The sequence below is a fragment of the Kitasatospora purpeofusca genome (genome assembly GCF_000718025.1).
GTDB lineage: Bacteria > Actinomycetota > Actinomycetes > Streptomycetales > Streptomycetaceae > Kitasatospora > Kitasatospora purpeofusca.
This window is the reverse complement of sequence record NZ_JODS01000008.1, coordinates 1-55,187: the sequence shown is the minus strand read 5'-3', so window position 1 is coordinate 55,187 and position 55,187 is coordinate 1. Positions and strand designations below refer to the sequence as shown.

Below are 55,187 nucleotides of genomic sequence, written 5' to 3'. Positions count from 1 at the left end.
ACGGACGATGTCGCGGTGCTGCTGCTGGAGCGCAACCCGGCGCAGCTGATCCTGGGCTGACGAGCGGGAGCCGGGCAGCAGGAAGCCGGGCAGCACGAAGACGGACAGCACGGAGCCCCGGTGTCCGGGCGGGTGGACCCGCCGGACGACCGGGGCTCGGCCGTTCCCCTGACTGTGAGCGCCGGGAGGGCTACCAGGGCCCGTACGGCCCCATGTTGCGCTGGTCGCCCCGGCCGCCGCCCCGGTTGGTGAGCGCGCGGATCGCCGGACGGACGTCCACCACGTAGACGATCGCGGCGACCAGGCCACCCAGGGTGAGGAAGCTGGTCATGAAGTTGGCGCCGAAGAGCAGGTCCAGGCCGAAGGCGACACCGAGGATCGCCAGCCAGAAGCCCTTGGTCTTCTTGTCGGCCGCCCGGTACCCGTCCTCCGGGCGGGTGGCGGCGTCGACCAGCGCGAACAGCTTGTAGCCCAGGATGGCGACGGCCAGCCACCAGAACGGGTTCAAGTAGTCCAGGATCAGAATCTGGGCCACTCCGCCCATCACGGCCTCCTCTGCGTCTCGCTGCGGCACACCTGCCCGCCCATCCTGGCACGGCGCACGGTGCACCACGGGGTCAAACGGCCCGGCGGCACCCGACGTGCCCCGGGGTGCCGGGCCTGCGGCCCGGCCCGCGCGGAGCTACTCGGCGCTCTTGCGGGACCGGCCGCGCTTCGGGGCGACGGGCGCTTCGTCCTCGACCAGCTCGCCCTCGACCAGCTCTCCGGCCTCGGCGGACTCCGCGTCCACCCGCTCGGCGACGGCCTCGCCCGCAGCGGCGGCGTCGGCGTCGGCGCCACGGCCCCGGTCCACCGCGACCTTGCCGCGCTCGGCCAGCTCGTCGTAGGTCTCCTTGGCCTTGACCGCCAGCTCGACGGCGCGGCCGACCTGCTGCAGGGCGAAGCTCTGCGCCTTCTCCTGCAGTGCCTTCAGGTCGGTCGGCAGGGCGTTCACCGAGCCGCTGACCTTGGCCTGGGCGTCGACCAGCCGGGCCTGGGCCTCGGCCAGCGCGGCGGTGGCCTTCTCCTGGGTGCCCTTGCGGTCGGCCGCGAGCGCCTCGACCCGGCCCGGCACCTCGCGCAGCTTCTCGTAGGCGAGGTCCCCGGCGCCGGCGAGGGCGTAGAGCGGGGTCGGGTCGGTCAGGGTCTTCTTGATGTCGTCCGTGATCGGCATGGCCGGTCCTCCCGTGATGTTTAGGGTGCCTCGCCCCGGTGCTCGTCCGTGCTCCCGCCCACGCCCCCGGCCTGGTCCGTCGCCGGCTCCTCCGCCGCAGCCTTCACCGGGTCGGCGCCGGACGGCCGTCCGGCGGCGTTCTCCTTGAGGAAGGCGTCGTAGACCGCGAGCAGCGCCTGCTTCTGCTGCTCGTTGATCAGCGGATCGGCCAGGATCGAGGCCCGCAGTTCCAGGCCCTCATCCCGCCGTTCCTCCAGGATTCCGGCCTGGACGTAGAGCGTCTCCGCCGAGATCCGCAGCGCCTTGGCGATCTGCTGCAGGATCTCCGCGCTCGGCTTGCGCAACCCTCGCTCGATCTGGCTGAGGTAGGGGTTGGACACGCCGGCGGCCTCCGCCAGCTGCCGCAGCGAGTACTGCGCATTGCGCCGCTGCTCGCGGATGTACTCGCCCAGCGGGCCGACGTTCAGTGAGGCCATGCGGACACCCTGCCCCACCGCGCTTGCAATTGCAAGCACAGTGCTAGCACCAGCAAACGGCCGGCCCGACGCGAAGCGCGTCGGGCCGGGTCGGGGCACAGCGAGGCGCCGGCTCGTGGCACAGCGAGGTGCCGGGTCAGGCGGGGAGGCGGACCGGCATCAGGACGGAGAAGGTGCCGGGGCGGTCGGCGGTGCGGACGGCGAGGGGGGTGATCGGGCCGCCGAGTTCGAGGACCAGCTGCCCGGGGGCGTCGGCCGGGAGGGCCTCCAGCAGGAAGTCGCGGTTGACCGCCACCCGGAGGGCTCCGGCGGCCAGGTCGGCGTCGGCCCCCGGTGCGGCGACGGCGAACCGGCCCTCGCCGTCGACGGTCAGCAGGGTGACCTCGCAGGCCGCGCCGTGCGGTCCGGACGGCAGACTGCTGGTCGCGGCGGACACGAGGGCCGCGCGCAGCTCGGCGGCGGGCAGGCCGATCCGGTGGACCGGCTCCAGCCGGACCAGGGGCCGGTAGTCGGGATAGTCGTGGTCGAGGGCGACACCCTCGATCCGGTGGCCGCCCACCGTGACGTGCACCGTTCCGGCGCCGAGCGCCAGCTCCACCACCCCGGCGGCGGAGCCGAGCAGCGCGCGGACGGCGTCGGCCAGCGCGACCGGCACGACGGCGGAGGCGGCAGGCGCGACCGGCACGGCACCCTCCTCCGGCACCGCGGACTCCACGGGCACCTCGGCGAGGGCGATCCGGTAGCGGTCGGTGGCGACCAGCCGCAGCAGGCCGCCGTCGAGGTCGAACAGCACGCCGGACAGCACCGGCAGCTCGGGGTCGCCGCCGACGGCGAAGCGGACCGCGTCCAGGGCTTCGGCCAGCTCCCGGGCGGGGACGGTGAAGCGGTACTCGGCGGGGGGCGTGGCCATGGGGTTCTCCCTCTGGTCGATCAACCGGCGGATCAGGGAGAGTTCTCGGCGCGCGTCGGCGAGGCCGTGCTCCAGCCGGCGCAGGTGCTCGTCCATCAAGCGCTGGGCGGCACCGCTGCCGGGCGCCGCGCCGAGCACGGCCCGGATGTCGGCCAGCGGCAGGCCCACCCGGCGCAACCGGGCGAGCAGCCGGGCGTCGGCGAGCTGCCCGGGGGCGTACCAGCGGTAGCCGGTGCGCGGGTCGACGCGGGCGGGGGCGAGGACCCCGGCGCTGTCGTAGAAACGCAGGGCGCTGATGCTCAGACCGCTGTCGCGGGCCAGCTCGCCGATGCTGCGCAGGTCGCTCTCCATGCCGGGGACTCTGGGGCCTCGACCGGGTCGAGGGTCAAGCGGGGAGGCCGGACCGGCCCGACGATACCGCCGCCCGACACACCGGACGGAGGTTCTCGCGATCAGTGGTTGAACTTTGAACGAGTCGGGTCTACAGTGGAGACATCAAGTTGAAGCCTAAACAAATGGCTTCGAACCCGAGGAGGAGCCATGGGCCTGTTCAACCGCACCAAGACCACCGAGACCACCGCCGTCGCCGTCGCCGAGAACCCGGCCGGCCAGGACCTCGGGCTCGGACACCTGACCGGTGACTGGACCATCGACACCACCCACAGCGAGATCGGCTTCGCCGTCCGCCACGCGATGGTCACCAACGTCAAGGGCCGCTTCACCGAGTACGAGGGCAAGCTGCACCTGGACGGCACCACCCCGACCAACTCCCGCGCCGACCTGGTGATCAAGGTCGCGAGCATCGACACCAACCAGGCCCAGCGCGACGAGCACCTGCGCACCAGCGACTTCTTCGCCGCCGAGACCTTCCCGGAGATGCGCTTCCGCAGCACCTCCGCCGAGCGCGTGGGCGACGAGTCCTACCGGATGAGCGGCGAGCTGACCATCAAGGACGTCACCCGCCCGATCACCCTGGACCTCGACTTCACCGGCCACGCCGTCGACGCCTACGGTGCCGACCGGGTCGGCTTCGAGGGCAAGGCCGTCCTGGACCGGACCGACTGGGGCCTGACCTACAACGCCGCGCTGGAGACCGGCGGCGTACTGATCGGCGAGAAGGTCAAGCTCACCTTCGACATCTCCGCCGTGAAGGCGGCCTGACCCGGCCGACCTCGACTGCGGGCCCTGCGGGGCCCCCGACAGCGCGGGCGCGCGCGTCGGCCCTCCGGCCGACCGCCCGCCCGCACCCGACTCCACCCCTGCCGACCCCCGAGCGGCAGGGGTGGAGTCGTGTCCCGCCACAACAACCCGTCGTGGCACGGTGATTCCTGATCCGGTGAATCCCGGTCCGACGGATCCCGGTCCGGCGGATCCGATCGGGCAGGACGGTTGCTCGCTAGACCGCCAGCAGCGCGGCGTCCGGCGCCGGCAGCCAACTGCCCGTCGGGCGGCGCAACCAGGTCTCGCGCGCGCCGAGTTCGGCCGCCGCCGTGAGCAGCGCAGTCAGCCCGGGATGCCGCAGGTCCGGGCGGTGCACCAGGCTCACCAGACTGAGCGGGACCGGCTCGACCAGCGGCACGTTCACCGCACCCGGCAGCACCGGGCCGCCGACGGTGGTCAGCATCGGGTCGCCGTGCCGGGCCAGGTAGCGGGCCGTCTCGTCCACCCCCACCGGCGGGACCCGCGGGGGCGCCGCGTCCAGACCGTGCTCCTCCAGCAGCCGCCGGCCGAGGTCGGCCCACTCGGTGGTCGCCGGATTGCCCGCGCAGATGTCCACCGGGTGCCCGGCCAGTTCGGCGAGCCGCAGGGCCGGCCGCCCGGCCAGCGGATGGCAGGCCGCCATCATCACCGAGACCGCCTCCAACCTGACCGGGCGCTGCGCGAGCCGGTCCCGCGTCCGGGCGGGCAGTCCGGCGTAGCGGCCGAACGACACGTCCAGCCGGTGGGCGAGCAGTTCGGTGGCCGCGGCCGCCAGACCGCCGTGGAACCGGGCCAGCAGTTCGCCCTCCGGCCAGGCGGCGCGGGCCCGTTGGAGCAGCCGGTCGCTGGTGAGGTCCGGGCCGGTGACGTCGCTGTTGAGGTCGAGCAGCAGCGGCCGGTGCGCGACACCGGACAGGATCTCGTCGTGCAGGGCCAGCAGTCGGCGGGCCTTGGGCAGCAATCCGTGCCCGGCGGTGGTGAGTTCGACGCTGCGCGTGGTGCGGAGGAAGAGCGTGTCGCCGAGCAGCCGTTCCAGCGTCCGGACATCCCGGCTGAGCGCCTGCTGGGCCACGTGCAGCCGCTCCGCGGCGCGGCCGAAGTGCAGCGTCTCGGCGGTCGCGACGAAGCCGCGCAGCAGACGGGGGTGCAGGTCGTGGGGCATGGCGGCAGGCTAGCAACGCGCGGCCGACCGGGCGGGCGGTGCGGTACGGCGGCCGCCCGGCCCCGATAAACAGCATTCTGTTGTCGATGCGGCGGAACAGGTGTTGGACCGCGAACGACCGGCGGCCCGAGGCTGGAGCCCTTCCCCCTCCCCCTCTTCTCCCGCGGAGTCCCGTGCTCGCCCCGTACCGACGTCTGTTCTCCCGGCCCGGCACCGTCGCCTTCACCCTGGCCGGACTGCTCGCCCGGCTCTCGATGTCGATGACCGGCGTCTCCCTCGTGGTGCTGATCGCCGAACGGCGCGGCTCCTACGCCCTCGCGGGCACCGTCGCCGCGGCCGGGCTGGTCGCGGTGGCGATCGGCATGCCGCTGATCGGCCGCCTCGTCGACCGGTTCGGGCAGGCCCGGGTCACCGTCCCGGCGGTGCTGTACAACCTGGTGCCGCTGTGCGGGCTGCTGCTCTGCGTCCGCCTCGGCGCGCCCGACTGGACGCTCTACCTCTGCTGGGCGGCGGGCTCCGCGGTGCCGAACCTCGGCGGCATGGCGAGGGCCCGCTGGGCGCACCTGCTCCGCGACGCACCGGACGACCGGCACCTCGCCAACTCCCTCGAACAGTCCCTGGACGAGCTCTGCTTCATGGCCGGACCGGTGCTCGGCATGGTCCTGTGCACGACGGTCGCCCCGGAGGCCGGGATGCTCGCCGCCGGCGGCGTCGGCGCGGTCGGCGCGCTGCTCTTCGCGGCCCAGCGGCGGACCGAACCGCCGACGGCCGACCGGACCGACGCGACCTCCCCCTCCATCGGCTCCGGCGCCGCGGACCGCTCACCGCTGCGGGTACCGGCCCTCCGGGTGCTCGCCCTGACCTTCCTCAGCACCGGCATGGTCTTCGGCGCGCTCGACCTGACCACCGTCGCCTACGCGGACGCGCTGGGGAACCGGCCGGTCGCGGGCGGGCTGCTGGCCCTGGTGGCGGCCGGTTCCTGCGTGGCGGGGCTGGTGTTCGGCACCCTGCGGCCGACCGGCCCCGCTGGTACCCGTTTCCTGCGGGGTGTGGCGGCGATGGCGGGGCTCCTGCTGCTGCCGCTCGCCGCCGGGCTGGGCGGCGCGGGGCTCGCACTGCTCGGGGTGGCCCTGTTCGCGGCCGGCACGGGCACCGCGCCGACCATGGTCACCGGCATGACGCTGATCCAGGAGCTGCTGCCGCAGCGGCAGTTGAACGAGGCGATGGCGATCGCGGTGTCCGGGATCATGATCGGCATATCGACCGGTTCGGCACTGGCCGGCGCGCTCGCCGAACACGCCGGGCCCGGCGCGGGCTACTGGATCCCGGCCGGGGCGGCGGCGCTCGCCCTGCTGATCGCCCTCGCGGGCCGCCGCCACCTGGGCACCGGGCCCCGGCCCTCGGCCCGCACTTCCCCCGAACCCACTGTCGGTGCCACCCGCTAGCTTGCGGGGTATGACGGCGGCAGCGAGCACCATCGACTACGTCCGGGGCGATGCCACGGCGCCCCTGGGCAAGGGGGTGAAGGTGATCGCGCACGTCTGCAACGACCTCGGAGGTTGGGGGAGGGGGTTCGTACTGGCGGTCTCCCGGCGGTGGGCCGAGCCGGAGGCTGCCTACCGGCGGTGGCACCGGGAGCGCTCGAAGAACGACTTCGGGCTCGGCGCGGTGCAGTTGGTCCAGGTGACGGAGTACCTCTGGGTGGCGAACCTGATCGGCCAGCGCGGCATCCGGACGGGCCGCTCCTCCGGGCCGCCGGTGCGGTACGAGGCGATCGACACCGCGCTGGCGACGCTCGGCGGACACGCGCTGTCCCTGGGCGCCTCGGTGCACATGCCGCGGATCGGCTGCGGACTGGCGGGCGGGCGCTGGGAGATGGTGGAGCCCCTGGTACGGGCCCGGCTGACGGAACGGGGGGTACCGGTGACGGTCTACGACCACGACTGACCGGCCGGCGCGACGGCCGACCAGGTGTACTCGTACTCGGGCAGCGTGTGACCGCCGGGGAAGACGCCCTGCCCGGCCGCGGTGCGCCTGCCGCCCGCGCGCTCGTAGAAGGCGATCGCGCGAGTGTTGGCCTGCAGCACCTCCAGGTAGAGGTCCGCTCCGGGGTGCTGCCGGGCGACGTAGGCGCAGGCCGCCTCCAGCAGGTCCCCGCCGATCCCGGCACCGGTCAGCCCGGGGCGGACGTGCAGGTTGTCGAGCAGCACCCGGCCGTCCGGCATCGGGACCAGGTAGGCGAAGCCCACGGTGTCGCCGGCCTGTTCGGCGATCAGCAGCTCGGGGGTCGCCTCCGGGGCGCCGTAGTCGACGCTCAGCCGCAACTCCCAGATCTCGCGCCGCTCGTCCGCCAGCCCGTCACCGAGGGCGCTGTCGGGGACGATGCCGGTGTACGCGCTGCGCCAGCTGGCGGCGTGCAGTGCGGCGACGGCCTCGGCGTCCCGGGCGTTCCCCCGGCGGATGGTGGTGATCACGGAACGAGCCTCTCATCCGCCCTGAACGCGTTCAAGCCCGGTCCGAAGTCATGGCATGCTTTTGAACGCGTTCGAAGTGACTCGAGGAGAGTTAACGGAGAGCGGCGCCCGTGTGGGCACCGGATGCGGAGGGGGCATCCGGTGCCGCACCGCGCCGACACCGCCTGGGACTGGGCCGATCGGGCTAGGCTCGGGGCCGTGGACGACCTGGCAGCGACGAACGACGGCAGCGGCACCGACGGCGGCACCCCTTCGGCGCCCGCCGAGACACGTGGCAGCCGCGCCCAGCCGAAGACGGACAAGAGCGAGCAGACCCGGGCCCTGATCCTGGAGACCGCGATGCGGCTCTTCCAGGAGCGCGGCTACGAGAAGACCACCATGCGCGCCATCGCCGCCGAGGCGGGCGTTTCGGTCGGAAATGCCTATTACTACTTCTCGGCGAAAGAATTTCTCATCCAGGGTTTCTACGACCGGATGACGTACGACCATGCGGCGGACGCCAGGAATCGCATGGCCGATACCCGGGACTTCGCCGAGCGCCTGGAAATCGCCCTGGTCTCCTGGCTCGACACGGCGGCCCCGTACCACGAGTTCGCCGCGCAGTTCTTCCGGACGGCGGCCGACCCCACCAGCGCCCTGAGCCCGTTCTCCAACGAGTCGCACCCGGCCCGGGCCACCGCGGTCGCGCTGTTCCGCGACGTGCTGCAGGGCTCGGACCTGGCACCGAAGCTGGACGCCGAACTGGTCGAGCTGCTGCCCGACGTGCTCTGGCTGCACCTCATGGTCGTCGTCCTCTACTGGGTCTTCGACCGGACCGAGGACACCGAGCGCACCCGGGAATTCGTCCGCCGGTCCACCCCCATGGCGGCCCGGGTGATCAACCTCTCGCGCTACCGGGTGTTCCGGCCGATCGTCCGCGACGCCAAGGGGCTCATCCAGGACTTCATTCTTCCCACCATCGGGAAGACCGCCGTCAAATAGCGCGAGGAAACGGCACTCGGCCAAGCGAAAGGCCGGCCCGCGGAAAGCGGACCGGCCGTTTCCCGGCGGTGCGGGCGACTCAGAATCCGTCGATGTTCCAGGCCGACAGCGGCGTGCGGAACAGCAGGTCCGCGGCCGCCGCCGCGCCGGGGCGCAGCTCGGTGACCAGCCCGGCCACGGCGAGCCTCGGCAGCGTCTCGCCGCCCAGGTAGAGCGCGCCCAGCGCCGAGGCGTCCAGCGCCAGATCGGGTTCGTCGGCCGTCCGGACGCAGCGGCCGGTGCCGTCCTCGGCGACCTCGACCGCCCAGCGCCCGGCCACGTAGCCCGCCGGGTCGTCGACCTCCAGCACCGTGCGACCGGCCGCGCCGTACGTCCGGGCGTTGAACGCGGCCTCGATGTCGAGCACCCGCAGCCACATGTAGTCGGCGTTGTCGACGTGCGGCGTCGCGGCCCGCGGGTCGTTCAGCAGCACCGGCAGCGGGTCGTCCGGGCCGACGTTCTCGACCACGACCTTGCGGACCCAGTCGATCGAGCAGACGAACCGCCACAGCTCGGTGGCGGTGGGCCGGTCGAGGGCGAACAGGTCGACGAGGGTGAGCGTGCAGTTCGGGTAGGAGCCGTCCCACTCGTCGTCGATCCGGTAGACGGCCAGACCGGTCGGGGTGCCGTCGGCGTCCCGGTGGACGGCCGCGAACGGCTCCTTCCAGTCGAAGCCGGGTACCTCGATCTCGCCGGTCGACCGCTGCCAGATCAGCTCGTCCCGGGCGATCACACCGGCCTGGGTGACCCGCCAGCGGTCGAACAGCTCGGGGCCGATCTTGCGCAGCTCCGCCATCTCCACCAGGTCGATCCGCCCGCCGGGCACGGTGGGCAGGCCGTCCCGCAGGCCGCCGGCCCGGAGCAGGTCGATGTTCCAGCCGTGGCCCCGGGTCGCGGGGCCGAAGCCGTAGCGGCCGTAGATGTTGTACTCGGCGGCGATCAGGATCGCGACCGGGACGCCGCGCTCCCGGGCGGCCTCGAGGTCCGCGGTCATCATCCGGCGGAGCAGGCCGCGCCGTCGGTGGGTGGCGGTCACGGTGACGGCGGTGATCGCGTCGGCCGTGACGACCGCGCCGCCGGGGACGGTCAGCTCGGTGTCGAAGCTGCGGAAGGTGGCCACGAACCGGCCGTCGGCCAGCGCCCCGACCATCCGGCCCGGCTCCCACTGCCGACGGCGGTACTCCGTCGCCCGGCCGATGTGCGAGCGCAGGAAACCCAGGGCCAGCGCGCGGTCCCACGCCTCGACCTCGTCCTCGCCGATCGCGCGGATCTCGATCCCGTCACCCGCGTCGGTCCGCTCGCCCGGTCGGCCACTGCCCGGCTCCCGGGGCCCGCCGTTCGTCTCGTTGCCCATCCGCCCACGGTACGGCGGGGTTTCGGCGACGGCATCCGATTTATTCCGCTCCTGGACGCCGCCCCTGACGGACCGCCCAGCACCCCGGCTCCCACCACGGCCCCACGCGCGAAATCCCGGTGCGGACGCCCCGGGCCTGCGGAACACTGGCCCGGGTGATCGTGATGCAGCCCGTGCTGGACTACTGGGACCCCGACGGCTTCGAACTCTGGCCGGTCGCCGAGGTCGACCCGTACCTGACGCTGCACGGCCGGCTCACCCCGGCCGAGGTCGGCACGGCGGTGATGCGCATCGTCGGCTTCAACGACCTCGACCCCGAGCCCTGGCACCGCCCCCGCCGCCCGCCCCGCCCGCGCGAGCCGCTCGACTCCTTCCTGCACGGGCTGCTCACCTTCGACTCGCTGTACGCGGCCGGCGGGGTGCGGGTGACGGACAGCGCCACCGGCACCACCTTCCTGCCGGGCTGCTGTGCGGGGATCGACGAGTGGCGCGACTGGTTCGACGTGCTCGACGGCGGCGGCGCGACCTGGTTCGGGCACGACCCCGTCGCCCAGGTCGAACGGGTGGACGACACCGTCCGCCTCCTCGTCGACGCGGAGCTGGACGACGGCCCGGTGATCGAGCTCCCGGCCGCCGAGGCCCGCCGCCTGCTCGCCGGCGTCGAGCGCGACCTGACGGCCTTCCACACCCTGGCCGCCGGGTGGGCCGCCCATCACCTGCCCGATCACGCCGGCCCGGTCACCGCTGCCCTCGCCGAGGCCCTGGACCTGCGACCGCCGACGCCGTGACGGTCCCCGGCGGATGACAGTGGTCGTGGCTAGCCTCTCCACGTGACTGACACCAGTGATCGACAGCTCCCTGTCGCACTCGCCGCCGCCCTGGCGGTTCCGTTCGACTACGACGACGGCAAGGGGATCGACTTCGAGCCCTTCCCGGACTTCCGGTCCGCCGAGGACACCACCGACTGGCTCCGGGCCTGGACCGGCAACACGGAGTTGAACGGTGACGACTTCCGTGTGTTCGGTCAGGACGGCACGGGTGGATACGCGGCGTTCTGGCTGGTCCGCCCAGGCCGCCCGCTCATCGACCAGCCCGTCGTCTTCCTCGGCTCCGAAGGCGAGACGGGCGTACTGGCGCGCGACCTGGGCGACTTCCTGTGGCTGCTGGCCGGCGGCTTCGGCCCCTGGGAAGCAGCCTTCTTGTACGAGCCCGGCTGGGTGCCGCAGCCCAACCCGGAGCTCAGGGCCGTCGCGGAACGGTTCGCCCCCGACCGGCAGCAGCTGCCCGCTGCCGTCATCGAGCAAGCAACCCGGGAGTTCCCCGACTTCGACGACACGATCATGGATCTCTGCCGCTGACTCCGTGTCCCACCCGCTCTTCGCGCGCGCAGCCACGGCGAAGGGCTCGTGAGAAAGCGCAGCTAATTTTGAGAACCCACGGCCCGGGCGGCGGCCGGTCAGGGGCGGGCGTAGAAGTCCGGGGTGCCCATGATCCAGAGGCTGGCCTGCTTGACCGGCATCCCCACCCGGGGGGCCTCGATCATCTGGTCGTCGCCGATGTAGAGGCCGACGTGGTGGATGTCGGCGGCGCGGCCGGTGGCGCTCCAGAAGACCAGGTCGCCGGGGCGCAGCTGGCGGTAGGTGACCGGGGTGGACTGCGCGTACTGGTCGGCGGCGAAGTGGTTGAGCCGCTTGCCGCCCTCGCGCCAGGCCATCATGGTCAGCCCGGAGCAGTCGTAGCCGGCCGGGCCCTCGCCGCCCCAGATGTAGGGCAGGCCGATCCTGGCGCGGGCGAAGGCCACGGCGGAGGCCGCGCCCTCCGCGGACCAGGGCCGCCCGGCCGGGGGTGCGGCGGCGGCCTGGCCGGTCTTCGCAGGGGTCGAAGCGGCGGCGGCAGCAGCGGCAGCGGCCTCGGCGGCGGCCCGTTCGGCGGCCGCCTTCTCCGCCGCGGCCAGCTCGGCCGCGGCCCGTTCCGCCGCCTCGCGTTCGGCGGCGGCCTTCTCCGCGGCCGCGCGCGCCGCCGCCTCGGCCTCCCGGGCCGCGATCGCCTCCAGCGCCTCGCGGCGCTGCCGCTCCAGCTCGACCGTCGTGTGCCGGGCGGCCGCCAGTTCGGCCAGCAGTTGTTCGCACCTCAGGCCGGTCGACGTGACCTGGTTCTGCTGGTCCGTCAGTCGGGCCTCGGCCTGCTCCCGGGCGGCGCCGACCGCCGCGGCGGCCCGTTCGGCGGTCTCGGCCGCGGTGCGCGCGGCGGCCGCGGCCCGAGCTGCCCCGGCGGCCGTGGAGACGGCCGCGTCGAGGATCTGCCGGGAACGGTCGCTGGCGACCCCGACCACGGCGGCCCGGTCCCCGGCCTCGCGCGGGCCGCGTGCGCCGAGCAGGGCGTTGATCGCGGACAGCTCGGCGCTGGTGCCCTGCCGGTACGTTTCGGCGGCCAGGGCCGCGGCGTCCTCGGCGGCGGCGGACCGTTCGGCCTCGGCGGCCGCCGAACGGTCGGCGGCGGCGGACTCCTCGGCCCGGGCCCGGGTGAGGGCCAGTTGAGCGCCGTTGTACGCCTCGACGGCCTGTTCGGCGGTCCGGGCGGCGGTGTCGAGTTCGGCCCTGGCGGCGGTGAGGCCGGCCTCGATGGCGGCGACCGAGCCGGCCGTGGCGTCGGCCTCGGCCCGGGACCGGTCGATCTCCTCGGTGGAGGGGTAGGCCTCCTCCCCCGGCGCTCCGGCGGGACCGGGCCCGCCCGCGGAGCCGGAGGAACCGGAGGAACCGGCCCCGGACGGTTCGGCCGCGGCCGCGCTGGGCTCGCCCGGCTCCGCCGGGGCGGCCGCCGCGACGGGGAGCAGTCCGAGCAGGGCGGTGAGGGACAACAGGAGGGTCGGCAGGAATCTGCGCGCCACGATTCATCCCTTCGTACGGTCACGAGGGAGCGGCCGCGCACCCGCGCCGCGGTGCGGCCGGGGCGGCGACGGGACCGGGCGCGGCGGGGGCCGAGCGGTTCCGGCGGATCGCCGGACCGTCGCCCACCCGCCGCCCGTCCGGCGCCGAGAGGTGCGGCAAAACATCCCGTTCCGTGACAAGACGGTCACTGCTCGCCATGTTCTCAAGCCGGGCGGGTTTCACACCTCAAGTCCGCACCGCCGGCCGGGTGACCATCTGATGATCCGACCGCAGTACGGTCCCGACCGGGCGGCCAGGGTATGCGAACTAACGGCTCATCCGACGCGTCCGCGGCCGCAACCAGCGGTGTCGCCCCGGACGGAGGGACTGCCCGGTCGGCCGGACGGCGTACGTCCGGTCCCGGCCGGCCCGGACGGTGCGACGGCGCCGCTGGGACCCGTCCCGCGGCCCCGCCTGATCGGCCGACCCGCCGTAGCCGCCCGGCCCGCCGTACGCCGCCCCGTGGCCGGCGGCGCCGCCGTTGCCGTTCGCCCCGGAGGTCCGGTGACTGCCCGACGGGTGCTCCCCGCCCGCCGCCGAGCGCCGGTCGGCCAGCCGCGCGGAGCGCCGGGTCAGCGCCCGGGCCGCGTGCGCGTCCAGGTGGGCGCTGGCCCGGGCGGCCATCCGCTCGGCCACCCGGTGGGCGGCCGGGTGGTTCGCCGACACCTTGTCCGGCGCCCCGGCGATCAGGTCGAAAAGCCAGGTGCGGGCGATGTCCGCGCGCCGGTGCAGACGACGCTCGCGCCGGAGCGCCCGGGCCCGGCGGCGCGGGCGCCCGGCGTACCGCCAGCGCGCCCAGGGGCTGCTGGGCCGGGCCAGCCGGATCGCGCCGACCCAGGAGAGGCCGGGCACCATGATGCCGAGCAGGCCGGTCCACATCTTGCCCTTGAGCAGGGTGACGACCATGGCCAGCGCGTTCACCGAGATCACCGTGACCAGGCCCCACCTGGTCTCCCCGGTGGGCTCGGCACCGAGCGGCACGTAGCCGACCAGCAGCAGGCCGGTGAAGAGGATGCCGAAGATCACCGCGTCCACCGACTTGCGGCCCTGCTCGCTCCAGTAGACGTCGTCCAGGTGCAGGATCAGCGCGAACTCGTCCAGCACCAGGCCGCAGCCGATGCCGAAGAGCAGGCCGAAGAGGTCGATCCACGGGTGGCCGCCGTAGGTGGCGAACACCCCGATGCCGCCGACCAGCAGGAAGCCCAGACCGAAGACCATGTGGTGGATGTGCAGCCCGCCGGGCGTCACGTTGCCGGGCCACCAGCGGACCTGGGCCCTGATCATCCGCACGCTGAACCGGATGAAGACGAACGAGGTGATGAACCCGACCAGCAGCAGGAACAGCGGTTGCTTGTGCGCGGCGACGATGTGATCGCGATAGCCGTCCAGCAGTGTGGTCATGCGTCTTACCTTCGTTCCTGGTGCTGCGTACGGTCTGCCACGACATGGCCCGGAGGCCAACGATCGGCGTCAGAAACCGCGCGTGCGCTTGGCCGCCCGGCGCGGGATCACCGGGGCGAGCGACGGCCGCTCGACCCCGACCGGGAGCTTCATGAAGAGCCGGGCGATCTCCCCGCCGAGGTTCACCCCGATGGCCAGCGCCAGGGCGATCGCCGCGGCCCTGGTGATCTGGACCAGGCCGCCGCTGGGGTGGCCCTGGGCGAACGACAGCATGCCGAGGTAGAGCGCCGAACCGGGCATCAGCGGCCCGATCGCGGCGGTGACGTACGGCAGCGCGGAGCCGTTGCGGTAGCGCGCCATCAGCTGGCCGAAGAGGCCGACCAGGCCGGCCGCCACCCCGGTCGCGACGATCGGCGAGAGCTGGGCGTTGTAGGCCAGCACCCCGTAGCTGGCCCAGCCGATGCCGCTGTTCAGGGTGACCAGGGCCAGCGAGCGCCGGTCGGTCTGCAGCAGCATCGCGAAGGCGCAGGTCAGCACCAGTGCCGCGACCATCTGGACGGGCGGGTAGCTGATCCCGACCAGCGACTCGTCCGGCTTGAGCTTCGCCTGGAAGCCGACCCCCAGGTAGAGGATCAGCATCACGCCGATGACGATGCCCGCCACCAGGTAGATCACCTCCAGCAGCCGGGCCGCGGCGGTGATGTAGAAACCCGTCAGACCGTCCTGCACGGCGGCGACCAGGGCGCGTCCGGGCAGCAGCGCGAACAGCCCACCGGTGATCACCACCGAGCCGCGCAGGCCCAGGTCGTTGAAGGAGAGCACGATGCCGGAGGCCGCGGCCGGCATCGCGGCCAGCACGAACTGGTAGAACTCCGGCAGGCCGCGACGGGCGATCATCGAGGCCAGCCGGTCGCCGAGCACGGCGGCGACGAAGGCGCTGAGGAAGACCAGCCAGGCCTTGTCGTCGATCCGCCCGCCGACCAGGAAGGTCGCCGCACCGGCCAGCAGACCGGTGTTCAGGGCCAGCATCCAGGCCGGGTACGGGTGGCGGTTGCGGCGGATCGCCGCGAGCCGGCGGTAGGCGTCGTTGACGCTCACCCGCTCGGCGGTGATGTCCGCGACCAGCTCGTACACCGCGTTCAGCCGGGTGTAGTCGGAGGTGCGGCGGCGCACCACCCGGTCGGCGGTGATCGGCGGCTCGACCAGCGAGGGCTGGTGCGAGATGCCGATCAGGGTGAAGGTGACCTGCGGCTCGCAGCGGTCCAGCCGGTAGGCGTGCGCGATGCCGAGCATGGCCGCCTCGACGTCCTCGGCGGCCTCGCCACTGGCCAGCAGCAGTTCGCCGATGCGCAGGGTCAGGTCGAGGACGCGCGGGACGTTGCGGCCGGCGGCGACCGAGGGGTGCAGCTCGCGGGCGGTCCGTTCGAAGGCCGGGCGCTCGGACATCGGGGTGCGCAGCAGGGTGCGCATCCGGTCCGGCCACGGCGCCTCACCGGGCGCGCCGGGGCTGAGGGCGCCGACCGGGATCCCGAGCGGCGGGGTGTAGCCGGCGGCCCGCCACTCCTCGGGGGTGAGGGTGTCCTCGGCCACCGAACGGCGGCGGCCCGGGGCGGCCGGCTCGCCGTCGGCCGGCACCGCGTCCGCGGGCCGCGCACCGGACGGCGGCGCGGCACCCGGCGGCACGTCGGACGGGGGCACGTCGGACGGCGGCACGTCGACCGGCGCCGCGACGGGTTCGGTCTCCGGCTCGGGCTCGGGTGCCAGCAGGCCCCTGGTCTCGGGCGCGGGCAGCAGGAGCGGGATCTCCACGGTCGGCTCGACGACCGGGGCGGGGTGCCCGAGCAGGCCCTCGGTGGGCGGCGCGGCGGACGGGTGGACCGGACGCGACGCCGCGGCGGGCCGGGACTGCTGACGGGGCGGTCGACCGCCCCGGCTGCCCCTGGCCTTCTTGCCGCCGCCCGGCCGGCCCCGCTTCGGCACTTCCGCTCCTTGCCGCCCCTGGCGGTGCCGGTCCCCCGGGCCGCCGTTCGATCTCGGGATACACCATGCCCGATCGAACTGCCGGACGCACATGTACGGGACGGCGGGCCCCGCCGGGCGCGGACGCCTACCCGGCGCGATGGCGGCCGCCGGCCCCGGCGGCCGGCGCCGCGGCGCGGTCGGAACGCTCGGCGTCGGCGGCCGGGGCGGACCGGCCGGAGCGCCGGGCGCGGAGCAGTTCGACGGCCACCGGGACCACCGAGACCAGCACGATGCCGACCAGGATCGCCTCGATGTTCTCCCGGACGAACGGGATCTGCCCGAGGAAGTAGCCGAGCACCGTGACGCCGGCGCCCCAGAGCACACCGCCGATGATGTTGAAGAGGACGAAGACGCGGTAGTTCATCGCGCTCACCCCGGCGACGATCGGGGTGAAGGTGCGCACGATCGGCACGAACCGGGCCAGCACGATCGCCTTCGGGCCGTGCCGGTCGAAGAAGGCGGCCGCCTTCTCCACGTTCTCCTGCTTGAACAGCCGGGAGTCGGGGCGGCGGAACAGGCCCGGTCCGACCTTCCGCCCGAACAGGTAGCCGACCTGGTCGCCGGCCACCGCCGCCAGCACGATCAGCGCGCAGACCACCCAGAGCGGCTGGTGCAGATACGTGCCGCCGGCCACCAGCAGCCCGGTGGTGAAGAGCAGCGAGTCACCCGGGAGGAAGAAGCCGATCAGCAGGCCCGACTCGGCGAAGACGATGGCCAGGATGCCGATCAGCCCGAAGGTGGAGATCAGGTAGGTCGGATCGAGCCAGGACGGGCCGAGGGCGAGGCTGGTCACGGGGCGGACTCCTGAGGGCCGGAAGGGTCGACTCTTGGCAATGAAACAGTAAAGCATTCACCAAGGAACCTTCGAACATCCCTGGTCCGGGCCGCAGTCGGACAATCATCCGGGTACCACCATCGGGCGAATCCTCGGCCATTCGGTGGAGTTCCTCCCGGGCCCTGATGAATCCTGGTCGTGCGACGTCAGGCAACGGCGCTGCGGAGCGGCCACTCCGGAACGCGCCACCATTCGCACTCCACCCTCAGGGAGACCATCGTGTCCCGTATCCGCGCAGCCGCCGCCGTCACCGCCCTCGGGGCCTTCCTCCTCGCCGGCATCGGCACCGCCCACGCCGACAACGGCGCCGGCGCGGACCACCACTCCAACAGCAGCGTGGTGAGCAACACCGGCTCCGGCAACATCATCGGCAACGTCCACGGCAACGTGGTCAGCACCCAGCAGACCGCCACCGGCTCCGGCGCCAGCAACCAGAGCAACACCCTCGCGGCCACCGGGAACGCCGGGAACATCGGCGCCCTCCAGGGCAACGGCAACCTCGCCGCCCTGTTCGCCCCGCACATCGGCGGCTGAACGACGCTCCACCTCTAGGGGTTGATCCGACAACCCCTGGCACATCCGCCGAACGCGGCCGGGTGGGCACCCCACGCCGGCGGGGTGGCCACCCGGCCGCGTCGCTCCGGCCTCCCGGGTCCGGCGGCTCCGGGAGGCCGAGCACGGCCCGGCCGAGCTGCGGCAGGCAGTCGTCCGGATCCTGCCGGGCACTGTGCGGCCGTTCCGCGCCCCGCCGTTGACCAGCGAGAACAGCGCGAACGCGCCGCTCCGCCGACCCTGGACAGCCGAAGCTACCCCCGATTAACTTGTGGGGCCATCGGCGGGCCGCCCGGCCGCGCCGTGCCGGGCACGTCGAAGGGAGCGCCGCCGTGCGCCGCACCGTGTTCACCGAGGACCACGAGGCCTTCCGCGAGACCATCCGCGACTTCATCGCCAACGAGGTCGTCCCCGTGTACGAGGACTGGGAGGCGGCGGGCCATCCGCCGCGCGACTTCTACCGCACGCTGGGCGCGCTCGGCATCTACGGCATCGAGGTGCCGGAGGAGTACGGCGGCGCGGGCGAGAGCGGCTTCAAGTACCAGGCGGTGGTGGCCGAGGAGACCGCGCGGGCCGGCGTCGGCTTCGGGTCCTCGGGCGTGCACACCGGCCTGGTGCTGCCCTATCTGCTGGAGTACGCCAACGAGGAGCAGAAGGCCCGCTGGCTGCCCGGCTTCGTCTCCGGCGACATCATGACCGCGATCGCGATGACCGAGCCGGGCGCCGGCTCCGACCTCGCCGGCATCACCACCACCGCCCGACTCTCCGAGGACGGCACCCACTACGTCCTCAACGGCGCCAAGACCTTCATCACCGGCGGTGTGCTCGCCGACCTCGTCCTGGTGGTCTGCCGCACCTCGCCGTACGACCCGGACAACCGCCGGGCCGGGCTCTCCATCCTCTGCGTGGACACCACCTCCCCCGGCTACACGGTCGGCCGCAAGCTCCAGAAGATCGGTCTGCGCAGCTCGGACACCGCCGAACTGGCCTTCGCGGACGTCAAGGTGCCGGTGGAGAACCTGCTCGGCGAGGAGGGCCGCGCGTTCAGCTATCTGACCCACAACCTGGTGCAGGAGCGGCTGGCCATCGCGGTCGGCGCGTACGCGGCCGCCGCCGCGGCGGTGCGGTTCGCGGTGCAGTACGTCAAGGAACGCAAGGTGTTCGGGAAGACGGTCGCCGAGTTCCAGAACACCAAGTTCACCCTGGCCGACTGCGAGTCGCAGGTGATGGCGCAGCAGTCGATGGTCGACCGCGCGCTGGAGCTGTACCAGAACGGCGAGCTGACGGTCGCGGACGCCGCGGCGGCGAAGCTGTTCTGCACCGAGTCGGCGTCCGTCGTGATCGACAAGTGCCTTCAGCTGCACGGTGGTTACGGCTACATCCTGGAGTACCCGATCGCCCGGCTCTACACCGACAACCGGGTCTTCCGGATCTACGGCGGCACCAGCGAGGTCATGCGCAGCATCGTCGCCAAGTCGCTCGGCCTGTAACCCGGCCGGGCTCCGTCGGCGTTCGCCCGTCCGTGCGGACGGGCGAACGCGCGGACGGGCGAACGCGCGGACGGGCGAACCCCGCCGACGGGCGAACGCCGCCGACGGCGGGCGCTCGGCCCCGGCCCGGTGATCAGTTGGGCGAGTGGTGCTCGGTGCGCCAGGCCTCCCAGCCCGCCGAGGACGCCACCTTGGCCTCGTGCAGGGCCCGCTGGGCCAGGGCCTGCGGCGGGGTGTCCAGCCGCCGCACCCAGTCGCGGCCGGCCGTGGCCAGCGCCGCGCACACCATCACCGCACCCGCCGTCCCGAACAGCGCGCCGATGCCCGTGAGCACCGCGCCGCCGGCCAGCAGCGAGCGGTTGACCTGGAACCCGCTGAAAGAACGCTCGTTGGTCGCCATGCCCTCCACCATGAGCGCATTCGGCCGCCTCCGCACGCCGAGCGCGTCCGCACGCGGGCGCCGCTCGGCGTGCGGGCGCGGGGCGGGTCCGGGACGCTGGGCCGCAAGGAGTTCCCGACGCGGCAACCCGACGGCACACGGCAACCGGACGGCACGGCGGCCGGACGGCGGCGCCGAGGGGCGGCACGGCGGAGCGACAGCAGGACGGCAGGAGGACGCGCGATGGTCGATCTCGAACAGCTCGTCGCGGAACACGCGGCCAGGGCCGCCGAGAGCCCGCACGGCCGCAGCGCCCATCTGGTGCTGCACGACGGGGTGCTGCGGCAGACCGTGATCGCGCTGACCGCGGGCACCTCGCTGGACGAGCACAACGCCCCGGCCGCAGCCAGCCTCCAGGTGCTGCGCGGACGGGTGTCGCTCACCGTCGCGGGGCGGCGCGAGGAACTCTCCGCCGGTCAGCTGCAGACCGTCCCGCAGGAGCGGCACGGCCTGCTCGCGCACCTCGACTCGGTGGTGCTGCTGACGGCCGTCACCGTCTGAGGCTCAGCCGGTGGGCCCGTGCCACTGCGGACCGTCCGCCGGGGCGCCCTTCGGCTTCAGCACCGAGCCGCCGACCAGCTCCAGGCCGCGCAGGAAGTCCTGCCCGCGGGGCGCCAGGTCGGGGGTGGCCAGCCACTGGCCGGCCAGGCCGACCAGCAGCGCCTGGTAGAAGATGCCCCGGGACAGCTCCTCCTCGGTGTCCGGCACCTCGGGCAGCCCCTGGAACAGCGCCGACAGTCCGAGCCGCCCTTGCTTCTGGATCCCGGCGAGCGCCTCCCGCAGCTCGGGCACCCGCTCCGCCTGCAGCATCACCTCGAACTGCGAGGCCCAGAGGCCGCGGTGCTCGGCGATGGTGGCGAGCACGCCGTCCCAGACCGCGACGAAGCGCTCCGCCGGGTCCTCGGACGCCTCGCTCGCCCGCGCCACCACCGCCGCCAGCACGGCGCCCCACTCCTCCGTGGCCTCGATCAGCGCCGCGTTGAGCAGCGCCTCCTTGGAGCCGAAGTGGTAGCCGATCGCCGCCAGGCTGACGCCCGAGGCGGTGGCGATGTCCCGGGCGGTGCTGCGCGCGTAGCCCTTCTCGAAGAGGCATTGCTTGGCGCCGGCCATGAGGTCCTCACGATTTCCCATGTCCGCATGCTACGTCCGATCAAGACGTTTGTCTTGCACGCTCGTCTCGCACATACGTCTAGTACGCGAGTCTCGCACGATCGATTCAGACGCTCGTACTAGACAAACGTCTGACACGCCCGTACCGTCTTCCTCATGACCGCCACCACCGGCCGCGCAGGCCGTCGCGAATGGATCGGCCTCGCCGTCCTCCTGCTCCCGACCCTCGTCCTGACCATGGACATGGGCGTCCTCTTCTTCGCCGTCCCCTACATCTCCACCACGCTGGCGCCGAGCGGCACCGAGCAGCTGTGGATCATGGACATGTACTCGTTCCTGCTGGCCGGGCTGCTCATCACCATGGGCGCGCTGGGCGACCGGATCGGCCGCCGCCGGCTGCTCATGATCGGCGCGACCGGGTTCATCGGCGCCTCGCTGCTCGCCGCCTACGCGGACGGCGCCGGCCAGCTGATCGCCGCCCGCGCCGTGCTGGGCATCGCCGGGGCCACCGTGATGCCCTCGACCCTCGCGCTGATCCGCAACATGTTCCACGACCCCAAGCAGCGTCAGGTCGCGCTCGGCGCCTGGGGCGGCATCCTCACCACCGGCGCCACCCTCGGCCCGGTCGCGGGCGGCCTGCTGCTCGACCACTTCTGGTGGGGCTCGGTCTTCCTGCTCGCCGTCCCGGTGATGGCCCTGGTCCTGCTCGCCGCCCCGGCCCTGCTCCCCGAGTACCGCTCCCCGCAGCGCGGCGGCTTCGACCTGCTCGGCGCCGTCCTCTCGATGAGCGCCGTCCTGCCCCTGGTCTACGGCGTCAAGACGCTCGCGGTGGACGGCTGGGACCCGGTCGCCGCGCTCGCCGTCCCGGCCGGCCTGCTCCTGGCGGGCGCGTTCTACTGGCGCCAGCGCACCGCCGCCAACCCGCTGCTCGACCTCTCGCTGTTCCGGATCCGCACCTTCAGCGGGGCGATCACCGTCAACACCGTGGCGATGTTCGCGATGATGGGCTTCACCCTCTTCACCTCGCAGTACCTGCAGCTGGTCAAGGGCATGAGCCCGCTCACCGCCTCGCTCTGGTCGCTCGTCCCCAGCGTGGGTGTCGGCGCGGCGGTCGGTCTGAGCTCGGCGCTCGCCGGGAAGGTCCGCCCGGCGGCGATGATGGCCGGCGGCTTCCTGATCGGCGCGACCGGCTTCGCGATGATGACCCTGGTCGGCGCGGACTCGCCGCTGGCGCTCGTCCTCACCGCGGCGGGCGTGCTGGCCGCCGGCACCGTCGGCACCATGACCCTCACCGCCGAGATGGTCGTCTCCGCCGCCCCGATCGAGCGGGCCGGCGCCGCCTCCGCCACCTCCGAGACCGCCGTCGAGCTCGGCAGCTCCCTCGGCATCGCCCTGCTGGGCGCGGCCGGCGCCGCGGTCTACCGCTCCCGGCTGGACGGCGCCCTCCCGGCCGGCCTGGACGGCGAGGCCGCCCGCACCGCGCAGGACACCCTCGGCGGCGCCGTCACCGTCGCCGCCCAGCTGCCCGGCCGGCTCGGCACCGACCTGCTCACCACCGCCCGGGCCGCCTTCACCGACGGCCTGCACGTCGCCGCGGTGGTCGGCCTGGTCCTCGCGATCGGCGCCTCCCTCCTCGCCTACCGGCTGATGCGCCACCTCCCCGCCGCCGCCCCGGCCGCCAAGACCCCCGAGCCCGCCGCCGTCTGACCCACCCGCTCCGCCCGGTCCCCCGCACGCGCGTCATCGCAGCCCCCGCCCACCCCGGGCGGGGGCTGCCGCGTTCGGCCGCCCGGCTCCGCGGCCGTTCGCCCGCGCGGGGCCGGGCCGCGTGCCAGGCTGCCGGGATGAGCGACGACGGTGTGCACGGGCGGGTGCGGGCGAGCTACGACACGGTGGCGGAGGAGTACCGGCAGCGGATCGGGGGCGAGCTGGCGTTCAAGGTGATGGACCGGGCGCTGCTCGGGGTGGTGCTGGAGGAGGCCGCCGGGGGGCCGGTGGCGGACCTGGGGTGCGGGCCGGGGCACATCACCGGCTGGCTGGGCGGGCGCGGGGCGACGGCGGTCGGGGTGGACCTGTCGCCCGCGATGGTGGCCCTCGCCCGGCGGGAGCACCCCGGGGCGGAGTTCCGGGTCGGCGACCTGCTGGCGCTGCCCGCCGCCGACGGGGAGTTCGCCGCCGCGGTGGCGCTCTACTCGGTGATCCACCTCGAACCCGACGAGCTGCGGCCCGCCTTCGAGGAGATCCGGCGGGTGCTGCGGCCGTCCGGGGTGCTGCTGGTCTCGTTCCACCGGGGCACCGAGGTGAGGACGCTGGACGAGTGGTGGGGCCACCGGGTGGACCTGGACTTCCGCTCCCTGGAGCCCGACACCGTCGCCGACCTGCTGACGGAGGCCGGTTTCACCGTCACGGCCCGGCTGGAGCGCGACCCGTACCCCGAGGAGGCGCCGACCCGCCGCGGCTACCTGCTGGCCCGTCGGACCTGACCGGACCGGGGGCGGACGGGCGGCGGACGGGCGTCCCGCACCCCTCGGTCGTCCGTCCGCGCAGCACCTGGTTTTTGACCAGCGTTTCCCGGCCGGTGTATACGTTCGCCGCTGCGGACAGGCATACTGGCCAGGACGGGCGCTTTGCCCAACTGTGACGTATCACTCTAGACGAGAAGGGACCGGTGGCCAGGGATGCTGCGTAACGGTCTTGAGCCCTGGCACGTGCTTGTGGTGCTGGCTGTCGTGATCCTGCTGTTCGGGTCGAAGAAGCTGCCGGAGATGGCCCGCGGCCTCGGCAAGTCGATGCGAATCCTCAAGGCGGAGACGAAGGCGATGCGCGAGGACGACACTCCCGCCGCCGACGCCGCGCCGGGTACCGCCCAGAGCACCGCCGCCCCCGCGCAGCCGGCCGCCGAGCAGCCCCGCCCGGCCGCCGTCAACCCCACCAACGTGACCAAGGCCACCGAGGCCCCCCGGTCCACCACCGCCTGATCCGGCGGTACGAAGCCGGCCGAAGCCCCCGCCCCGAACGGCGGGGGCTTCGTCGTGTCCGGGCACCGGCCGCTGCGCCGGCCCTCGGCCCGTACGCAGCCCGGACGCAGCCCGGACGGCGCAGCCCGGGCGGCGGACCGGACCGCGCCGGGGCAGGCTGGCCGGGATGTCCGCGAACCAGCAGCCGCCGACGACCCCGTCCCTGCAACGTCCCGACCTGCGGGCCTGGGCACTGCTGCTGGGCTCGTTCGCCCTGCTGATGCTCGGGTACTTCACCCTGCCGCTGCGCGCCCTGGGCGACGACCACCCGCTGCTGAGCTGGGTGGTCTTCGCGGCGGTGCTGACCCTGCTGACCGGGCTGCTGCTGGCCCGGATCGTCGACAGCATGCGCGGCACCGGACGCCATCCCGGCGTCTGGCTGGCCTTCCTGATCTGCTTCTCGCTGACCGTCTTCGCCGGCACCTACTACGTCCTGGCCGACAGTCCGGGCGAGTTCCACGGGCTGGAGACCCGCCTGGACGCGCTGTACTTCACGGTCGTCACGATGGCGACCATCGGCTACGGCGACATCACCGCGGCGGGCCAGGGACCGCGGCTGGTGGTGCTCCTTCAGATCGCCTACAACTTCGTGTTCCTGGCGGCGGCCGCCGGCGCCCTGAGCCGGACCGTCCGCTCCGGGATGGAGGTCCGCGCCCACCGCTCCGAGGACGGCCCCCCTCCCGGCCACCGGCTCGGCCACGGCCACGGCGGCGGCCACGGCGGCGGGGGATCGCACCCCGGCCTGGGCCAGGGCCGGCGCAGCCGGGGCCTCCTGCGCGGCCGCAAGCACTACGAGGACGGGGGCGGACACCAGGGCGGCGGGAGCGGGGGGAGCAGCGGGCGCGGGAGCGGAGGGCCCGAGGACGGCTAGGTCCGACTGCTGTCGATCACGCAGAAGCGATTGCCGTCCGGATCGGCGAGCACCACGAAGTCCGGGTCCTCCGGGTAGAGGTCCCAGTCGACCCGGCTCGCGCCCAGGCCGACCAGCCGCTCCACCTCGGCCGCCTGGTCCGCCGCGTCGGTCGCGTAGAGGTCCAGGTGCACCCGCGGGTGCACCTGCGGCGGGGTGGCGCTCCGGCCGAGCGCGACCTGCACCCCGGGGGCGCCGTCCGCCGGGACGAGCACCACCCAGTCGTCCCCGGCCTCGCCGTCCCGGGGCGTGTACCCCAGGGCCTCGCCCCAGAACGCCGCCGCGCGGCCGACCTCCAGCACTCCGAGCACCACCGAACCGAGTCTCAGCATGCCGCCGATTGTGCCCGACCGGCCGACCGGAACACCGGCCGACCGGGCAGCCGCGCGGTCAGGCGGGGACGAGGCCCGGCTCGCCGGCCACCACCGCCCAGGAGGCGGAGGTCCGCACCGGGGACTCGCGGACGGCGATGCTGTCGACCGTCCGGGCGTCCGTCAGCCACCGCTCGCGGTCCACGTCCAGCCGCAGATAGCCGCGGCGCAGGCCCTCGAAGTACCGGACCTGCGGGTTGAGCGTGGGGTTGAGCGCCTTGAGCGGCGCGTCGAACGCGGCCGGGAAGTCCGAACTGACGCTGGTGGCCGTGAACTCGACGGCGACCGGCGCGGCCGCGAGGTCGTCGCGGTCGATCCGCAGGTCGCTGAACCAGGAGGAGTGGATGTCACCGGCCAGCACCACCGGGTTGGCCACCGCCGCGTCCCGCAGGAAGCGCAGCAGCCGGGTGCGGGCCGGGTCGTAGCCGTCCCACTGGTCGAGGTTGGCGAGCGGCGGCAGCGGGTGGGCCGGGTCCAGGAAGTTGGGGAAGCGGATCTGGCTCATCATCACCTGCTGGGCGATGACGTTCCAGCGCGCCCGGGAGCCCGACAGGCCGCGGCGCAGCCACTCCTCCTGCTCGGCGCCGGTCAGGGTGCCGGCGGTGTTGCCCAGGCCGTCCGCGACCGGGCCGAAGTCCTGGGAGTGGCCGCCCGGCTGGTCGGTGCGGTACTGGCGGGTGTCCAGCACGTTGAGGCGCAGCAGGTCGCCGAAGTCGAAGCGGCGGTACAGGCGGTAGTCCGGCGAGCCGGTGCGGTACGGGTTCCGCAGCGGCATGTGCTCGTAGTAGGCCTGGTAGGCGGCGGCGCGCTCGCGGGCGAGGGCGGCGGTGTCCTGGTGGCGGGCGCCGGTGTCGTCGATCTCGTCGACCAGTCCGGCGTAGTTGTTCTCGACCTCGTGGTCGTCCCAGGTGACGATCCAGGGGAAGGCGGCGTGCGCGCCCTGGAGGGCCGGGTCGGTCTTGTACAGCGCGTGCCTGGCCCGGTAGTCGGCCAGGGTGAGCAACTGGTCGATCCCGGGGGTCTCCGGGGTGGTGTGCAGGCGGTCCGGGTACTGGCCGCGCGGGTCGGTCTCGTAGATGTAGTCGCCGAGGTGCACGACGGCGTCGAGGTCCTCGGCGGCCAGGGCGGTGTACGCGGGCCAGTAACCGTTCTGCCAGTCCTGGCAGTTGACCACGCCGAGGCGGAGCCGGCCGGGGTGGGCGCCGGCCGCCGGGGCGGTGCGGGTGCGGCCGGCGGGGCTCAGGTGGCGGCCCGCGCGGAACCGGTACCAGTAGTCGCGGCCGGGCTGGAGCCCGCGGACGTCGACGTGCACGCTGTGCCCGCGTCCGGCCTCGGCGACGGCGACGCCGCGCCGGACGGTCCGGCGGAAGCCCGGGTCCGCCGCGACCTCCCAGGACACCGGGACGGAGCGGGGGCCCATGGCGGCGGCGTCGAAGGGGTCGGCGACCAGCCTGGTCCACAGGACGACGGCGTCCGGCAGCGGGTCACCGCTGGCCACGCCGAGCAGGAACGGGTCCCGGCGGACGGGTTCCGCGTGCGCCGTACGGATGTTGAGCGCCTGGGCGCCCACGGCGACGGCCGCGCCGACCAGCAGGCCGCGGCGGCCGATCGCGGCGGTCCGGGGCCGTCCGGGGGCGGACGGCGACGGCACCGGGGATGCCTGGGACAGCGGGGACCGGAGCGGGGACGGGGGCGGGGACGACGGCACGGGAGACCTCCTGCAGCTGTTGCGCATCGGTGACACCACGGCCGGCCATTCCATCAGACGGGGATGGAGCGCCCCGTGAACGGCAGGCGACGTCTTCGCCCTTTTCCCGCTCCCGTCAACGGAGTTGATTTAGCGACAGCAAGCGGGACGACTGCCGCTACTGGCCGGCGCCCGCCGCTCCGCCGCCCTTGCGGCGCAGGGACATCAGGAGCAGGAAGACGGCCGACAGCACCGCCGCCACCCGCAGCACCCCCGGCGCGGCATCCCACATCGCGTGCGAGCCCTGCTCGCCCGGCGCCGGGGCCGCGCCCCAGCGGCCCTGTGCACGGCCCCAGTAGAAGAGCGAGCTGCCGCTGATGACCATCAGCGGGATCCCGAACACCGCCAGCTTCCGTACGAAGTCGGACAGTTGGCGGGACAGGTAGCCGAGCGCCCAGCCGATCAGCATGGCGATCAGCTGGCCGGTGACGGCGCCGCCGATCAGCACCGCGGCGGAGAGCAGCAGCAGGGGCGAGGGGCGCCGTCCGCCCGGGGCCTTGGCCGGACCGCCCTTCGCGGCGGGGGCGCCCTCGGCGGGGCCCGGCCCGGCGGGGCCGTTCTTCCCCCGGGCCGGGGCCTTCCTGCCGCCCGTTCTCTTCCCGGCCGGCTCCTTGCCGTTGCCCTTGGCCCTGCCCTTCCGGTTGCCCTTCCCGGCCGCCCCGCCCTCCGGCGACGGCGCGTCCCCGGCGGCCGCGTCCGGCGCCGCCCGGTCCCCCCGGGCCGCGTCCTCGCCCGCCCCGGGCTCCGCACCGGCGTCGGTGGTGGTCCGCTGCTCGGGAATCGGACGGTTGGAGGCGACCGGGCCGTTCCCGAAGTCGATGGTCACGTAGTCCCAGTCGCCCGTGCTCACCGCGCGGTAGGCGGGCGGCAGCGCCTCCGGGTCGGCGGGGGCGTCCTCGGCCGGCCTCGCCAGCCACGACGGGCCGTCGCCCCGGTCGGTGCCCCGGGTCGCGCCCCGGTCCGCGCCCCGACCCGCGTCTCGGCCCGCACCCCGCCCCTGGCCGGAGCGCGTGGGAGGCGGCAGGAACGCGGCGGGCGACCCGGCCGCCCCGGACGCCTCACCGCCCGCGCCCGATCCACCGGACGCCCCACCGGACGCCTCGCCCGACGGCGGCCCGACCGGGCGCGGCGGCTCCTGGGGGCGCGGCGGGACGGCGGGCGCCGGCTCCCCCGCGTACACGCTGTCCCCGTCACCACCCCCGCCGGAGGCCCCCGCACCCCCCGGCGGCTCACTCCAGGGCCCCTGCTTGCGCCACCACTCGCCGTCCGACATCCCCACGCACCCCGCCTAGCCCGTACCGATTGCCGCACAGATTGCCGCACCGATTGCCGTACCGCACCGGACCCGCCACCCGTCCGGACGCGGCGTCGTCCCCGCCGACCGTGACGCTACCCACCCGCCGCCCCGCCACGCGAGCCGGAACGCCGCCCGGCCGCACCCGTGTTCGCCCCGGCGGCACCCGGCCGGGCCCCGCGGCCGCGGCACCGGCCCCCACCCGCGCCGCCGGCCCCTCCCCCACCACCACGCCGTTCCCGTCAACCCCGTGCGCCCGCCACCCCCCGCCGAACCCGCCGACGCCCCCGGATCCACCGGCGCCGGGGCCCTTCCACCCCGCCGCCGCCCGACTAACCTAGGTCGAATGACCACACAGCAGGGCCCACAGCGCCAGGCCAAGTCCCCCGCGGGCGCCCGCACCCTCGCCGAGGAGCTGCGCGCCCGGCCCGACGACGACCTGGTCGCCCTGCTCCGGTCCCGCCCCGACCTGCTCAACCCCGTGCCCGGCGACCTCACCCAGCTCACCGCCCGGCTCTCCTCCCGCGCCTCCGCCCTGCGCGCGCTGGAACGCCTGGACCGCTTCACCCTGCAGACCGCCGAAGCCCTGGCCGCGCTCCCCGACGCCTCCTCACCGGCCGCCGTGCGCACCCTGCTGGCCGGACCGGCCAAGGTGAAGCCGCACCCCGGGGCCACCCCGCTGAGCGCCGCCGACCGCGCCGCCGTCGCCGCCGCGCTGCCCCGCGCCTTGGCCACCCTGCGCGACCGGGCGCTGCTCTGGGGTCCCGACAACGGCCTGCGGCTGGTCATCGCGGCCCGCGAGGCGCTCGCCCCGACCGCCGCCAACCCCGGCCGCACCGGCCTCGGCCCGACCTTCGCCGAGGCGAGCACCGGCATGTCCCCGGCCCGGCTCCAGCAGTTGCTCGCCTCCGCCGGGCAGCCCGCGACGCCCGACCCGGTCACCGCCGTCGCCGCGTTCACCAGCCTGCTCGGCGACCGCGTCCGCTGCGAGGCCCTGCTCGCCACCGCGCCCGAGCCCGCGCTGCGACTGCTCGACCGGCTGGTCTGGGGACCGCCCACCGGCACCGTCCCGGACGCCACCCGCCCGGTCACCGCGCAGGACGCCCAGAGCCCGGTCGAATGGCTGCTGGCCCGGGGCCTGCTGCTGCCCACCAGCCCGGGCAGCGTCGTCCTGCCCCGCGAACTCGCCCTGCACCTGCGCGGCGGGCGCTCCCACCGCACCGTCGAACCGCTCCAGCCCGAGCCCGCGCCGACCGCCGCGCCGCGCGATCCCGGGACGGTGGACGGCGCGGCCGCCGGACAGGCCCACACCGCCGTCCGGACCGTGGAGGAGCTGCTGGAGCTCTGGGGCCTCACCCCGCCGCCCACCCTGCGCGCCGGCGGCCTCGGGGTGCGCGATCTCAAGCGCACCGCCCAGGCCCTGGAGAGCACCGAGCAGACCGCCGCGTTCTGGCTCGAACTCGCCTACACCTCGGGCCTGCTGGCCCCGGACGGCGAGGTCGACGAGCACTGGGCGCCGACGCCCGGGTACGACGAGTGGCTGCGCCTGGACACCGCCGGACGCTGGACCGTGCTCGCCCGCGCCTGGCTCTCCGCGACCCGCGTCCCGGCCCTGGCCGGCACCGCCGACGGCAAGGGCAAGCAGCGCGCCGCGCTAGGCCCCGAACTGGACCGCACCCTCGCCCCTTCGGTCCGCCGCGCCGCCCTCGCCCTGCTCGCCGAACTCCCGCCCGGCACCGCGGCCACCCCGGCCGACCTCCTGCCCACCCTGCGCTGGCAGCGCCCGCTGCGCGGCGGGCAGACCGACCCCGACGGCCGCGACCTGCGCGAGCACCTGGTCGGCTGGACCCTGGCCGAGGCCGAACTCCTCGGCGTCACCGGCCGCGGCGCCCTCGGCGCCCCCGCCCGCGCGCTGCTCACCGCCGAGGCCGACCCCGCCACCGTGCTCGCCCCGCTGCTGCCGCAGCCGCTCGACCACGTGATCCTGCAGCCGGACCTCACCGCGATCGCGCCCGGCCCGCTGCTCACCCCGCTCGCCCAGGCGCTCGCGCTCTGCGCGGACATCGAGTCCAAGGGCGGCGCGACCGTCTACCGCTTCACGCCGGAGTCGGTCCGGCGCGCCCTGGACGCCGGGCGCAGCGCCGCCGACCTGCGGGCCTTCCTGGACCAGCACTCCCGCACGCCCGTCCCGCAGCCGCTCGGCTACCTGATCGACGACGTGGCCCGCCGGCACGGCCTGCTGCGGGTCGGCGCCGCCTCGTCCTACCTGCGCTGCGACGACCCGTCCCTGCTGAACGAGATCCTGGCCGACCGCCGCTCCGCCGACCTGCGGCTGCGGCTGCTCGCGCCGACCGTACTGGCCGCCCAGGCCGGGCCGGACGTCCTGCTGGGCACGCTGCGCTCGATGGGGTACGCGCCGGCCGCCGAGTCCGCCGAGGGCGATGTGCTGATCACCCGCCCGGACAGCCACCGCACCCCGCCCCGGGCGGCGCCGGTGCCCGTCCCGGACGGGCCGCCGACCCCGGACGACACCCTGCTCGCCGCCGCCGTCAAGGCGATCCGGGCCGGTGACCGGGCCGCCACCGCCGTCCGCCGCGAACCCGCCGCCGCGTCCGGGCGCCAGCTGCCGCGCACCGCCGCCGCCGAGACCCTGGCGACCCTGCAGACGGCGGTCCTGCTCGGTGAGCGGATGTGGATCGGCTACCTCAACGCGGAGGGCCTCGCCAGCCAGCGGATCATCGACCCGGTGAAGGTCGAGGGCGGCTACGTCACCGCCTTCGACCACCACGACGGGGAGCTGCGCACCTTCGCGCTGCACCGGATCACCGGCGTCGCCGAACTCGACGAGTGACCGCCCGGGCTCAGTGGCCCTGCTGCTGAGCCTGCTGCTGCTGGGCCTCCTCGGCCTGCTTCTGCTTCATCGCCTTGTCCGCCATGGCCGCGAGGTCGCCCTGCCCGACCGGCATCACGGAGTTCGCCCCGGCCAGGTCCGCGAGCAGGAACCCGGGCGCCGCGAGCAGCCCGCCGGGCCCCTCGCCGACGCCCGCGACCGCGTGCGCGGAACCGGCCGAGGAGGCGGTGGCGGCGAAGGCCGTACCGGCGAGGGCGAGAGCGGTGAGGACACGCTTCGACTTGTTCATGCAGGGATCAACGAGCCACTCCCGCCACGGTCACCCCCCGCGTCCCCGGACGCACGGCCCGTGCCGGCGGTTGACGCCCCGCCTCCACCGGCGTAGTCCGGAATCACGGGGGTGACGAAAGGAGTCATCATGCTCGGCGATCTCATCGGCCGGACCGAGAACCGGGACACCGGCCGCCGCGTCCTCGACGCCGGGGACGGCCACGTCGTGGTCGAGGTCTCGTTCGAGTCCAAGGGCAGCTACTACGGCACCGAGGTCAACGGCTTCGGCACCTACGAGTCCGAGGTGCGCGCCGACGGCGGTCTGCGCGGCGAGGGCCAGGGCGTCGACATGACGGCCGACGGCCAGAGCGTCGTCTGGCACGGCACCGCGCTCGGCCGCTTCACCGAGGGCGGCGGCACCAGCTGGCGCGGCGCCCTCTTCTTCTCCACCCCCTCGGCGCAGCTCGACCGCCTCAACCACGTCGTCGGCCTCTTCGAGTACGAGGTCGCCCCGGACGGCAAGTCCACCGGCGTCTACTACGAGTGGAAGTAGCCGCTCGCCCGGGGCGGTGCCGTCCACCCGGCCGGATGCGCGACACTGGAGGGTCGGCGTGCCGCAGGACCCGCGGACCCGACAGACCTGTCAGCCAGTGGAGGGCTTCCCCGCGTGAACGACGGACCGCTCATCGTCCAGAGCGACAAAACTCTTCTCCTGGAGATCGACCACCCCAAGGCCGCCGAATGCCGGCGGGCCATCGCGCCGTTCGCCGAGCTGGAGCGGGCGCCGGAGCACGTGCACACGTACCGGGTGACGCCGCTCGGGCTGTGGAACGCGCGGGCCGCGGGCCATGACGCCGAGCAGGTCGTCGACGCCCTGGTGACGTACTCCCGCTACCCGGTGCCGCACGCGCTGCTGGTCGACGTGGCCGACACGATGGCCAGGTACGGGCGGCTGCGGCTGACCAAGCACCCCACCCACGGCCTGGTGCTGAGCACCACCGACCGCCCGGTGCTGGAGGAGGTGCTGCGTTCCAAGAAGATCGTGCCGCTGGTCGGCGAACGCGTCGACCCGGACACCGTGGTCGTGCACCCCTCGGAGCGCGGCCAGATCAAGCAGGTGCTGCTCAAGCTCGGCTGGCCCGCCGAGGACTTCGCCGGCTACGTGGACGGCGAGGCGCACCCGATCGAGCTGGCCGAGGACGGCTGGAGCCTGCGCCCCTACCAGGCGCAGGCGGTCGAGGGGTTCTGGCACGGCGGCTCGGGCGTGGTCGTGCTGCCCTGCGGCGCCGGCAAGACCCTGGTCGGCGCGGCGGCCATGGCGCACGCCAAGTCGACCACGCTGATCCTGGTCACCAACACCGTCTCGGCCCGCCAGTGGAAGCACGAGCTGGTGAAGCGGACCTCGCTGACCGAGGACGAGATCGGCGAGTACAGCGGCACCAGGAAGGAGATCCGCCCGGTCACCATCGCGACCTACCAGGTGATGACCACCAAGCGGAAGGGCGTCTACGCCCACCTGGAGCTGTTCGACGCCCGCAACTGGGGCCTGGTCGTCTACGACGAGGTCCACCTGCTGCCGGCCCCGGTGTTCAAGTTCACCGCCGACCTCCAGGCCCGCCGCCGGCTCGGCCTGACCGCCACCCTGGTGCGCGAGGACGGCCGCGAGGGCGACGTGTTCAGCCTCATCGGCCCGAAGCGCTTCGACGCGCCGTGGAAGGAGATCGAGGCGCAGGGCTACATCGCGCCCGCCGACTGCTGCGAGGTCCGGGTCACCCTGACCGACTCCGAGCGGCTCGCCTACGCCACCGCCGAGCCGGAGGAGCGCTACCGGTTCTGCGCCACCACGGCGACCAAGCGCCGGGTGGTGGAGGCGCTGGTCAAGAAGCACGAGAAGGACCAGACGCTGATCATCGGCCAGTACATCGACCAGCTCGACGAGCTCGGCGAGGTCCTGGACGCCCCGGTGATCAAGGGCGAGACCAGCAACGCGCAGCGCGAGAAGCTCTTCGAGGCCTTCCGCAACAAGGAGATCGGCGTCCTCGTCGTCTCCAAGGTGGCCAACTTCTCGATCGACCTGCCGGAGGCGACCGTCGCCATCCAGGTCTCCGGGACCTTCGGATCCCGGCAGGAGGAGGCCCAGCGCCTCGGCCGGGTCCTGCGCCCCAAGGCGGACGGCCACTCCGCCCACTTCTACTCCGTGGTCGCCCGGGACACCGTCGACCAGGACTTCGCGGCCCACCGCCAGCGCTTCCTCGCCGAACAGGGCTACGCCTACCGCATCATCGACGCGGACGACGTGCTGTAGCGGCTGGGCCGGGGGCCCGGCGGAGCGGAGGGCTCAGCGGGGCGGAGCGCTCAGTAGCGGACGCCGTCGCGCCCGAGGAGGATCACGCGCGCGGCGGTGTCCAGGGCGATGCCGACGTTGCGGACGGTGGTGGTGAGGGGGTTGCGGCGGCGGCCGGTGGTGGCGGTGGAGCCGGACGGGGCGGTGCGGGTGCGGTGCTGTGTGCTCATGTATTCCACGGTAGGCACCCGAACGGCCGCCGCCATCACCCCGAAGGCCGTATCCGGCGGGACGTAGGTCGTCCTCCCGGAGTACGGAGGCCCCGAGTCCGTCGGGGGTGGAACCCGGAGGCCGACGCGGCCGGGCCCTCTCCCCCGGGTCACGCCGGGCGGTCGCTGGCGTGACCCGGAAGAGAGGGTCTAGGATCGTCCGTCTGCCCCCTCCCGAACCGTGGTACCCGCTGAAGTCGCGCGGGCAGCCGGGGGAGGTGCCGACCGCACGGCAACCGGTCGGCTGTATCCACCGTGAGCTCCTACGATCCGCTGCGCCCGGTCCCCGGGGCAGCCGGGAAGGTTCGCTGTGCCCGCCACCCCCACCACCGACCCCCTGCAGCGCGAGCGGGACCACCTGGCCGCGTCCAGGTCCGCCCTGCGCTCGATGCGCGAGGACGTCGAGTCCCTCGACATCAGCGACGTGACCGGCACCTGGGTCACCGCCATCGTGCTGCACAAGCAGATCGAGGCCCGGATCGCCGCCCTGGCCGACCTCTCCCACACCCCGCTGTTCTTCGGCCGGCTCGACTACCTGCACGCGATCGGCGAGGAGTTGAGCGAGGGCTCCGGCGGGGACAGCTTCTACATCGGGCGCCGGCACGTGCACGACGCCCACGGCGACCCGATGGTGATCGACTGGCGCGCGCCGGTCTCCCAGCCGTTCTACCGGGCCAGCCGCACCGAACCGATGGACGTCGAGCGCCGCCGCCGCTTCGGCTACACCGGCGGCGAGCTGACCGCGTACGAGGACGAGCACCTCACCGATCCGGCCGAGGGCGACACCGCCTCCGCCCTGCTGGCCGCCGAGATCGAGAAGCCCCGCGTCGGCCCGATGCGCGACATCGTGGCCACCATCCAGCCGGAGCAGGACGAGATCGTCCGCGCCGACATCTCCGGCACCCTCTGCGTGCAGGGCGCGCCCGGCACCGGGAAGACCGCCGTCGGCCTGCACCGGGTGGCGTACCTGCTGTACGCGCACCGGGAGCGGCTGGCCCGCACCGGCACCCTGGTGATCGGTCCCAACAACGCCTTCCTCTCCTACATCGAGCAGGTGCTGCCCGCGCTCGGCGAGCTGGACGTCGCCCAGGCGACCGTGCAGCAGTTGGTCGGGCATGTCGAGGTGCGCGGCGAGGACTCCGCCGAGGCGGCCCGGCTGAAGGGCGACGCCCGGATGGCGGAGGTGCTGCGGCGGGCGGTGCGCTCCGGCATCGCGCTGCCCACCGAGCCCTGCGTGGTGGTCCGCGGCTCCCGCCGCTGGCGCGTCCCGGTCCACGAACTGACGGAGATCATCGAGGAGTTGAAGGGCCGGGAGACCCGTTACGGCGCGGCCGCGGAGGCACTGCCGCAGCGGATCGCGCACGCCGTGCTGCTGAAGATGGAGCAGTCCGGCGAGGCCCCGGACGACCGGGTGCAGGACGCGGTGGCCCGCAACGCCGCCGTGAAGGCGACGGTCAAGCAGTGCTGGCCCGCGGTCGACCCGGCCAAGCTGGTGCTGCGGCTGCTGTCCGACCCGGAGTTCCTGGCCGGGTGCGCGGAGGGGGTGCTGACCGCCGAGGAGCAGGCCGCCGTGCTGTGGCCCAGGCCGGGCCGCTCGGTGCGGACCGCCCGCTGGACCCCCGCCGACGCCGTGCTGGTCGACGAGGCGATGGACCTGGTGCGGCGCACCGCCTCGCTCGGGCACGTGGTGCTGGACGAGGCGCAGGACCTCTCGCCGATGCAGTACCGGGCGGTCGGCCGCCGCTGCAGCACCGGCTCGGCGACCGTGCTCGGCGACATCGCCCAGGGCACCACCCCATGGGCGACGGCGAGTTGGCCGGAGGCGCTGCACCACCTGGGCAAGCCGGCCGCGCACATCGAGGAGCTGACCAAGGGCTTCCGGGTGCCGGAGGAGGTCATCGCGTACGCCTCCCGGCTGCTGCCGTCGATCGCCCCCGGGCTGGCGCCGGCCGGTTCGGTCCGTGAGGCCCCGGGCTCGCTGACGGTCCGCCGGGTCGAGCCGGAGGAGCGCACCGAGGCCGTGGTCGAGGCCTGTCTGCGGGCGCTCGGCCGGGAGGGCTCGACCGGTCTGATCGCCGCCGACGCGCGGGTGCCGCTGCTGGCCGAGGCGCTGACGGCGGCCGGGCTGGCGCACCTCGCCCCGGGCGCCGAGACCAGCGCGGAGGCCCGGCTGACCCTGGTCCCGGCCTCGCTGGCGAAGGGGCTGGAGTACGACTACGTGGTGCTGGACGAGCCGGCCGCGGTGGTCGCGGGCGAGCCGGACGAGCGGACCGGGCTGCGGCGGCTGTACGTGGCGCTGACCCGTGCGGTCTCCGGCCTGGAGGTGCTGCACGCCGAGCCGCTGCCGGCGCAGTTGAGCTGACCCCGACGGGCGACGGCCGGGCGACGAGCGACGGCCGGGCGACGGGCACTGCTCGCCGTCGCCCGGCCGTCGTGGAGCCGACTGCTCAGCCGTCGATCAGCGCCCGCCACTCGGCGACCTTGGCGACGTCCACCGGCGACTGCCAGCCGTCGACCCGCACCGCGCCGCCGACGTGGAAGGCGTCGAAACCGGCCCCGCGCAGCCCCGGCAGGTGCTCGGCCCGCAGGCCGCCGCCGATGAGGATCCGCTGGGTGTGGCCGGGCTCGCCGGCCCGGGCCAGCTCGGCCAGCAGGACGTCGAGGCCCGCGTCCACGCCGCCGGCCGCGCCGGAGGTGAGGAAGGTGTCCAGGCCGGGCAGCGCGCCGACGGCGGCCCGGACGGCGGCCCGGTCGGCGCTGTGGTCGATCGCCCGGTGGAAGGTCCAGCGGCAGCCGGCGATCGCCTCGGCGACGGCCTCGGTCGCGGCCAGGTCGACGGCGCCGTCGGCGTCGAGGAAGCCGAGGACGAACTCGTCGGCACCCTCGGCCCGGAGCGCGGCGGCGCGGTCGCGCAGCTCGTCCAGGTCGCCGGGGGCGAAGCCGTCCCGGATCCGGAGCATCACCCGCAGCGGGAGGTCGACGGCGGCCCGGATCTTGGCGAAGTCCTCCACCCCGGGGGTGAGGCCGTCGGCGGCCATGTCGGTGACCAGTTCGAGCCGGTCGGCGCCGCCCGACTCGGCGGCCTGGGCATCCTGGGGCGTCAGCGCGATGACTTCGAAAATTGGTCTAGACATATTAGACAGAGTGCCACATCGCCCCGGCCCCGGCGAGCCCCGTGCGGCCACTTGGCCGGACAACGCGCATGCCCCGGAAAGCACGGAACGGCGCGCCCCCGGAGAACGGCGCACCCCGGAAAACGCGGAACGGCCGGACGCTCCGGGTCCACAACCCGGTCGTCCGGCCGTTCGGAGCGGCAAGGCCCCGGCCGTCCCCGCTCAGGCGAGGCTCCGGTGACCTCCCGCCCCGGTATCGCGGTGCAGCAGCCCACCGGCCAGCATCGTCGCCACCAGCGCCAGGCCCACCACCGGCATCAGCCGCCAGACCCCGCCGATCGACTGCCAGATCTGGAACAGGCTGAACGTCAGGGTCAGCGGCAGCACCGCCAGCCCCATCGCGGCCGGGACCAGCCGGTCGCGCGCCACGAAGAGCAGCGTCAGCAGCGGGAGGAGCACCAGCGCCGCGCCCGCCCTTCCGTCCATCAGCACCCAGGAGCTGTAGAAGTCCTGCGCCACCAGGACCAGCCCGCCGCCCGCCGCCGCGGCCAGCACCATCGCCCGGTCGCTCCAGGTCTGGCGCCGCCGCAGCAGTTCCTGGGGCGCGAGCGCGAACAGCAGTCCGGCGAACAGTTGCGGGGTCGCCTCGCAGGACTTGTTGAACACCAGCCAGAAGTCGGGCTGGACCAGGAGCGCCAGCGCCACCCCCAGCGCACCGACGGCCGCCAGCGCGCCGGCCGCCGTCCGGGCGAGCCGCCACCGGCCGGCCAGCACCGCGCCGACCAGCAGCAGCGGCACCAGCAGCGCGCCGTAGTACGAGGCGTAGAAGGGGACCCGCACCGCGCGGTCCGGCAGCTCCCACATCCACACCGGTGCCTGGCTGGTCGCGTCGTGCAGGACCCGGGTCAGCCCCAGCCCCGCGATCGCCCCGGCGACCAGCGGCGCCGCCAGCGCGAACAGCCGCCCGGCGGTGGACGAGGCGGTCAGGCCGGCGCGCATCCGCAGCCCGTACGCGCCGAGGTCGAACACCTCGCGCGCGGTGGCGAGCTTGCCGCCCTCGGCCGTGGAGTCGGCGAAGACGGCGGACAGCTCGTCGCCGCGCTCGCGCCGGTAGCGGGCCGGGTAGAGCCGGAGCGCGGCCCGGAACGCCACCGGGTCGGTGGATCCCGGGAAGAACTGGATCGTCATGAGAATGCCCCCCTGACCTTGAAGAACGCTAGCTTGCCGCCCCCGGCCGCGGGGCGGACGGCAGCCGGGCGGGCGGACGGCTCGCGGACGGCGGCCAGCCGCCGCTGGGCCTCCTCGGCGACGGCGCTCAGCCGCTCCGCCTCGGTGGTCAGCGCACCGCGCCCGCCGTCGGTGAGGGCGTAGGTGCGCCGGGCCCGGCCGTCGACGATCTCCTCGGCCGCGACCTCGATCAGCCCCTGCTGCAGCAGCCGGTCCAGCGCGCCGTACAGGGTGCCGGTGCGCATCTTCACCCGGCCGTCCGAGATCGCGGCGATCTCCTGGATCAGCGCGTAGCCGTGCCGCGGGGCGTCGGCCAGCGCGGTCAGCAGGAGCAGCGTCGGCTCTTGCATCGCCCGTTCAGTCATGGAGCTACATATACCTTTCGTCGACATATCATGTCCAGCGGAATCCTTGGGCGGTCCGGCCCGGCCCAGCAGAATGGCGCCATGCCGGAAGCCGACGCCCCCGCCACCGAGGCCCCCTCCCCCGCCACCGAGGCCCCCGCCGCCCAGGACCCCGCCACCGAGGACCTGCTCACCGCCTGGACCGCCCTGCTGCACCGCTGCGGCGCGGCCACCGACCCCGAACCGGCCGGGCGGGAGCTGCTGCGCCGCTGGTCCGAGCCGCAGCGCCGGTACCACACGGTCGACCACCTGCGCGCGGTGCTGGGCCACGTCGACACGCTCGCCGAGCACGCCGACGACCCGGACGCGGTCCGGCTGGCCGCCTGGTTCCACGACGCCGTCTACCGGCCGGACCGCTCCGAGAACGAGGAGCGCAGCGCCGCCCTGGCCGTCCGGGCGCTCGGCGGCAGCGGGCTCCCGGCGGCCCGGGTCGAGGAGGTCGCCCGGCTGGTCCGGCTCACCGTCACCCACCGCCCCGAGCCCGGCGACCGCGACGGCGAGGTGCTGTGCGACGCCGACCTCGCGGTGCTCGGCGGCGGGCCGGCGGCCTACGCGGCGTACGCGGCGGCCGTCCGCGAGGAGTACGCCTTCGTGCCCGAGCCGGACTTCCGCGCCGGACGGGCGGCGGTGCTGCGCCAGTTGCTCGCGCTGCCCGCGCTCTACCGCACGACCACCGCGCACCGGCGCTTCGACGCCCCCGCCCGGGCCAACCTCGCGGCCGAGCTCGCCCGGCTCGCCGGACCCGCCGGGCCCTCCGAACCCACCGCGACCGACTGACAAGTCCCCGAACGCGTCCGGGCCCGCACCGGTGTCCGACCACCGGTGCGGGCCCGGACACGCGCCGTCAGCCCGTCAGCCCGTCAGCCCGCGCGCCGCGCCAGCGGCAGCCGACCCCGGCTGAAGGCGGCCGCCCCCAGCCCCGCCACCACCGGCAGCACCACCGTGATCAGCACCAGCAGCCCCCAGGGCGCGGCGAACGGCACCGCCGGCGCGCCGAGCTCCCCGGTCGCGTGCGACCGCAGCAGCCCCAGCGCGGGCACGAACCCGCTCACCGTGCCCAGCACCGCGCCGATGCCCGCGATCAGCGTGCACTGCAGCCCGGCCTGGATCCGGTTCATCCGCGGCGGCGCACCCACCGCGGCCAGCGTGGCCCGGTCGTTGCGCGAGTCGGCGGCGGCCAGTCCGGTGGCGACGGCCGCGGCGCCGAGCACCACCACCACGGCGAACCCGCCGAGCGCGAGGGTGTTCATGTCCCCCTTCGGCTGGTAGCCGCGCTCCACCGTCAGCTGGGCGTGCGGGGCGAGCTGGGCCACGGCAGCCTCGGCGCGCTGCTGCACCTTGCGGTCGGGCGCGACCTCGGGGCGCCACACCGATCCGTTCGGCCGGGCCGTGAGTCCGGCCTTGCGCACCGCCTCCGGGCCCATCAGGACCGCGCCGTACCGGGCCGCGTCGGGGTTCTCCACCAGGACCGCCTCGACCGGGACCTCGATCCGCTCCGCCCCCGGCACCTGCCCGGGCTGGACCGGTCCGCCGGCGGCGCCCTGCATCGTCAGCGTCGTCCGGCCGTCGTTCAGGTAGGCGCGGTCGAAGACCACCGCCCGGCCCGCGGCCAGGGCGTCCTCAGCCGCCCGGTCCCGCACGCCGAACAGGTTGTGCAGAACCGTCGTGTCGCCGGACAGCACCCGGCTCCGGACACCGGCGGACTCCGAACGCGCACCGGACCCCTTGGCCTGCACCGCGCTGGAGCAGTTGTCGCAGAACACGTAGGTCACGTCCTGGACGTCGGCGCGGGTGCCCAGGTCCGGCAGGGCCTGCTCGACGGCGCGGCGCAGCCGGACCGTCTCCGGGCTGCCCGGCGCCGCGGGGGCGTCCAGCACGACGGCGCCCAGCGGGGCCGCCGGCCGGTAGGAGGCCCGCTCCTGGGCCTCGCTCCCGGTGCTGTAGACGCCGACGGCGACGGCTCCGGCGACGGCGGCCATCACGGCGGCCACGGCCGGCGCGGTCCGGCCGCGGTGGCGGGCCGAGTCGCGCAGGGCCAGCCGGGGTCCGAGCGGCAGCCGGCCGGCGAGCCGGCCGAAGAGGGCGATCAGCATCGGGGTGAAGAACAGGATGCCGACCTCGGCGGTGGCCGCACCGGCGAGCACCGAGAGCGCCCGCTTGTTGAGCCCGCCGAGCACCGGCATGGTGCCGCTCTGGTAGGTCCCGGCGCCGTACAGCGCCACCGCCGCACCGGCGCCGACCAGCAGCAGGCCGACGACCGGCAGCAGCCGGCTGGGCGTGGCGACGGTGTCACGGCCGGTGAGGCCGGCCACCACGTCCCGGCGGGCCGCCTGCACCGCGGGCAGCACGGCGGCGGCGAGCGCGGTCAGCACTCCCACGGCGGCGATCGCCAGCAGGTCGAGCGGCGCGATCGCGAAGTGTCCGAAGCGGCTGCCGCCCGCCCCTTCCAGCCAGGGCCGCAGCGCGGCGACCAGGCCGGTGCCGAGCGCCACCCCCAGGGCGGCTCCGGCCAGTCCGAGCACCAGTCCACCACCGAGCACGATGGCCCGGATGTGGCCCCGGTGGCCGCCGGCGGCGCCGACGAGGGCCAGCTGCCGCCGGGAGCGCCGGGCGCCGACCGCGAAGGCCGGGCCGGCCAGCAGGGTGACCTCCAGCAGCGCCATGCCGATCACGGTGACCAGGATGACGGTCCGGTTGTCGCTCTCGGGGGAGACCCACTTGTCGACGTCGTAGGGCACGGCGGAGGTCGGCGGCGGGTCGAGGGCGACCGCCCGGGAGGTCACGGTGAAGCCGTACCGGTTGAGCTTCTGGACGGCGGTCCAGTCGAGTCCGGTGCCGGCGGGCAGCCGGACCAGCCAGCTCTCGGTGCGGACGGCCTCGTCGCGGCCCGCGGCGACCGGTCCGCCCGGGGCGTCCGGCGCGGCGGCGGCCGCCGCGGCCAGCGGGGAGATCACCTGGCCGGGCCGGGCGACCAGTTCCACCTTCTTGAGCTCACCGGGGTGCTCGACCACGCCGGTCAGCAGGAACGGGGTCTGCTCCAGCCCCTTGACCGTGGTGGAGTCGCCGAGCCGCAGTCCGGCCTCGTCGAGGAAGGCCCGGGTGACGGCCGCCTCGTTGCGCGCGGCGGGCGCCCGGCCCTCGACCAGGTCGAGGCGTCCCGACCAGACCGGGTCGGTCAGATCGGCCTCGGCGGTGGAGGTGGTGAACAGGCCCTCCCGGGTCGAGGCGCTGACCGCGGGCCCGGACGTGGCCGGCAGCAGCACCGAGGCGGCCGGCAGCAGCCCGCCCAGCAGCGCGGCCGAGTTCGCCGCCCCGGCGGCCGCGGGGGCGGAAGCGGGGTCGGTCCGGGCCTCCGGCAGCACCCGGACGCCGTCCTCGGCGAAGGGCGCCTGCTCGACGGAGCGGCCCGGGCGGTAGGCGGAGACCAGGGCGTCCGCCCCGCCCACCAGCCGCTCGACCCGCTCGGCGGGGGTGAGCGAACCGCTCTGGTGGACGATGTCGGCGCCGGTGACACCGAGCACCGGCAGCGCGACCATCGCGATCACCAGGGCGCTGCGGCCCTTGGCCTTGAGGGCGTCGCGGCGGGCGATGCGCAGCGCGACGCGCAGGGCGGAGAGCTTCATCGCCGTCCCCCGTTCCCGCCGGCGAGCAGCGGGTGCGCGGCCTGGCCGACGCCCCCGTCGACCACGGCGCCGTCGTTGAGGACGACCACGCGGTCGGCCCAGACGGCGTGCCGGGCGTCGTGGGTGACCATCATGGCCGCGGCGCCGGCGTCGCAGCGGGCCCGCAGCACGGCCAGCACGGCCTCGCCGGTGGCGGAGTCGAGCGCGCCGGTGGGCTCGTCGGCGAGGACGAGGCGGCGGTCGCCGACCAGGGCGCGGGCGATCGCGACGCGCTGCTGCTGGCCGCCGGAGAGCTGCTCGGGGAAGCGGTCGGCCAGCTCGGGGATGCCCATCTCGCGCAGGGCGGTCAGGGCCTCCCGGCGGGCGGTCCGGCCGGACACCCCGTCGAGTTCGCGGGGCAGGGCGACGTTCTCGGCCGCGCTCAGCGCCGGGACCAGGTTGTAGTCCTGGAAGACGTAGCCGACCGAGCGGCGGCGGACGGCGGCCAGCCGGGTCCGGTTCAGACCGCTCAGCTCGACGCCCTCGACCAGGACCTGTCCGCCGCTGGGCCGGTCGAGGCCGCCGGCCAGGGTCAGCAGGGTGGACTTGCCGGAGCCGGAGGGCCCCATGACGGCGACGAACTCGCCGGCGTGCACGGCCAGGTCGACGCCGCGCAGGGCATGCACCTCGGCCTCGCCGTGCCCGTGCGTCCGGGTGACGGCGCGCAGTTCGAGGACCGGACGGGTCGGATCGGGCTGGGACATGGTTCTCCCCACTCAGTGCCGAAAAGAAGGACTCGGACGGACTATATATGTCGTTGGACTGCATATGTAGTCCGACGGTTCCCATCGGCGCAAAAAACCGCCGCCGCACCCGGAGGTGCGGCGGCGGCAGAGGGCAGGAGGGCCGGTTACAGCTCGCCCACGGCGGCCACCACGGCGCCGCGCTTGCCGCACACCCAGTGCGGCTCCGGCCCCAGCTCCGGCTCCACGCCCAGCGCGTGCGGGTCGCCGTCGGCCGCGCAGTCCGCGCACAGCGGCCAGCGGCCGTGGCTCTCCAGCAGCGCGTCCTGGACGTCCTGGGCGACCAGGCCCAGCACGTACTCGGTGCCGTCCGGCCACTGCTCCAGCCACCAGCGCCGGTGCGTCACGGCCTGCTCCACCAGGGACACCACGGCGGGGTCGGCGGCGTCCCGCGCGGTCAGGTCGGCCAGGATCAGCGCCCGCGCGGTGTGCAGCGCCGTCTCGATGTCGTCTGTCGTAGCCATCCGTCCAGTCTCCCAAGAACGCCCGGAAACCCGGGAACCCGCCACAACCCCCCGACCCCGGGGGCCGGCCCCCGGGGAACGCCGCGAGGGCGGCTCCCCGTCGGGGAGCCGCCCTCGCGGACGAAAGACCTGCCGATCCGATCGAGACGATCAGGATCAGAAGTCCATGTCACCGCCCGGCATGCCGCCGCCGGCGGCCGCGGAGGCCTTCTCCGGCTTGTCGGCGATGACGGCCTCGGTGGTGAGGAACAGCGCCGCGATGGAGGCGGCGTTCTGCAGCGCGGAGCGGGTGACCTTGGCCGGGTCGATGATGCCCGCGGCGACCAGGTCGACGTACTCGTTGGTGGCGGCGTTCAGGCCGTGACCGGCGGGGAGGTTGCGAACCTTCTCCACCACGACGCCGCCCTCGAGGCCGGCGTTGGTCGCGATCTGCTTGATCGGGGCCTCCAGCGCGACCTTGACGATGTTGGCACCGGTGGCCTCGTCGCCCTCCAGCTCCAGCTTGTCGAAGGCGACCGAGGCCTGCAGCAGCGCGACGCCACCACCGGCGACGATGCCCTCCTCGACGGCGGCCTTCGCGTTGCGGACGGCGTCCTCGATGCGGTGCTTGCGCTCCTTGAGCTCCACCTCGGTGGCCGCGCCGGCCTTGATGACGGCCACGCCGCCGGCCAGCTTGGCGAGGCGCTCCTGGAGCTTCTCGCGGTCGTAGTCCGAGTCGCTGTTCTCGATCTCGGCGCGGATCTGGTTCACGCGGCCCGCGACCTGCTCGCTGTCGCCGCCACCGTCGACGATGGTGGTCTCGTCCTTGGTGATGACCACCTTGCGGGCGCTGCCCAGCAGGTCGACGCCAGCGTTCTCCAGCTTCAGGCCGACCTCCTCGGAGATCACGGTGCCGCCGGTGAGGATGGCGATGTCCTGGAGCATGGCCTTGCGGCGGTCGCCGAAGCCCGGGGCCTTGACGGCGACGGACTTGAAGGTGCCGCGGATCTTGTTCACGACCAGGGTCGACAGGGCCTCGCCCTCGACGTCCTCGGCGATGATGACGAGCGGCTTGCCGCTCTGCATGACCTTCTCCAGCAGCGGCAGCAGGTCCTTGACCGAGCCGATCTTGGAGTTGGCGATCAGGATGTAGGGGTCCTCGAACGAGGTCTCCATACGCTCCAGGTCGGTGGCGAAGTAGGCCGAGATGTAGCCCTTGTCGAAGCGCATGCCCTCGGTGAGCTCGAGCTCGAGACCGAAGGTGTTGCTCTCCTCGACGGTGATGACGCCTTCCTTGCCGACCTTGTCCATGGCCTCGGCGATGAGCTCGCCGATCTGGGTGTCGGCGGCCGAGATGGAGGCGGTGGAGGCGATCTGCTCCTTGGTCTCCACGTCCTTGGCCTGGGCCAGGAGCTGGTCGGAGACGGCGGCGACGGCCTTCTCGATGCCGCGCTTCAGGGCCATCGGGTTGGCTCCGGCGGCGACGTTGCGCAGACCCTCGCGGACGAGCGCCTGGGCCAGCACGGTGGCGGTGGTGGTGCCGTCACCCGCGACGTCGTCGGTCTTCTTGGCGACCTCCTTGACGAGCTCCGCGCCGATCTTCTCGTACGGGTCCTCGAGCTCGATCTCCTTGGCGATGGAGACACCGTCGTTGGTGATCGTGGGGGCGCCCCACTTCTTCTCCAGAACGACGTTGCGGCCCTTGGGGCCGAGCGTGACCTTCACTGCGTCGGCAAGCTGGTTCATGCCACGCTCAAGGCCGCGGCGAGCTTCCTCATCAAAGGCGATGATCTTGGCCATCAGAAGTGGTCCTCCGGGACACGGTCGACTGCTCGGACCAAGGGGTGCCCGCGACGGACGGCCCTGGTGTGCGGGGGTCCATTCCCCTACCGCTCCCTGGGGCCTCACCGACCCGGTCCGCTGTCACTCTCAAGCTGTGAGTGCTAACGCCAATGATTAGCACTCCGGGTAGGTGAGTGCAAGCCCAATCGGGCAATCCGCGAGCCGCGCCGCCCGCCCCGCGCCCCCGTCCGGGGCCGCCCCCGACCGCCTCCGACCGGCCCGGATCCGCCTCCGGCCGCACGGTCCCGCGACCGGCCCCCGGCCCCCGGTCGGGGCGGCGGACATGACGGCGGGCCCGTACGACCGAGGTCGCACGGGCCCGCCATGAGAATCAAGAGGTGCACCAGCCGATGGGCCGAGCAGAACTCCCGGGTGTCGGAAAGGTCAGACCGCCGCGCGGACCATGTCCGCCTGCGGACCCTTCTGCCCCTGAGAGATCTCGAACTCGACCCGCTGGCCCTCCTCAAGGGTGCGGTAGCCGTCCATCTGGATCGCGCTGTAGTGGACGAAGACGTCCGCACCACCGTCGACCGCGATGAAGCCGTAACCCTTCTCCGCGTTGAACCACTTGACGGTGCCCTGAGCCATTCCGAACTCCCCTAGTGCTGTGCTGGCCCTTCACGCGCCCGCAGGTCTGCGGGCCCGGGTCTGGTTGGAGGCCGGCCCGGGGAACCCCCCCTGGGCACAGCCGCGCACGCCACAATCCTCCCGATGACGCCGAACGGCATCCGGCGAACGGGCGATTGCGTCGACCGCGGCTGAATGTATCCGGATCGACGCCCTCTGCAACAGGGTCAATGGCGGGGAATTCACCCGCGGCCGCGCAGGACAGTACGGGAGCAATCGGGAGAAATTGCTGCATTCTCCGCCGGACATAGCGGACGTATTACCCGAAATCCCCGCCAGAATTCTGACACCGGCCTGACATGTATCCAGGTCCCGGCTCCGTCGCGACTCCCGCCGGACGCGGGCCGGCGGTGGTGGCGGTGCGGTGGATTCGTTCCCGGACCAGGGTGACGGGCGCGCCCTGTTCCCGGTCCAGCGACACTTTACTCCGCCCGGGACCGAAGATATTCCCGCCAAAATGCGCACGGCCGTCCGCGGCACGGAATTCCGTGCCGCGGACGGCCTTCGACGACGCGCCCGCCCCGCGGGGAACGGGCCGCCCGCGGATCACCCGCCGGCGACCGCCGGGATGATCGAAATGTTCGCGCCGTCCTTGATCTCCGTCTCCAGGCCCTCGGCGAACCGCACGTCGTCGTCGTTCACATAGACATTGACGAAACGACGCAGCTTGCCGGTGTCGTCGAGGATCCGCGCGGCGATCCCGGCGTGGTTGCGCTCCAGGTCGGCGATCACCTCGCCCAGCGTGGCGCCCTCGGCGGGCACCTCGCTGACGCCGCCGGTGTAGGTGCGCAGGATGGTCGGGATGCGGACGTTGGCGCTCATGGGGGTCTCCTCGTTTCGGGCGCTGGGCGGATCGATCAGGGGGGCGGCAGGGTCAGGCGGAGGCCAGGCCGGCGCCCCGGAAGGCGTCCAGGGTCGGCCGGATGACGGCGGTCATGCCGGCCTCGGAGACGGCGTCGAGGGTCTTCAGCCCGTCACCGGTGTTGATGGCGACGGTCTCCTTCGACGGGTCCAGCTGCCCGGTCTCGACCAGCTTCTTGAGCACGCCGACGGTCACGCCGCCCGCGGTCTCGGCGAAGATGCCCTCGGTCCGGGCCAGCAGCCGGATCGCCGCCACGACCTCCACGTCCGTGACGTCCTCCACCGCGCCGCCGGTGCGCCGGGCGATGTCCAGCACGTACGGGCCGTCGGCCGGGTTGCCGATCGCCAGCGACTTGGCGATGGTGTCCGGCTTGACCGGCCGGATCACGTCGTGGCCGGCCTTGTAGGCCGCCGAGACCGGCGAGCAGCCCTCCGCCTGGGCACCGAAGATCCGGTACGGCCGGTCCTCGACCAGGCCCAGCTTGATCAGCTCCTGCAGACCCTTGTCGATCTTGGTGAGCTGGGAGCCCGAGGCGACCGGGATCACGATCTGCTCCGGCAGCCGCCAGCCGAGCTGCTCGCAGATCTCGTAGGCGAGCGTCTTGGAGCCCTCGCCGTAGTACGGCCGCAGATTGACGTTGACGAAGCCCCAGCCCTCGCCGGCCGGGTCGCCGATCAGCTCCGAGCAGAAGCGGTTCACGTCGTCGTAGTTGCCCTCGATGCCGACCAGCTCGCCGCCGTACACGCCGGCCATCACGACCTTGCCCTGCTCCAGGTCGTGCGGGATGAACACGCAGGACCGGAAGCCGGCCCGGGCCGCCGCCGCGCCGACCGCGCCGGCCAGGTTGCCGGTCGAGGAGCAGGACAGCGTGGTGTAGCCGAACACCCGGGCCGCCTCGATGGCGCAGGCCACCACGCGGTCCTTGAAGGAGTGGGTCGGGTTCCCGGAGTCGTCCTTGATGTGCAGCTGCCCGGTGAAGCCGAGCTCGCGGCCCAGGTTGTCCGCCTTCACCAGCGGGGTCCAACCCGGGTTGAGGTTCGGCTTGGTCGCCACGTCGGCCGGGACGGGCAGCAGCGGCGCGTAGCGCCAGATCGACGCCGGACCGGCCTCGATCCGCTTGCGCAGCTCCTCGGCGCCCTCGCTGCCGAAGTCGTAGGCGATCTCCAGCGGACCGAAGCACTCGAGACAGGCGAAGCTGGGACCGAGCGGGAACCGGGTGCCGCACTCGCGACAGGACAGCGCGGTGGCGGGGCCGAGGTCAACGGTGGCGGTGACGGGTGCGGCGGTGTCGATAGCCATGATGGGCGGAGGCCTCTCTCCTCATCTTCCCCGTGACGCGGTCGCGCCCGGGCCGGAATTGGCACCTGTCCCGCCGGGGCGTGAAGCCAGCCGTGCGAGAAGGTTGCCGGGACGTCAACGGGCCGTTCCCTCAGTCCCTCTGGATGAGCTCTGTGAAGTTGTGGGTTGTGCTCAGCGGCGACCCCGGCGTGCGAAGGTCCGATCGCTGTACGAAGACTGTATCCGAAGGCATCGGTCCCGAACCCGACCGTCCGCCACGCGAGATGACCCGTCCCAACCGATCCCGTCGAGGAGAGCACAGTGCCCGCCGAACCGACCCCCGCGCTCCTCCCCGAGACCGCGTCCTGGCTGCGCCGGCGCTCGTGGACCGCGGCCGACCGACCGGTTCACACCCTCCCGGCCGCCAAGCGCGCCCTCGGCCCGGCGGGCACCGTCAGCGTCGTCCTGCCCGCCCTGGACGAGGAGGCCACCGTCGGCGAGATCGTCCGGGTCATCCGGCGGGAGCTGATGGAGCGACTCCCGCTGGTGGACGAGCTGGTGGTGGTCGACTCCGGCTCCGTCGACGGCACCGCCGAGGTCGCCGCCGAGGCCGGGGCCACCGTCGTCCACCGGGACGCCGTCCTGCCCCGGCTGCCCGCCGCCCCCGGCAAGGGCGAGGTGCTGTGGCGTTCGCTGCTGGTCACCCACGGCGAGATCGTCTGCTTCGTGGACGCCGACCTGCGCGAGTTCGACCCCGCCCTGGTCTCCGGCATCCTCGGCCCGCTGCTCACCGAGCCGGACATCCAGCTGGTCAAGGCCATGTACGACCGGCCGCTGGAGACCGACGGCGCGGTGGTGCCGGCCGGCGGCGGCCGGGTCACCGAACTGGTCGCCCGTCCGCTGCTCAACCTGCACTGGCCGGAACTCGCCGGTTTCGTCCAGCCGCTCGGCGGCGAGTACGCGGCCCGCCGCTCCCTGCTCGAACGGCTGCCCTTCCCCACCGGCTACGGCGTCGAGCTCGGCCTGCTCGTCGACGCCCTGGAGACGGCCGGACTGGACGCGCTCGCACAGGTGGACGTCGGCATCCGCCACCACCGGCACCAGGACGCCCAGGCACTCGGCCGGATGGCGGCCACCATCTACCGCACCGCGCTGGAGAGACTGGACCGCACCCACCGGCTGAAGGCCTCCGCCGACTTGGTCCGCCCACTGCTCACCCAGTTCACCCGCGACCCGCTGACCCGCGCCTTCACCGCCCACACCCACCCGGTCACCGCGACCGAGCGGCCGCCGATGCACACCGTGCCCGAGTACGCCACCCGACGCCGATGACCGGTCCCGGGGGTTTGCCGCCCCGGACCCCCGGCAACGAACCAACCATGGGTGATCTCACGACCGAGCGTTCGAATCCGACCGGCGCCGCCGCGGTACTGGTGGCGTCCAACCGGGGGCCGGTCTCCTTCGGCACCGCTGACGACGGCACACTGACCCTCCGCAGAGGCGGTGGCGGACTGGTCTCCGGGCTGTCCGCGATCGACGACCCGGACGCCGTCTGGGTCTGCGCCGCCCTCTCCGACGCCGACCGCAGGGCCGCCCGCGAGGCCCCGGACGGCCGGCTCGACCGGGCCGGCCACGACGTCGGCGGCCAGGCCGTCCGGATGCTCGGCATCGACCCGGAGACCTTCGCCCGCGCCTACAACGGCATCGCCAACTCGACCCTCTGGTTCGTCCACCACCTGCTCTGGAACACCCCGACCGCTCCCGTCTTCGACGCCGGCTTCCGCACCGAGTGGGAGGCCTACCTCGCGTACAACACGGCCTTCGCCGAGGCCCTAGCCGCCGAGGCCGCCCCCGGGGCCGCCGTGCTGGTGCAGGACTACCACCTCTCGCTCGTCCCGGAGCTGCTCCGCGCCGCCCGCCCCGATCTGCGGATCGGCCACTTCTCGCACACCCCCTGGGCGCCGCCCGAGTACCTGCGGCTACTGCCCGACGACATCGCCGAGGCCGTCCTCACCGGCATCCTCGGCGCCGACCGGGCGGGTTTCCTGACCCGCCGCTGGGCACTCGCCTTCGCCGACTGCTGCGAGCGGTACCTCGGCGCGGAGGTCGACCGCGAGGCGCTCACCGTGACGCACGCGGGCCGCACCACCGCCCTCGGCGTGCACGGCCTCGGCGCCGACGCCGACTTCCTGCGCGAGCGGGCCCACCGGCCGGACGTCGACGAGCGGCTCGCCACCCTGCGCGCGACCGTGGGCGAGCGCCGCACCGTCGTCCGGGTCGACCGCACCGAGCTGAGCAAGAACATCGTCCGCGGCTTCCTGGCCTACCGGCACCTGCTGCGCACCCGCCCGGAGTGGCACGACCGGGTGGTCCACATCGCCTTCGCCTACCCGTCCCGCACCGACCTCGCCGAGTACCGGGCCTACACCGACCAGGTGCGGGCGCTCGCCGCCGAGATCGAGGAGGAGTTCGGCACCCCGGACTGGCGGCCGCTGGTCCTCCACGTCGACGACGACTTCCCGCGCTCGCTGGCCGCCTACCGGCTGGCCGACGTGGCCCTGGTCAACCCGATCCGGGACGGCATGAACCTCGTCGCCAAGGAGGTCCCGGTGGTCTCCGACCAGGGGTGCGCGCTCGTGCTCTCCCGGGAGGCCGGCGCGCACGCCGAGCTCGGCCAGGACGCGCTGAGCGTCAACCCCTACGACATCGTGGCCACCGCCGAGGCGCTGCACGCCGGGCTCACCATGCCGGCCGACGAGCGGGCCGACCGCACCAAGCGGCTGGCCGCCGCGGCGACGGCGCTGCCGCCGCAGCAGTGGTTCCTGGACCAGCTCAACGCCCTGCGGCCGGGCGGCTGAGCTCCTCCCCCAGCGCGACCAGCAGTTCCACCACGCCGGCCGGGCCCGGGACCACCAGGTCCGCCCGGTCGGCGAGCTCGCGCACCGGCGCGTCCCCGACCGCGCCGCTGCACACCAGCAGCCCGGCCAGGCCCTCCGGCCGCAGGCCCTCCACCGCCGCGAAGGCCGGCACGTCCCCCAGGTCGTCGCCCGCGTAGAGCACCGAACGGGCCCCGCGCTCGCGCAGCAGCCCGGTCAGCGCCGCCCCCTTGTCCACGCCCGGCGGCCGCAGCTCCAGCACCAGCCGGCCCGGCTCCACCACCAGCCCGTGCTCGGCCGCCAGCCGCTCCATCGGCGCCCGCAGCAGCTCGAACGCGGCCGTCGGGTCCGCCGTCCGCCGGGTGTGCACGGCCACCGAGCGGCCCTTGTCCTCCACCCAGGTGCCCTCGGGCGCGCCCAGCGCCGCCAGCCGCTCCGCCAGCTCCGCCCGCACCGCGGCCACGCCCGGGTGCGGCGGCGGCGCGGTCAGCCGGCCGTCCTCCCAGCGCTCGGCGCCGTAGTGGCCGAGCACCACCACCCCGTCGATCCCGGCCAGCCCGCCGTACTCCACCGCCAGGGCGGCCGGCCGGCCGGTCACCACCGCGACCGCGCCGACCCGGGGCGCCAGCGCGCGCAGCGCGGGTGCCACGCCCGGGTCCGCCCTGGCCCGGTCCGGGTCGGGGACGATCGGGGCGAGCGTCCCGTCGAAGTCGAGGGCGATCACGGCGTCACGAGGTGCGGCGAGCAGCGCCGCCAGCCCCGTGCGTCCGGCGTCCGTCAGCGGTCGCGCAATGTCGGAAAGGCCCATGCCCGGCAACGTACCCAGCCCGGGCGGGGGCAATCGGTCGGGCCGGGCCCGCGCCGCGGGTGACATCTACCGGGCCGCCCGGCGGGCGTCGCGGACCCGGCGCAGCCGGTTGACCAGCACCGGGGCATGCGCCAGCGCCTCCGGACGGTCCAGCAGCCCGTTCAACAGCTGGTAGTACCGGGTGCTGGAGAGCCCCAGCTCCTCCCGGACGGCCCGCTCCTTGGCGCCGGCCGTCCGCCAGCTCCGGGCCTCCAGCGCCAGCACGGCCCGGTCCCTGGCATCCAGCCCGGCCGGTCCGGCCGGCTCGGCCTGCTGCTGCTCCGGACCGTCCGTCCGCTCCGGTTCCGGGAGCTCCGCTTCCTCGTCCGCGCCCATCCGGGGCCCACCTCCGCCCATCACTACGGAGTGTCATTCTCCCCCGCGGACCCGACACACCCTGCCCGCTGCGCCGCCCCGGTCCGCCGACTAGCGTCGGCCCCATGACCAGCATCCCGACCGCCGCCTTCGCCCTGCACGTCCCGAGCGCCGAGCTCGAGCCCGACCCGCTCGACCCGGCCCAGATCGTCTCCGGCACTCCCGAGGTGTCCGGCCTGGTGCTCTCCGAGTCCGCCTCCGGCGAGTCGGGCATCTGGCAGATCACCCCGGGCGTGGTCACCGACACCGAGGCGGCGGAGGTCTTCGTGGTGCTGAGCGGCCGGGCCACCGTCGTGGTCGACGGCGGCCCGGTGCTGGAGCTCGGCCCGGGTGTCGCCGGGGTGTTCCAGGAGGGCGACCGCACCACCTGGACCGTGCGGGAGACGCTCCGCAAGGTCTACGCGATCACCTACTGACCGCGCTCGCCCACGGGCCGCGATCACCCGCCGCCGACCCCCGCCGGCCGGGCCCGGATCACTTGCGGATCCGGGCCGCCTCCTTCACCGCCGCCTGCTGGAGGTCCTCCAGCACCGGCTTGGGCTCGGCGGTCGCCGCCGCCCCGATGCCGGTCTTGATCCGGTTGGAGACCTCGGCCCAGGCCGGGTCGCCGAAGGGGTAGAAGCTCGCGTTGCCGAGCCCGGCCGCGAACTGCTTGAGGTCCGCGTGCTTCGGATCCGCGGTCATGGCGTCGAACGCGTCCTGGGTGACCGGCAGCAGGTTGTAGGTCTCGTCGAACTTGAGCTGGTTCTCCTTGTTGTAGACGAAGGAGAGGAAGCGGCGGATCTCGTTCTTGTGCCCGTTGGCCTTGAACGCCATCATCCAGTCGGCCACCCCGAGGCTGCCGGTCTTCGCCAGGCCGTCCTTCTTGGGGATCGGGGCCGTACCGAAGTCGATCTTGCCGTTGGTGGCCATCCGCAGCAGCGTCGGGTGGCCGTTGAGCATCGCCACCTTGCCGGCCGCGAAGTCGCTGTACACCGGGGTGCGGTTCATCTTCCCGGGCTCGGGGTAGGTCAGGCCCGTGGCGACCAGGTTGGTCCGCAGCCAGTTGAAGGTGGCCTGGTTCTTGTCGCTGTCGATGGTGTAGTTGCCGACGTCGTCGGAGAGGCTGCCGCCGCCGCTCAGCGTCCAGAGCATCGACTCGGCCGGCGCCTCCTCGGGTCCCAGCGGCAGCCCGTACGGGGTGACGCCCGGGACCTTGGCCTTGATCTTCTCGGCGGCCGCCCTGAGCTCGTTCCAGGTGGTCGGCGGCTGGGCGATGCCCGCCTTCTGGAAGATCGCCTTGTTGTAGAAGAGCACCCGGGAGGAGGAGACGAACGGGATGCCGTACTGCGTGCCGAGCACCTGCCCGGCGTGCGAGAACGACTCCATGATGTTCGCCTGGGTCTCCAGCGAGAGCACGTCCGAGGCGTTGTACAGCCGGTCCGCGGCGGCCTGGTCGGCGAAGCCGCCGGTCTGCAGCAGGTCGGGGGACTTGCCGGTCCTGACCAGCTCGTCGACCCGCTTGCCGATGTCGGTCCAGCTCGCCACCTCGACGTCCACCTTGATGCCCGGGTTGGCGGTCTCGAAGCGGCGGGCGACGTCGTCCCAGTACAGCTTGGAGCTGGTGTCCGCACTCTCGCCGTAGTCGGCCGCCACCAGCCGGAGGGTGACCGGACCGTTGTCCTGGCCGCCGCAGCCGGTGAGCACGAGGGCTCCGGCCAGGGCGCCGGCCATCGAAACGCCGAACAACCGGGTGGGGACCTGGGCGCGCCTGTCCAACGCGGGTACCGCCTTCGGGGGGATCCTGCTGAGGGGGAACGGACCGGATCAGGGGGAGATCCGGCCGGGGGGAGGCCGCAAGGGTGCCAAACCGGGCATGCGGTGGTCCAGACCTCCGGCCCCCGAAGGCCGGGTAGTTATCGAAGTGCGGGATTTGTTGCACACCGCGCAACAAAATCCGCGAATCCGACCTCCCGGACGCCCGGTCCTGCCCACCCGCGTCCTCCCGGCAACTCACCCGGCGGCCCGCGCAAAGTGCCGCACACCGCACACTTCTGCGACAAAGCTCACCCCTTTGGACCAGACCAATGCGACAACTGGACTAGACCTCTTAGACCGGACCGAGGGAAACTGTCCCCCGTGAAGCACGTCATCGCACTCGATGTTGGCGGCACCGGCATGAAAGCCGCGTTGCTCGCCCAGGACGGCTCCGTGCTGTTCGAAGCACGACGCCCGACCGGGCGGGAACACGGCACGGACGCCGTGGTCGCCGCCATCCTCGACTTCGCCGCCGATCTGGCGGACGAAGGCCGCGCCCGCTTCGGCGTCGCGCCCCTGGCGGCCGGAGTCGCCGTCCCGGGGACGATCGACGAACAGCGGGGCATCGCGGTCTTCTCCGCCAACCTCGGCTGGCGCGACCTGCCCCTGCGCACCCTGCTGGGCGGGCGCCTGGCCGGCCCGGACGGCGCGATGCCGGTCGCCCTCGGCCACGACGTGCGCTCCGGCGGTCTCGCCGAGGGCCGGCTCGGGGCCGGCCGGGGTGTCGACCGCTTCCTCTTCGTCGCCCTCGGCACCGGCATCGCCGGCGCCATCGGCATCGACGGCCGGATCGAGGCCGGCGCCCACGGCTACGGCGGCGAGATCGGCCACGTGGTGGTCCGCCCCGGCGGCCCCGCCTGCGGCTGCGGCGCCCGGGGCTGCCTGGAGACCCTCGCCTCCGCCTCCGCCGTCTCCCGCGCCTGGGCCGAGGCCGTGGGCGACCCCGACGCCGACGCGGCATCCTGCGCCGTCGCGGTGGACGCCGGGGACCCGCGCGCGGTCGCGGTCTGGCAGCGCGCGGTGGACGCCCTGGCCGACGGCATCGTGCTCGCCCAGAGCCTGCTCGACCCGTCCCGGGTGATCGTCGGCGGCGGGCTGGCCGAGGCCGGGGACACCCTCTTCACCCCCCTGCGGGCGGCGGTCACGGAGCGGCTGACGTTCCAGATGCCCCCCGAGGTCGTACCCGCCATGCTCAAAGACACCGCCGCGTCGCTGGGCGCCGGCCTGCTCGCCTGGGATCTGCTCTCCATGGAGGTGACCGCGTGACCGCGGACCGACTCGCACTGTCCGGCGCCCGGCTGGTCCTGCCCGGCGGCGTGGTCGAGGGCGACCGCCTCGCCGTCGAGGGCGAGCGGATCGCCGGTCTCGGCGGTACCGCCACCCCCGGCGACCTCGACCTGGCCGGGTACACCGTCGTGCCCGGCTTCGTCGACCTGCACGTGCACGGCGGCGGCGGCGCCTCCTACGCCTCCGGCATCGCCGAGGAGGCCCTG

54 protein-coding genes, 1 pseudogene and 1 riboswitch (1 of these 56 running past the window's edge) are annotated in these 55,187 nt (G+C 74.1%); of the genes and pseudogenes, 24 read left to right on the top strand and 31 right to left on the bottom strand.

From position 1 onward, the window contains the following. On the top strand, positions 1-60 hold the end of the coding sequence (locus IF01_RS0114050) for a PP2C family protein-serine/threonine phosphatase (RefSeq protein WP_030393715.1). The gene continues 1,512 nt to the left of window position 1, outside the view; only the last 60 of its 1,572 coding nucleotides appear in the window; its start codon lies off the left edge, out of view; the stop codon is at positions 58-60. Between the two features lie 130 nt (positions 61-190). Here the strand turns inward: IF01_RS0114050 and IF01_RS0114045 are convergent, their stop codons facing one another. From IF01_RS0114045 to IF01_RS0114030, 4 genes are all read right to left on the bottom strand, one after another. Beyond that, positions 191-544 (bottom strand): DUF2516 family protein, encoded by a 354-nt coding sequence (locus IF01_RS0114045; RefSeq protein WP_030393714.1) that lies wholly within the window; start codon positions 542-544, stop codon positions 191-193. 138 nt (positions 545-682) lie between these two features. Beyond that, positions 683-1,213 carry a hypothetical protein gene (locus IF01_RS0114040; protein ID WP_037779798.1) on the bottom strand — a complete coding sequence of 177 codons (531 nt, stop codon included), beginning with the start codon at positions 1,211-1,213 and terminating at the stop codon, positions 683-685. A 20-nt stretch (positions 1,214-1,233) separates the two neighbouring features. Then, positions 1,234-1,689 carry a helix-turn-helix domain-containing protein gene (locus IF01_RS41710; RefSeq protein ID WP_037779797.1) on the bottom strand — a complete coding sequence of 152 codons (456 nt, stop codon included), beginning with the start codon at positions 1,687-1,689 and terminating at the stop codon, positions 1,234-1,236. Positions 1,690-1,825: 136 nt separating this feature from the next. Beyond that, a complete protein-coding gene (locus IF01_RS0114030) occupies positions 1,826-2,950 on the bottom strand; it encodes a DNA polymerase III subunit beta family protein (protein ID WP_030393711.1) in 1,125 nt (374 codons plus the stop codon). Positions 2,951-3,139: 189 nt separating this feature from the next. Between IF01_RS0114030 and IF01_RS0114025 the strand changes: the two genes are divergently transcribed. Further along, positions 3,140-3,760, top strand: a complete 621-nt coding sequence (locus tag IF01_RS0114025; RefSeq protein WP_030393710.1) for a YceI family protein — start codon at positions 3,140-3,142, stop codon at positions 3,758-3,760. Positions 3,761-3,995: 235 nt separating this feature from the next. On the opposite strand, the gene IF01_RS0114020 is transcribed toward IF01_RS0114025, so the two are convergent. Further along, complete coding sequence (locus tag IF01_RS0114020) at positions 3,996-4,961, bottom strand: LysR family transcriptional regulator (protein WP_030393709.1); 966 nt, start codon at positions 4,959-4,961, stop codon at positions 3,996-3,998. Positions 4,962-5,134: 173 nt separating this feature from the next. Between IF01_RS0114020 and IF01_RS0114015 the strand changes: the two genes are divergently transcribed. After that, a complete protein-coding gene (locus IF01_RS0114015; protein WP_063764208.1) occupies positions 5,135-6,406 on the top strand; it encodes an MFS transporter in 1,272 nt (423 codons plus the stop codon). A 10-nt stretch (positions 6,407-6,416) separates the two neighbouring features. After that, a complete protein-coding gene (locus tag IF01_RS0114010; protein WP_030393707.1) occupies positions 6,417-6,908 on the top strand; it encodes a macro domain-containing protein in 492 nt (163 codons plus the stop codon). Here IF01_RS0114010 and IF01_RS0114005 read toward each other — a convergent pair. Further along, a complete protein-coding gene (locus IF01_RS0114005) occupies positions 6,893-7,435 on the bottom strand; it encodes a GNAT family N-acetyltransferase (protein ID WP_037779796.1) in 543 nt (180 codons plus the stop codon). The two genes, IF01_RS0114010 and IF01_RS0114005, sit on opposite strands and share 16 nt — an antisense overlap. Positions 7,436-7,633: 198 nt before the next feature. On the opposite strand from IF01_RS0114005, the gene IF01_RS0114000 reads away from it, so the two are divergent. Further along, positions 7,634-8,416, top strand: a complete 783-nt coding sequence (locus IF01_RS0114000) for a TetR/AcrR family transcriptional regulator (RefSeq protein WP_341845486.1) — start codon at positions 7,634-7,636, stop codon at positions 8,414-8,416. Positions 8,417-8,495: 79 nt separating this feature from the next. Here IF01_RS0114000 and IF01_RS0113995 read toward each other — a convergent pair whose 3' ends face one another. Continuing rightward, positions 8,496-9,809: a GNAT family N-acetyltransferase gene (locus IF01_RS0113995; protein WP_078879952.1), complete on the bottom strand. Its 1,314-nt coding sequence runs from the start codon at positions 9,807-9,809 to the stop codon at positions 8,496-8,498. 164 nt (positions 9,810-9,973) lie between these two features. Between IF01_RS0113995 and IF01_RS0113990 the strand changes: the two genes are divergently transcribed. Further along, on the top strand, positions 9,974-10,597 hold the full coding sequence (locus tag IF01_RS0113990; RefSeq protein ID WP_208624315.1) for a hypothetical protein: 624 nt from the start codon (positions 9,974-9,976) through the stop codon (positions 10,595-10,597). A gap of 42 nt (positions 10,598-10,639) precedes the next feature. Further along, on the top strand, positions 10,640-11,167 hold the full coding sequence (locus IF01_RS0113985) for a hypothetical protein (RefSeq protein ID WP_030393702.1): 528 nt from the start codon (positions 10,640-10,642) through the stop codon (positions 11,165-11,167). Between the two features lie 98 nt (positions 11,168-11,265). On the opposite strand, the gene IF01_RS0113980 is transcribed toward IF01_RS0113985, so the two are convergent. From IF01_RS0113980 to IF01_RS0113965, 4 genes are all read right to left on the bottom strand, one after another. Further along, positions 11,266-12,696: a C40 family peptidase gene (locus tag IF01_RS0113980; RefSeq protein WP_030393701.1), complete on the bottom strand. Its 1,431-nt coding sequence runs from the start codon at positions 12,694-12,696 to the stop codon at positions 11,266-11,268. Positions 12,697-13,003: 307 nt separating this feature from the next. Continuing rightward, on the bottom strand, positions 13,004-14,137 hold the full coding sequence (locus tag IF01_RS0113975; protein ID WP_208624314.1) for a hypothetical protein: 1,134 nt from the start codon (positions 14,135-14,137) through the stop codon (positions 13,004-13,006). A 69-nt stretch (positions 14,138-14,206) separates the two neighbouring features. Next, positions 14,207-16,117: a threonine/serine exporter family protein gene (locus tag IF01_RS0113970; protein WP_244215504.1), complete on the bottom strand. Its 1,911-nt coding sequence runs from the start codon at positions 16,115-16,117 to the stop codon at positions 14,207-14,209. 127 nt (positions 16,118-16,244) lie between these two features. Further along, the gene (locus IF01_RS0113965; protein ID WP_030393698.1) at positions 16,245-16,952 is read right to left on the bottom strand and encodes a DedA family protein; all 708 of its coding nucleotides are present in this window, start codon (positions 16,950-16,952) and stop codon (positions 16,245-16,247) included. Positions 16,953-17,213: 261 nt separating this feature from the next. Between IF01_RS0113965 and IF01_RS0113960 the strand changes: the two genes are divergently transcribed. Then, positions 17,214-17,528 (top strand): hypothetical protein, encoded by a 315-nt coding sequence (locus tag IF01_RS0113960; protein ID WP_030393697.1) that lies wholly within the window; start codon positions 17,214-17,216, stop codon positions 17,526-17,528. Positions 17,529-17,878: 350 nt separating this feature from the next. Then, positions 17,879-19,036: an acyl-CoA dehydrogenase family protein gene (locus IF01_RS0113955; RefSeq protein ID WP_030393696.1), complete on the top strand. Its 1,158-nt coding sequence runs from the start codon at positions 17,879-17,881 to the stop codon at positions 19,034-19,036. Between the two features lie 133 nt (positions 19,037-19,169). On the opposite strand, the gene IF01_RS0113950 is transcribed toward IF01_RS0113955, so the two are convergent. Then, positions 19,170-19,436, bottom strand: coding sequence for a hypothetical protein (locus IF01_RS0113950; RefSeq protein WP_030393695.1), 267 nt, complete (start codon positions 19,434-19,436; stop codon positions 19,170-19,172). 222 nt (positions 19,437-19,658) lie between these two features. Between IF01_RS0113950 and IF01_RS0113945 the strand changes: the two genes are divergently transcribed. Next, on the top strand, positions 19,659-19,976 hold the full coding sequence (locus IF01_RS0113945) for a cupin domain-containing protein (protein WP_030393694.1): 318 nt from the start codon (positions 19,659-19,661) through the stop codon (positions 19,974-19,976). Positions 19,977-19,979: 3 nt separating this feature from the next. Here the strand turns inward: IF01_RS0113945 and IF01_RS0113940 are convergent, their stop codons facing one another. Continuing rightward, complete coding sequence (locus tag IF01_RS0113940) at positions 19,980-20,606, bottom strand: TetR/AcrR family transcriptional regulator (RefSeq protein WP_051755320.1); 627 nt, start codon at positions 20,604-20,606, stop codon at positions 19,980-19,982. A 135-nt stretch (positions 20,607-20,741) separates the two neighbouring features. Here IF01_RS0113940 and IF01_RS0113935 point away from each other — a divergent pair, with 135 nt between their 5' ends. The 4 genes from IF01_RS0113935 (at position 20,742) to IF01_RS49260 (ending at position 24,473) form a co-directional block, all read left to right on the top strand. Continuing rightward, entirely contained in the window at positions 20,742-22,292 is a 1,551-nt protein-coding gene (locus IF01_RS0113935; RefSeq protein WP_030393692.1) for an MFS transporter, read from the top strand. Between the two features lie 137 nt (positions 22,293-22,429). Continuing rightward, positions 22,430-23,068, top strand: coding sequence for a class I SAM-dependent DNA methyltransferase (locus IF01_RS0113930; RefSeq protein ID WP_030393691.1), 639 nt, complete (start codon positions 22,430-22,432; stop codon positions 23,066-23,068). Between the two features lie 195 nt (positions 23,069-23,263). Beyond that, positions 23,264-23,563 carry a Sec-independent protein translocase subunit TatA gene (gene tatA, locus IF01_RS0113925; protein WP_030393690.1) on the top strand — a complete coding sequence of 100 codons (300 nt, stop codon included), beginning with the start codon at positions 23,264-23,266 and terminating at the stop codon, positions 23,561-23,563. A gap of 166 nt (positions 23,564-23,729) precedes the next feature. Continuing rightward, on the top strand, positions 23,730-24,473 hold the full coding sequence (locus tag IF01_RS49260) for a potassium channel family protein (protein ID WP_063764207.1): 744 nt from the start codon (positions 23,730-23,732) through the stop codon (positions 24,471-24,473). On the opposite strand, the gene IF01_RS0113915 is transcribed toward IF01_RS49260, so the two are convergent. The 3 genes from IF01_RS0113915 to IF01_RS43885 form a co-directional block, all read right to left on the bottom strand. Continuing rightward, positions 24,470-24,844, bottom strand: coding sequence for a VOC family protein (locus IF01_RS0113915; protein ID WP_030393688.1), 375 nt, complete (start codon positions 24,842-24,844; stop codon positions 24,470-24,472). The two genes, IF01_RS49260 and IF01_RS0113915, sit on opposite strands and share 4 nt — an antisense overlap. Positions 24,845-24,902: 58 nt before the next feature. Beyond that, the gene (locus IF01_RS0113910) at positions 24,903-26,534 is read right to left on the bottom strand and encodes an alkaline phosphatase D family protein (protein ID WP_244215503.1); all 1,632 of its coding nucleotides are present in this window, start codon (positions 26,532-26,534) and stop codon (positions 24,903-24,905) included. A gap of 214 nt (positions 26,535-26,748) precedes the next feature. Next, on the bottom strand, positions 26,749-27,903 hold the full coding sequence (locus tag IF01_RS43885; RefSeq protein ID WP_157855226.1) for a hypothetical protein: 1,155 nt from the start codon (positions 27,901-27,903) through the stop codon (positions 26,749-26,751). A gap of 367 nt (positions 27,904-28,270) precedes the next feature. Between IF01_RS43885 and IF01_RS0113900 the strand changes: the two genes are divergently transcribed. Continuing rightward, complete coding sequence (locus tag IF01_RS0113900) at positions 28,271-30,775, top strand: helicase C-terminal domain-containing protein (protein ID WP_030393685.1); 2,505 nt, start codon at positions 28,271-28,273, stop codon at positions 30,773-30,775. 10 nt (positions 30,776-30,785) lie between these two features. On the opposite strand, the gene IF01_RS0113895 is transcribed toward IF01_RS0113900, so the two are convergent. Continuing rightward, entirely contained in the window at positions 30,786-31,064 is a 279-nt protein-coding gene (locus IF01_RS0113895) for a hypothetical protein (RefSeq protein ID WP_030393684.1), read from the bottom strand. A gap of 129 nt (positions 31,065-31,193) precedes the next feature. Between IF01_RS0113895 and IF01_RS0113890 the strand changes: the two genes are divergently transcribed. Both IF01_RS0113890 and IF01_RS0113885 read left to right on the top strand, forming a co-directional pair. Beyond that, positions 31,194-31,598, top strand: coding sequence for a hypothetical protein (locus IF01_RS0113890; RefSeq protein ID WP_030393683.1), 405 nt, complete (start codon positions 31,194-31,196; stop codon positions 31,596-31,598). A gap of 114 nt (positions 31,599-31,712) precedes the next feature. Beyond that, positions 31,713-33,350, top strand: a complete 1,638-nt coding sequence (locus IF01_RS0113885) for a DNA repair helicase XPB (protein ID WP_030393682.1) — start codon at positions 31,713-31,715, stop codon at positions 33,348-33,350. Positions 33,351-33,400: 50 nt separating this feature from the next. On the opposite strand, the gene IF01_RS48235 is transcribed toward IF01_RS0113885, so the two are convergent. Further along, a complete protein-coding gene (locus IF01_RS48235; RefSeq protein ID WP_157855225.1) occupies positions 33,401-33,559 on the bottom strand; it encodes a hypothetical protein in 159 nt (52 codons plus the stop codon). A 349-nt stretch (positions 33,560-33,908) separates the two neighbouring features. Between IF01_RS48235 and IF01_RS0113875 the strand changes: the two genes are divergently transcribed. Further along, positions 33,909-35,960, top strand: coding sequence for a HelD family protein (locus tag IF01_RS0113875; protein ID WP_030393681.1), 2,052 nt, complete (start codon positions 33,909-33,911; stop codon positions 35,958-35,960). A gap of 85 nt (positions 35,961-36,045) precedes the next feature. Here the strand turns inward: IF01_RS0113875 and IF01_RS0113870 are convergent, their stop codons facing one another. The 3 genes from IF01_RS0113870 to IF01_RS0113860 all read right to left on the bottom strand — a co-directional run bounded on the left by IF01_RS0113870 (position 36,046) and on the right by IF01_RS0113860 (position 38,303). Further along, positions 36,046-36,732, bottom strand: coding sequence for a copper homeostasis protein CutC (locus tag IF01_RS0113870; protein WP_030393680.1), 687 nt, complete (start codon positions 36,730-36,732; stop codon positions 36,046-36,048). 201 nt (positions 36,733-36,933) lie between these two features. Beyond that, on the bottom strand, positions 36,934-37,899 hold the full coding sequence (locus IF01_RS0113865) for a hypothetical protein (RefSeq protein WP_030393679.1): 966 nt from the start codon (positions 37,897-37,899) through the stop codon (positions 36,934-36,936). Further along, positions 37,896-38,303 carry a PadR family transcriptional regulator gene (locus IF01_RS0113860; RefSeq protein WP_078879946.1) on the bottom strand — a complete coding sequence of 136 codons (408 nt, stop codon included), beginning with the start codon at positions 38,301-38,303 and terminating at the stop codon, positions 37,896-37,898. The genes IF01_RS0113865 and IF01_RS0113860 overlap by 4 nt, the downstream gene beginning before the upstream one ends. Positions 38,304-38,384: 81 nt before the next feature. Here IF01_RS0113860 and IF01_RS0113855 point away from each other — a divergent pair, with 81 nt between their 5' ends. Then, on the top strand, positions 38,385-39,119 hold the full coding sequence (locus IF01_RS0113855; RefSeq protein WP_051755318.1) for an HD domain-containing protein: 735 nt from the start codon (positions 38,385-38,387) through the stop codon (positions 39,117-39,119). A gap of 83 nt (positions 39,120-39,202) precedes the next feature. On the opposite strand, the gene IF01_RS0113850 is transcribed toward IF01_RS0113855, so the two are convergent. From IF01_RS0113850 to thrC, 7 genes are all read right to left on the bottom strand, one after another. After that, on the bottom strand, positions 39,203-41,965 hold the full coding sequence (locus IF01_RS0113850; RefSeq protein ID WP_030393676.1) for an FtsX-like permease family protein: 2,763 nt from the start codon (positions 41,963-41,965) through the stop codon (positions 39,203-39,205). Next, a complete protein-coding gene (locus tag IF01_RS0113845; protein WP_030393675.1) occupies positions 41,962-42,708 on the bottom strand; it encodes an ABC transporter ATP-binding protein in 747 nt (248 codons plus the stop codon). The genes IF01_RS0113850 and IF01_RS0113845 overlap by 4 nt, the downstream gene beginning before the upstream one ends. A gap of 146 nt (positions 42,709-42,854) precedes the next feature. Beyond that, positions 42,855-43,211: a DUF8819 family protein gene (locus IF01_RS0113840; RefSeq protein WP_030393674.1), complete on the bottom strand. Its 357-nt coding sequence runs from the start codon at positions 43,209-43,211 to the stop codon at positions 42,855-42,857. 156 nt (positions 43,212-43,367) lie between these two features. Further along, positions 43,368-44,990, bottom strand: coding sequence for a chaperonin GroEL (groL, locus tag IF01_RS0113835; protein WP_030393673.1), 1,623 nt, complete (start codon positions 44,988-44,990; stop codon positions 43,368-43,370). Positions 44,991-45,416: 426 nt separating this feature from the next. Then, entirely contained in the window at positions 45,417-45,620 is a 204-nt protein-coding gene (locus IF01_RS0113830; RefSeq protein ID WP_030289665.1) for a cold-shock protein, read from the bottom strand. A gap of 585 nt (positions 45,621-46,205) precedes the next feature. Continuing rightward, positions 46,206-46,481 carry a ubiquitin-like small modifier protein 1 gene (locus tag IF01_RS0113825; RefSeq protein WP_030393672.1) on the bottom strand — a complete coding sequence of 92 codons (276 nt, stop codon included), beginning with the start codon at positions 46,479-46,481 and terminating at the stop codon, positions 46,206-46,208. Between the two features lie 52 nt (positions 46,482-46,533). Beyond that, on the bottom strand, positions 46,534-47,820 hold the full coding sequence (thrC, locus tag IF01_RS0113820; RefSeq protein WP_030393671.1) for a threonine synthase: 1,287 nt from the start codon (positions 47,818-47,820) through the stop codon (positions 46,534-46,536). A gap of 18 nt (positions 47,821-47,838) precedes the next feature. Beyond that, positions 47,839-47,970, bottom strand: a riboswitch (SAM riboswitch). A 150-nt stretch (positions 47,971-48,120) separates the two neighbouring features. On the opposite strand from thrC, the gene IF01_RS0113815 reads away from it, so the two are divergent. Continuing rightward, the gene (locus IF01_RS0113815; RefSeq protein ID WP_037779794.1) at positions 48,121-49,131 is read left to right on the top strand and encodes a glucosyl-3-phosphoglycerate synthase; all 1,011 of its coding nucleotides are present in this window, start codon (positions 48,121-48,123) and stop codon (positions 49,129-49,131) included. Positions 49,132-49,178: 47 nt separating this feature from the next. Then, positions 49,179-50,657, top strand: coding sequence for an alpha,alpha-trehalose-phosphate synthase (UDP-forming) (locus IF01_RS0113810; protein WP_030393669.1), 1,479 nt, complete (start codon positions 49,179-49,181; stop codon positions 50,655-50,657). Here IF01_RS0113810 and otsB read toward each other — a convergent pair. Further along, complete coding sequence (gene otsB / locus IF01_RS0113805; RefSeq protein ID WP_030393668.1) at positions 50,632-51,483, bottom strand: trehalose-phosphatase; 852 nt, start codon at positions 51,481-51,483, stop codon at positions 50,632-50,634. The genes IF01_RS0113810 and otsB overlap by 26 nt on opposite strands. 66 nt (positions 51,484-51,549) lie before the next feature. Next, positions 51,550-51,858, bottom strand: a complete 309-nt coding sequence (locus IF01_RS0113800) for a DUF3263 domain-containing protein (protein WP_094745535.1) — start codon at positions 51,856-51,858, stop codon at positions 51,550-51,552. Positions 51,859-51,962: 104 nt separating this feature from the next. Here IF01_RS0113800 and IF01_RS0113795 point away from each other — a divergent pair, with 104 nt between their 5' ends. After that, positions 51,963-52,313 (top strand): cupin domain-containing protein, encoded by a 351-nt coding sequence (locus IF01_RS0113795; protein ID WP_030393666.1) that lies wholly within the window; start codon positions 51,963-51,965, stop codon positions 52,311-52,313. A 58-nt stretch (positions 52,314-52,371) separates the two neighbouring features. Here IF01_RS0113795 and IF01_RS0113790 read toward each other — a convergent pair whose 3' ends face one another. Beyond that, complete coding sequence (locus IF01_RS0113790) at positions 52,372-53,655, bottom strand: extracellular solute-binding protein (protein WP_244215502.1); 1,284 nt, start codon at positions 53,653-53,655, stop codon at positions 52,372-52,374. A gap of 360 nt (positions 53,656-54,015) precedes the next feature. Between IF01_RS0113790 and IF01_RS0113785 the strand changes: the two genes are divergently transcribed. Then, on the top strand, positions 54,016-54,960 hold the full coding sequence (locus IF01_RS0113785) for an ROK family protein (protein ID WP_030393664.1): 945 nt from the start codon (positions 54,016-54,018) through the stop codon (positions 54,958-54,960). Next, positions 54,957-55,187 (top strand): annotated as a pseudogene (locus tag IF01_RS0113780) (N-acetylglucosamine-6-phosphate deacetylase); the annotation flags it as partial. The gene IF01_RS0113785 and the pseudogene IF01_RS0113780, both read left to right, overlap by 4 nt.

What these genes read in the sequence shown, in the direction of transcription:
- IF01_RS0114045 (WP_030393714.1), bottom strand. Translation starts at nt 544, where the DNA reads ATGGGCGGAGTGGCCCAGATTCTGATCCTGGACTACTTGAACCCGTTC.
- IF01_RS0114040 (WP_037779798.1), bottom strand. Translation starts at nt 1,213, where the DNA reads ATGCCGATCACGGACGACATCAAGAAGACCCTGACCGACCCGACCCCG.
- IF01_RS41710 (WP_037779797.1), bottom strand. Translation starts at nt 1,689, where the DNA reads ATGGCCTCACTGAACGTCGGCCCGCTGGGCGAGTACATCCGCGAGCAG.
- IF01_RS0114030 (WP_030393711.1), bottom strand. Translation starts at nt 2,950, where the DNA reads ATGGAGAGCGACCTGCGCAGCATCGGCGAGCTGGCCCGCGACAGCGGT.
- IF01_RS0114025 (WP_030393710.1), top strand. Translation starts at nt 3,140, where the DNA reads ATGGGCCTGTTCAACCGCACCAAGACCACCGAGACCACCGCCGTCGCC.
- IF01_RS0114020 (WP_030393709.1), bottom strand. Translation starts at nt 4,961, where the DNA reads ATGCCCCACGACCTGCACCCCCGTCTGCTGCGCGGCTTCGTCGCGACC.
- IF01_RS0114010 (WP_030393707.1), top strand. Translation starts at nt 6,417, where the DNA reads ATGACGGCGGCAGCGAGCACCATCGACTACGTCCGGGGCGATGCCACG.
- IF01_RS0113995 (WP_078879952.1), bottom strand. Translation starts at nt 9,809, where the DNA reads ATGGGCAACGAGACGAACGGCGGGCCCCGGGAGCCGGGCAGTGGCCGA.
- IF01_RS0113990 (WP_208624315.1), top strand. Translation starts at nt 9,974, where the DNA reads ATGCAGCCCGTGCTGGACTACTGGGACCCCGACGGCTTCGAACTCTGG.
- IF01_RS0113975 (WP_208624314.1), bottom strand. Translation starts at nt 14,137, where the DNA reads ATGACCACACTGCTGGACGGCTATCGCGATCACATCGTCGCCGCGCAC.
- IF01_RS0113950 (WP_030393695.1), bottom strand. Translation starts at nt 19,436, where the DNA reads ATGGCGACCAACGAGCGTTCTTTCAGCGGGTTCCAGGTCAACCGCTCG.
- IF01_RS0113945 (WP_030393694.1), top strand. Translation starts at nt 19,659, where the DNA reads ATGGTCGATCTCGAACAGCTCGTCGCGGAACACGCGGCCAGGGCCGCC.
- IF01_RS0113940 (WP_051755320.1), bottom strand. Translation starts at nt 20,606, where the DNA reads ATGGGAAATCGTGAGGACCTCATGGCCGGCGCCAAGCAATGCCTCTTC.
- IF01_RS0113935 (WP_030393692.1), top strand. Translation starts at nt 20,742, where the DNA reads ATGACCGCCACCACCGGCCGCGCAGGCCGTCGCGAATGGATCGGCCTC.
- IF01_RS0113930 (WP_030393691.1), top strand. Translation starts at nt 22,430, where the DNA reads ATGAGCGACGACGGTGTGCACGGGCGGGTGCGGGCGAGCTACGACACG.
- tatA (WP_030393690.1), top strand. Translation starts at nt 23,264, where the DNA reads ATGCTGCGTAACGGTCTTGAGCCCTGGCACGTGCTTGTGGTGCTGGCT.
- IF01_RS49260 (WP_063764207.1), top strand. Translation starts at nt 23,730, where the DNA reads ATGTCCGCGAACCAGCAGCCGCCGACGACCCCGTCCCTGCAACGTCCC.
- IF01_RS0113915 (WP_030393688.1), bottom strand. Translation starts at nt 24,844, where the DNA reads ATGCTGAGACTCGGTTCGGTGGTGCTCGGAGTGCTGGAGGTCGGCCGC.
- IF01_RS43885 (WP_157855226.1), bottom strand. Translation starts at nt 27,903, where the DNA reads ATGTCGGACGGCGAGTGGTGGCGCAAGCAGGGGCCCTGGAGTGAGCCG.
- IF01_RS0113900 (WP_030393685.1), top strand. Translation starts at nt 28,271, where the DNA reads ATGACCACACAGCAGGGCCCACAGCGCCAGGCCAAGTCCCCCGCGGGC.
- IF01_RS0113895 (WP_030393684.1), bottom strand. Translation starts at nt 31,064, where the DNA reads ATGAACAAGTCGAAGCGTGTCCTCACCGCTCTCGCCCTCGCCGGTACG.
- IF01_RS0113890 (WP_030393683.1), top strand. Translation starts at nt 31,194, where the DNA reads ATGCTCGGCGATCTCATCGGCCGGACCGAGAACCGGGACACCGGCCGC.
- IF01_RS48235 (WP_157855225.1), bottom strand. Translation starts at nt 33,559, where the DNA reads ATGAGCACACAGCACCGCACCCGCACCGCCCCGTCCGGCTCCACCGCC.
- IF01_RS0113870 (WP_030393680.1), bottom strand. Translation starts at nt 36,732, where the DNA reads ATGTCTAGACCAATTTTCGAAGTCATCGCGCTGACGCCCCAGGATGCC.
- IF01_RS0113865 (WP_030393679.1), bottom strand. Translation starts at nt 37,899, where the DNA reads ATGACGATCCAGTTCTTCCCGGGATCCACCGACCCGGTGGCGTTCCGG.
- IF01_RS0113860 (WP_078879946.1), bottom strand. Translation starts at nt 38,303, where the DNA reads ATGACTGAACGGGCGATGCAAGAGCCGACGCTGCTCCTGCTGACCGCG.
- IF01_RS0113855 (WP_051755318.1), top strand. Translation starts at nt 38,385, where the DNA reads ATGCCGGAAGCCGACGCCCCCGCCACCGAGGCCCCCTCCCCCGCCACC.
- IF01_RS0113850 (WP_030393676.1), bottom strand. Translation starts at nt 41,965, where the DNA reads ATGAAGCTCTCCGCCCTGCGCGTCGCGCTGCGCATCGCCCGCCGCGAC.
- IF01_RS0113845 (WP_030393675.1), bottom strand. Translation starts at nt 42,708, where the DNA reads ATGTCCCAGCCCGATCCGACCCGTCCGGTCCTCGAACTGCGCGCCGTC.
- IF01_RS0113840 (WP_030393674.1), bottom strand. Translation starts at nt 43,211, where the DNA reads ATGGCTACGACAGACGACATCGAGACGGCGCTGCACACCGCGCGGGCG.
- groL (WP_030393673.1), bottom strand. Translation starts at nt 44,990, where the DNA reads ATGGCCAAGATCATCGCCTTTGATGAGGAAGCTCGCCGCGGCCTTGAG.
- IF01_RS0113830 (WP_030289665.1), bottom strand. Translation starts at nt 45,620, where the DNA reads ATGGCTCAGGGCACCGTCAAGTGGTTCAACGCGGAGAAGGGTTACGGC.
- IF01_RS0113825 (WP_030393672.1), bottom strand. Translation starts at nt 46,481, where the DNA reads ATGAGCGCCAACGTCCGCATCCCGACCATCCTGCGCACCTACACCGGC.
- thrC (WP_030393671.1), bottom strand. Translation starts at nt 47,820, where the DNA reads ATGGCTATCGACACCGCCGCACCCGTCACCGCCACCGTTGACCTCGGC.
- IF01_RS0113810 (WP_030393669.1), top strand. Translation starts at nt 49,179, where the DNA reads ATGGGTGATCTCACGACCGAGCGTTCGAATCCGACCGGCGCCGCCGCG.
- otsB (WP_030393668.1), bottom strand. Translation starts at nt 51,483, where the DNA reads ATGGGCCTTTCCGACATTGCGCGACCGCTGACGGACGCCGGACGCACG.
- IF01_RS0113800 (WP_094745535.1), bottom strand. Translation starts at nt 51,858, where the DNA reads ATGGGCGCGGACGAGGAAGCGGAGCTCCCGGAACCGGAGCGGACGGAC.
- IF01_RS0113795 (WP_030393666.1), top strand. Translation starts at nt 51,963, where the DNA reads ATGACCAGCATCCCGACCGCCGCCTTCGCCCTGCACGTCCCGAGCGCC.